General features: G+C 45.0%; 43 protein-coding genes and 1 pseudogene (1 of these 44 running past the window's edge). 17 read left to right on the top strand and 27 right to left on the bottom strand.

What is annotated here, in order from left to right:
* Both QTA56_RS14805 and QTA56_RS14800 read left to right on the top strand, forming a co-directional pair.
* Positions 1 to 112, top strand: a pseudogene (locus QTA56_RS14805) (IS982 family transposase); the annotation flags it as partial.
* Between the two features lie 191 nt (positions 113 to 303).
* Positions 304 to 663 (top strand): DUF4951 domain-containing protein, encoded by a 360-nt coding sequence (locus QTA56_RS14800; protein WP_267981763.1) that lies wholly within the window; start codon positions 304 to 306, stop codon positions 661 to 663.
* A gap of 14 nt (positions 664 to 677) precedes the next feature.
* On the opposite strand, the gene gspE is transcribed toward QTA56_RS14800, so the two are convergent.
* Entirely contained in the window at positions 678 to 2,165 is a 1,488-nt protein-coding gene (gene gspE / locus QTA56_RS14795) for a type II secretion system ATPase GspE (protein WP_267981762.1), read from the bottom strand.
* 93 nt (positions 2,166 to 2,258) lie between these two features.
* Here gspE and QTA56_RS14790 point away from each other — a divergent pair, with 93 nt between their 5' ends.
* Together QTA56_RS14790 and QTA56_RS14785 are read left to right on the top strand one after the other, a co-directional pair.
* Positions 2,259 to 3,095 (top strand): DUF432 domain-containing protein, encoded by an 837-nt coding sequence (locus tag QTA56_RS14790; protein WP_267981761.1) that lies wholly within the window; start codon positions 2,259 to 2,261, stop codon positions 3,093 to 3,095.
* A gap of 9 nt (positions 3,096 to 3,104) precedes the next feature.
* On the top strand, positions 3,105 to 4,034 hold the full coding sequence (locus tag QTA56_RS14785; RefSeq protein ID WP_267981760.1) for a mechanosensitive ion channel family protein: 930 nt from the start codon (positions 3,105 to 3,107) through the stop codon (positions 4,032 to 4,034).
* Here the strand turns inward: QTA56_RS14785 and QTA56_RS14780 are convergent, their stop codons facing one another.
* A complete protein-coding gene (locus QTA56_RS14780) occupies positions 4,035 to 6,881 on the bottom strand; it encodes a DUF2339 domain-containing protein (RefSeq protein WP_267981759.1) in 2,847 nt (948 codons plus the stop codon).
* Positions 6,882 to 7,069: 188 nt separating this feature from the next.
* Between QTA56_RS14780 and polA the strand changes: the two genes are divergently transcribed.
* Positions 7,070 to 9,850, top strand: coding sequence for a DNA polymerase I (polA, locus tag QTA56_RS14775; protein ID WP_267981758.1), 2,781 nt, complete (start codon positions 7,070 to 7,072; stop codon positions 9,848 to 9,850).
* A gap of 121 nt (positions 9,851 to 9,971) precedes the next feature.
* Positions 9,972 to 11,102, top strand: coding sequence for an acyltransferase family protein (locus QTA56_RS14770; protein WP_267981757.1), 1,131 nt, complete (start codon positions 9,972 to 9,974; stop codon positions 11,100 to 11,102).
* A gap of 41 nt (positions 11,103 to 11,143) precedes the next feature.
* Here QTA56_RS14770 and QTA56_RS14765 read toward each other — a convergent pair whose 3' ends face one another.
* From QTA56_RS14765 to ppx, 5 genes are read right to left on the bottom strand one after another with little or no spacing between them, the layout of a single operon-like run.
* The gene (locus tag QTA56_RS14765; RefSeq protein ID WP_267981756.1) at positions 11,144 to 11,713 is read right to left on the bottom strand and encodes a YggT family protein; all 570 of its coding nucleotides are present in this window, start codon (positions 11,711 to 11,713) and stop codon (positions 11,144 to 11,146) included.
* A gap of 16 nt (positions 11,714 to 11,729) precedes the next feature.
* Positions 11,730 to 12,572 carry a pyrroline-5-carboxylate reductase gene (proC, locus tag QTA56_RS14760; protein ID WP_267981755.1) on the bottom strand — a complete coding sequence of 281 codons (843 nt, stop codon included), beginning with the start codon at positions 12,570 to 12,572 and terminating at the stop codon, positions 11,730 to 11,732.
* A gap of 3 nt (positions 12,573 to 12,575) precedes the next feature.
* Positions 12,576 to 13,967, bottom strand: a complete 1,392-nt coding sequence (gene tilS, locus QTA56_RS14755) for a tRNA lysidine(34) synthetase TilS (protein ID WP_267981754.1) — start codon at positions 13,965 to 13,967, stop codon at positions 12,576 to 12,578.
* The gene (locus tag QTA56_RS14750) at positions 13,904 to 14,728 is read right to left on the bottom strand and encodes an acetyl-CoA carboxylase carboxyltransferase subunit alpha (RefSeq protein ID WP_267981753.1); all 825 of its coding nucleotides are present in this window, start codon (positions 14,726 to 14,728) and stop codon (positions 13,904 to 13,906) included. Before QTA56_RS14750 ends, tilS begins: the two co-directional genes overlap by 64 nt.
* Before the next feature lie 28 nt (positions 14,729 to 14,756).
* Positions 14,757 to 16,277, bottom strand: a complete 1,521-nt coding sequence (ppx, locus tag QTA56_RS14745; protein ID WP_267981752.1) for an exopolyphosphatase — start codon at positions 16,275 to 16,277, stop codon at positions 14,757 to 14,759.
* A 273-nt stretch (positions 16,278 to 16,550) separates the two neighbouring features.
* On the opposite strand from ppx, the gene trxA reads away from it, so the two are divergent.
* The 3 genes from trxA (at position 16,551) to QTA56_RS14730 (ending at position 19,144) form a co-directional block, all read left to right on the top strand.
* Entirely contained in the window at positions 16,551 to 16,877 is a 327-nt protein-coding gene (gene trxA / locus QTA56_RS14740; protein WP_004675702.1) for a thioredoxin, read from the top strand.
* Positions 16,878 to 17,207: 330 nt separating this feature from the next.
* Complete coding sequence (gene rho / locus QTA56_RS14735) at positions 17,208 to 18,476, top strand: transcription termination factor Rho (RefSeq protein ID WP_005085280.1); 1,269 nt, start codon at positions 17,208 to 17,210, stop codon at positions 18,474 to 18,476.
* Between the two features lie 395 nt (positions 18,477 to 18,871).
* Positions 18,872 to 19,144 carry a hypothetical protein gene (locus QTA56_RS14730; protein WP_267981751.1) on the top strand — a complete coding sequence of 91 codons (273 nt, stop codon included), beginning with the start codon at positions 18,872 to 18,874 and terminating at the stop codon, positions 19,142 to 19,144.
* Positions 19,145 to 19,249: 105 nt separating this feature from the next.
* Here the strand turns inward: QTA56_RS14730 and QTA56_RS14725 are convergent, their stop codons facing one another.
* From QTA56_RS14725 to pheS, 3 genes are all read right to left on the bottom strand, one after another.
* Positions 19,250 to 19,546 (bottom strand): integration host factor subunit alpha, encoded by a 297-nt coding sequence (locus QTA56_RS14725; protein WP_004664224.1) that lies wholly within the window; start codon positions 19,544 to 19,546, stop codon positions 19,250 to 19,252.
* Entirely contained in the window at positions 19,543 to 21,924 is a 2,382-nt protein-coding gene (pheT, locus tag QTA56_RS14720) for a phenylalanine--tRNA ligase subunit beta (RefSeq protein ID WP_267981750.1), read from the bottom strand. The genes QTA56_RS14725 and pheT overlap by 4 nt, the downstream gene beginning before the upstream one ends.
* Before the next feature lie 69 nt (positions 21,925 to 21,993).
* The gene (gene pheS, locus QTA56_RS14715) at positions 21,994 to 22,974 is read right to left on the bottom strand and encodes a phenylalanine--tRNA ligase subunit alpha (protein ID WP_267981749.1); all 981 of its coding nucleotides are present in this window, start codon (positions 22,972 to 22,974) and stop codon (positions 21,994 to 21,996) included.
* Between the two features lie 498 nt (positions 22,975 to 23,472).
* On the opposite strand from pheS, the gene QTA56_RS14710 reads away from it, so the two are divergent.
* Positions 23,473 to 24,471 carry a hypothetical protein gene (locus QTA56_RS14710; protein ID WP_267981748.1) on the top strand — a complete coding sequence of 333 codons (999 nt, stop codon included), beginning with the start codon at positions 23,473 to 23,475 and terminating at the stop codon, positions 24,469 to 24,471.
* 53 nt (positions 24,472 to 24,524) lie between these two features.
* Here QTA56_RS14710 and QTA56_RS14705 read toward each other — a convergent pair whose 3' ends face one another.
* The 3 genes from QTA56_RS14705 to rpmI all read right to left on the bottom strand — a co-directional run bounded on the left by QTA56_RS14705 (position 24,525) and on the right by rpmI (position 25,464).
* Positions 24,525 to 24,722, bottom strand: coding sequence for a hypothetical protein (locus tag QTA56_RS14705; protein WP_004761977.1), 198 nt, complete (start codon positions 24,720 to 24,722; stop codon positions 24,525 to 24,527).
* Positions 24,723 to 24,898: 176 nt separating this feature from the next.
* Entirely contained in the window at positions 24,899 to 25,258 is a 360-nt protein-coding gene (gene rplT / locus QTA56_RS14700; RefSeq protein WP_004664213.1) for a 50S ribosomal protein L20, read from the bottom strand.
* Positions 25,259 to 25,269: 11 nt separating this feature from the next.
* Positions 25,270 to 25,464, bottom strand: coding sequence for a 50S ribosomal protein L35 (gene rpmI / locus QTA56_RS14695; RefSeq protein WP_004637967.1), 195 nt, complete (start codon positions 25,462 to 25,464; stop codon positions 25,270 to 25,272).
* A gap of 236 nt (positions 25,465 to 25,700) precedes the next feature.
* Between rpmI and QTA56_RS14690 the strand changes: the two genes are divergently transcribed.
* Positions 25,701 to 26,954, top strand: coding sequence for an MFS transporter (locus tag QTA56_RS14690; protein WP_267981747.1), 1,254 nt, complete (start codon positions 25,701 to 25,703; stop codon positions 26,952 to 26,954).
* 53 nt (positions 26,955 to 27,007) lie between these two features.
* On the opposite strand, the gene QTA56_RS14685 is transcribed toward QTA56_RS14690, so the two are convergent.
* The 4 genes from QTA56_RS14685 to thrS form a co-directional block, all read right to left on the bottom strand.
* Positions 27,008 to 27,433 carry a YqaA family protein gene (locus QTA56_RS14685; RefSeq protein ID WP_267981746.1) on the bottom strand — a complete coding sequence of 142 codons (426 nt, stop codon included), beginning with the start codon at positions 27,431 to 27,433 and terminating at the stop codon, positions 27,008 to 27,010.
* A 31-nt stretch (positions 27,434 to 27,464) separates the two neighbouring features.
* Complete coding sequence (locus QTA56_RS14680) at positions 27,465 to 28,082, bottom strand: glutathione S-transferase N-terminal domain-containing protein (RefSeq protein ID WP_267981745.1); 618 nt, start codon at positions 28,080 to 28,082, stop codon at positions 27,465 to 27,467.
* A 133-nt stretch (positions 28,083 to 28,215) separates the two neighbouring features.
* Positions 28,216 to 28,767 (bottom strand): translation initiation factor IF-3, encoded by a 552-nt coding sequence (infC, locus tag QTA56_RS14675; protein WP_267981768.1) that lies wholly within the window; start codon positions 28,765 to 28,767, stop codon positions 28,216 to 28,218.
* 5 nt (positions 28,768 to 28,772) lie between these two features.
* The gene (gene thrS / locus QTA56_RS14670) at positions 28,773 to 30,695 is read right to left on the bottom strand and encodes a threonine--tRNA ligase (protein WP_267981744.1); all 1,923 of its coding nucleotides are present in this window, start codon (positions 30,693 to 30,695) and stop codon (positions 28,773 to 28,775) included.
* A gap of 272 nt (positions 30,696 to 30,967) precedes the next feature.
* Between thrS and QTA56_RS14665 the strand changes: the two genes are divergently transcribed.
* Positions 30,968 to 32,611 (top strand): acyl-CoA synthetase, encoded by a 1,644-nt coding sequence (locus QTA56_RS14665; RefSeq protein WP_267981743.1) that lies wholly within the window; start codon positions 30,968 to 30,970, stop codon positions 32,609 to 32,611.
* A 46-nt stretch (positions 32,612 to 32,657) separates the two neighbouring features.
* On the opposite strand, the gene yjgA is transcribed toward QTA56_RS14665, so the two are convergent.
* The 9 genes from yjgA to mazG form a co-directional block, all read right to left on the bottom strand.
* Positions 32,658 to 33,194 (bottom strand): ribosome biogenesis factor YjgA, encoded by a 537-nt coding sequence (gene yjgA, locus QTA56_RS14660; protein WP_267981742.1) that lies wholly within the window; start codon positions 33,192 to 33,194, stop codon positions 32,658 to 32,660.
* 2 nt (positions 33,195 to 33,196) lie between these two features.
* A complete protein-coding gene (locus QTA56_RS14655) occupies positions 33,197 to 33,466 on the bottom strand; it encodes an HPr family phosphocarrier protein (protein ID WP_004678316.1) in 270 nt (89 codons plus the stop codon).
* On the bottom strand, positions 33,463 to 34,314 hold the full coding sequence (gene rapZ / locus QTA56_RS14650; RefSeq protein ID WP_267981741.1) for an RNase adapter RapZ: 852 nt from the start codon (positions 34,312 to 34,314) through the stop codon (positions 33,463 to 33,465). Before rapZ ends, QTA56_RS14655 begins: the two co-directional genes overlap by 4 nt.
* 27 nt (positions 34,315 to 34,341) lie before the next feature.
* Entirely contained in the window at positions 34,342 to 35,187 is an 846-nt protein-coding gene (gene panC / locus QTA56_RS14645; RefSeq protein ID WP_267981740.1) for a pantoate--beta-alanine ligase, read from the bottom strand.
* 3 nt (positions 35,188 to 35,190) lie between these two features.
* A complete protein-coding gene (panB, locus tag QTA56_RS14640) occupies positions 35,191 to 36,000 on the bottom strand; it encodes a 3-methyl-2-oxobutanoate hydroxymethyltransferase (RefSeq protein ID WP_267981739.1) in 810 nt (269 codons plus the stop codon).
* A 39-nt stretch (positions 36,001 to 36,039) separates the two neighbouring features.
* Positions 36,040 to 36,528, bottom strand: coding sequence for a 2-amino-4-hydroxy-6-hydroxymethyldihydropteridine diphosphokinase (folK, locus tag QTA56_RS14635; RefSeq protein ID WP_267981738.1), 489 nt, complete (start codon positions 36,526 to 36,528; stop codon positions 36,040 to 36,042).
* Positions 36,525 to 37,982 carry a polynucleotide adenylyltransferase PcnB gene (gene pcnB / locus QTA56_RS14630; RefSeq protein ID WP_267981737.1) on the bottom strand — a complete coding sequence of 486 codons (1,458 nt, stop codon included), beginning with the start codon at positions 37,980 to 37,982 and terminating at the stop codon, positions 36,525 to 36,527. The genes folK and pcnB overlap by 4 nt, the downstream gene beginning before the upstream one ends.
* A gap of 139 nt (positions 37,983 to 38,121) precedes the next feature.
* Positions 38,122 to 38,550, bottom strand: coding sequence for a ComEA family DNA-binding protein (locus QTA56_RS14625; RefSeq protein ID WP_267981736.1), 429 nt, complete (start codon positions 38,548 to 38,550; stop codon positions 38,122 to 38,124).
* Positions 38,519 to 39,325: a nucleoside triphosphate pyrophosphohydrolase gene (mazG, locus tag QTA56_RS14620; protein ID WP_267981735.1), complete on the bottom strand. Its 807-nt coding sequence runs from the start codon at positions 39,323 to 39,325 to the stop codon at positions 38,519 to 38,521. The genes QTA56_RS14625 and mazG overlap by 32 nt, the downstream gene beginning before the upstream one ends.
* Before the next feature lie 102 nt (positions 39,326 to 39,427).
* On the opposite strand from mazG, the gene QTA56_RS14615 reads away from it, so the two are divergent.
* From QTA56_RS14615 to QTA56_RS14595, 5 genes are all read left to right on the top strand, one after another.
* Complete coding sequence (locus tag QTA56_RS14615) at positions 39,428 to 40,201, top strand: SDR family oxidoreductase (RefSeq protein ID WP_267981734.1); 774 nt, start codon at positions 39,428 to 39,430, stop codon at positions 40,199 to 40,201.
* 204 nt (positions 40,202 to 40,405) lie between these two features.
* Positions 40,406 to 41,776, top strand: coding sequence for a COG3014 family protein (locus QTA56_RS14610; protein WP_267981733.1), 1,371 nt, complete (start codon positions 40,406 to 40,408; stop codon positions 41,774 to 41,776).
* Between the two features lie 18 nt (positions 41,777 to 41,794).
* Positions 41,795 to 42,202: a YcfL family putative periplasmic lipoprotein gene (locus QTA56_RS14605; protein WP_267981732.1), complete on the top strand. Its 408-nt coding sequence runs from the start codon at positions 41,795 to 41,797 to the stop codon at positions 42,200 to 42,202.
* Between the two features lie 28 nt (positions 42,203 to 42,230).
* Positions 42,231 to 42,833 (top strand): penicillin-binding protein activator LpoB, encoded by a 603-nt coding sequence (gene lpoB / locus QTA56_RS14600; RefSeq protein ID WP_267981731.1) that lies wholly within the window; start codon positions 42,231 to 42,233, stop codon positions 42,831 to 42,833.
* 74 nt (positions 42,834 to 42,907) lie between these two features.
* Positions 42,908 to 43,909 carry a CsgG/HfaB family protein gene (locus QTA56_RS14595; RefSeq protein WP_267981767.1) on the top strand — a complete coding sequence of 334 codons (1,002 nt, stop codon included), beginning with the start codon at positions 42,908 to 42,910 and terminating at the stop codon, positions 43,907 to 43,909.
* A gap of 34 nt (positions 43,910 to 43,943) precedes the next feature.
* Here QTA56_RS14595 and QTA56_RS14590 read toward each other — a convergent pair whose 3' ends face one another.
* Positions 43,944 to 44,544 carry the final stretch of a RelA/SpoT family protein gene (locus QTA56_RS14590; protein WP_267981730.1) on the bottom strand. Its footprint extends 1,706 nt past the window's final position, so only the last 601 of its 2,307 coding nucleotides appear in the window; its start codon lies beyond the right edge, outside the window; the stop codon is at positions 43,944 to 43,946.

Below are 44,544 nucleotides of genomic sequence, written 5' to 3'. Positions count from 1 at the left end.
TAGAGCGAGAAGTGTTGCAGGCTATTTAGCTGGTATTTATGCATCTTTATGTGCTTATCAAATATGTCATCAAAACAAGCCGATGATTCGTATTATGGAAATATCGGCTTAAACAAGATTCGGGTTAGCTAAGACAAAATATGTGCATACGGTAAATATCTGACCATAATGATCAACTTTTTCAATGAAAACTGATTAGAAGCATGATTTAATAAAGATTATTCATCCTGGTAGAACAAGCTCTTCTCATTTTGTTCTATTCATACTGTAACATCGTTGATTAATTCTTATTAAGCTTTATCCATGTTTAGATTATTTATTGTTGTGTTTTTAATTGGGGCAACAATTCAACTTTATGCTGCTGAAATAGAAACACCTGAAGTTTCTCAACATCAAGTCACCTCTCTTCCAACACCACAAAACCTGTCCCTAAATGCATTTGGTCAATGGATTATTGGCTGGGGAACAGGTGCTGAAGGTGCCAGACAACGCCTTGATAATATCCGCCGTGAAGATGTCGCTGTCATCAAGCAAAAAGGCACAACGCTAGACATGATCAAAGTCTGGCAACAGTATTATGAACAAGAGCTGGAAAATAATTTGGAAAATCCAACCGCGCGTTACCGTGCCAGATTAATGAAAAGAATTGCTGATCTTTGGTAAGCTGAAGTGGCAGATTATTCTGCCGCTTCAGTGGTTACCCGCAACACTTCTTCCAGAGTGGTTTTACCAGCCAAGACTTTTCTTAAGCCATCATCACGAATTGAACCTGCATAACGACGGGCATGGTTTTCCAGTTCATATTCAGCCGCATTGCCATGAACCAAACGACGCAAAGATTCATCCACAGGGACAATTTCATAGATTGCAGTTCGGCCACTAAAGCCGACATGAGAGCATTGTTCACAACCATGAGGTTCTGGCAATTCCATGTGTTGATCCACATTTAAATGCTGGAAAACCTGTCGTTCAAAATCATCGGCCTTACGCCATGTCACACAATGTGGACACAGGGTACGCACTAAACGCTGTGCAATCACACCAATCAGGGAGCTCGCCAGCAAGAACGGTTCAATGCCCATATCTTTTAAGCGGGTCACTGCACCAATGGCGGTATTGGTATGCAGTGTGGAGAGTACCAAGTGACCTGTCAGTGATGCCTGTACCGCAATCTCAGCCGTCTCAAGGTCGCGGATCTCCCCCACCATTACCACATCAGGGTCCTGACGCAGCATGGCTTTCAAGGCACGGGCAAAGGTCATATCCACCTTGGTATTGACCTGTGTCTGTCCAATCCCTTCAAGTTGGTATTCAATTGGGTCTTCGGCCGTCAGGATATTACGGGTATTGTCATTCAGGTCAGACAATGCCGCATAAAGTGTGGTGGTTTTCCCAGAACCCGTCGGGCCTGTCACCAAAATAATCCCATGTGGACGATGTACTAGTTGGGTCAGACGCTCGTAGTCATTTTGCATTAGGCCAAGATGGGTCATATTCAAACGCCCAGCCTGCTTATCCAGCAAACGCATCACCACACGTTCACCGTGAGAGGATGGCAAGGTGGATACACGCACATCAACCTCACGACCCGCCAAACGCAGTGAGATACGGCCATCCTGAGGAACACGTTTTTCTGCAATATCCAGTTTTGCCATGACTTTAATACGTGACACCAACAACGGCGCAAGTTCACGGCGTGGCTGTACGATTTCACGTAGTTGACCATCAACACGTAAACGTACCGAAAGTTTCTTCTCAAAGGCCTCGATATGAATATCAGATGCACTGACACGAATCGCTTCTGACAATAAAGCGTTAATCAGGCGAACAATCGGCGCATCATCTTCCTGATCCATCAGGTCTTCAGCTTCAGGCACCTGATCAGCCAGGCTGAGCAAATCTGGATGGTCTTCCAGACCCGCCGCAACCTGTTGCGACTCACCCGTGTCACCCGCATAGCTGGAACTGAGCAAGGCGTGAAATTCCTGATCGCTACACAATTGATCATGAGCGGATTTCCCCAAAATTCGGCGTGCTTCCTGCAAGGCAATACGTGCGGTGTCTTTGCGACGCACAATAAATGCCTGATCGCCCTCATAGCGCAACAAAACGCCATGCCTTTTCGCAAAACTATAAGGAATTTGTATTTGTTTAAGTATTTGCATCACACAAATAATGATAAAAAAGATGCTTGAGTGTACTCTAAGCGAGTTACAGCGTGAAGTCTGTTTAGCATACTCACACAGGAATTTTGCATCTTGTCTCAAAATAATCCATACCAGAAGCAGCAATATCAGCCGCCCCATGCCAATACCCTGAAGTGGTGGGGAGAACAACAATTTGAAATTCAGCAGGCCAAGGCCTGGCAATTCGGTTCACTGTTATTTCGCCTGACCCGTGGCATTAAGGAATGGCGGCTGGAATATCATCGTCCACAATGTCAGCACGATTATGAACAACAATGGAAAATGCTGAGCGATACTGAGTTTGCAATGCCCCACCCCGCAAAGATTGAACGCTATATGTTTCATAAGACCAATAGCACCTTTCACTTGATGCCACGTTTGGCAGATCGCTCGGTGGTGATCAAGCCTGTAGACCCAATTTATATCCCAGCAGGTCAACGCGGAACACTTTATATCAGTACGCCCTTATGGATTGCAGGCTTGGTTGAGGGATTGACTGAACCTTTATTTGATATTCCGATCATCCAGCCGAAAGACACCTGGTTTGGGAAAGACCCCCAGCATGGTGAGATTTGTTATGCCACCTCGGTGGATGGACGCACCGACTTAAATCTGCTTAAACCGCGTGCATTCCGTGCCGTCACCCCGATTGAGTTTCATAATACCAGCCAGCATCAGCTTCGTTTTGACCGCATGAATGTACCCGTCCCCGCGCTTCCCCTGTTTTATAGCGAAAGTACAGGACGTTTATGGACCTCACAAATCAAGGTCTATTATGAGGGTGCGGAACATCCAGCGCGTATCCGCATTGAAAACAAAACGCCGACTCAGGCAGGCGAGGTCATTTACGTCCACCCACCACGGGCACCTGGCAGCACATTGTTCAATATGTTCGATTCATTCTTTTAAGAGGTTTTTATGGCAGAGACCAGCATTCCCAAAGATGTGGCCAATAACCTGACCGACACCCTGAAAAGTATATTCACAGGTATTAATCTTGATCGGCTGAGTGAAATTCTGGTTGCCATTATCTTGTGCTTTATTGGTTTCCTGATCGCACGTCTTGTTTCAAACACCTTTATCCGCACCATCGGCAGTCGTTTAAACGCCCATCAGCGTTTATTGTGGCGCAGAGGGATTTTCTATTTTATTTTCCTGCTGTTTATTATGACCAGCTTAAGGGAAGCAGGTTTTAAGCTCAGCGTTTTCCTCGGTGCAGCGGGGATTTTAACGGTGGCTCTGGGCTTTGCCTCACAAACCTCAGCAACTAACCTGATTAGTGGTTTGTTCCTGATTGGTGAGGGTTCCTTTGAGGTGGGTGATACCATCCAGATTACCCTGATTCGGGGACAGACCATTGAGGGACAGGTGATTTCGATTGACCTGCTGTCCGTGAAACTTCTCACACTGGATAATGTCTATATCCGTCTACCCAATGAGCAACTGATTCGAACACCTGTGATGAACCTGTCCAAATATCCAATACGGCGGATTCCCATCACGCTGGCGATTAATTTCCATGAGGACATCATTAAGGTAAGACAGGTTCTGCTGGAAGTTGCAGCCAAATATCCACTGGTGATGGATGATCCAAAGGCGACTGTGACCGTGACTGCATTTCGGGAATCCTCAATTGAATTACTGTTTTCTGTCTGGTGCCGTAAGGAAAATGCCCTAAAGGTCCGCGATGAGATGCAGGAACGGGTCCGTAATGGCTTTCTGGAAAATCAGATTGAAATCCCTGTACCGAAAATGGGCCTGATTGACCGACCTATCCCACTTGAGGATGATGAGCTTGATCAATATGCCCATCAGAAAGAACTTAAAAAAGAGCAGAAAGAGAGTTGATTAGCCCTCTTTCTGACTTTCCTCAAACGTAGGCGGCAAAGGTGCAAGATATGCAATCACCAGCATGACCGCACCCGAACCGATAAATGAAATCACGCGTGTCAATGTGCCACTTTGCGATAAGTCCAGCAGTAATAATTTAGCCACCACAATACCCAACAACGCAGCACCCACAAACCAGATTTGGCGAATATGACGGCGACTGGAAAAAGTCATCAGGATAAATGCCAAAATTACCCATAATAAGGTCAGGCTAAGTTGCACATCACCATTTGACCAAATGTCCAGCCCCCACAACGGCGTACCCAGATAATGATGCATGGCACGCACCACCACGCTGCTCAACACCAGTAAACCAATTAAAATGGTGGTGATCTTTATGCCTGCTCTAAGTTCTGGTGGAATCATCATATGCCGTTGATAAATCGTCCATAACACGGCTGCTAACATTAATAAAGAAGTTGCATCTGTATAATTTAAAATTGGCAAGAGATAATAATGCTCAGCAGAATAGTGATCTAAGCTAATCAACATTAACCAAATAAGATTTAAACTGATCACAGGTATTTGTACCAAGATTTCAGAATCTTTTCGCATAAAGGCAATATGATAACCAATCGGTAATATTGCCAAACCAACCAATGGTAAGATTGGAAAAATTGCCAAGCCCATACTGGCTGAGCCTAACCACAATAAGGTTGACCATAGACTTAGATGTTTTTTGTAATCCGCAATCGTTGTTAAAATAAATACCAACCCGAATGCAGCAACCATAAAACAACTTTGTTGTAAGATACTCTGCCACTGGTGTTGAGTATAAATTTCAATCGCAAAACTTTCGCCATAGATCAAACATAGTAATCCTCCGATTAAAACCAGTTTGACATTATCCCACTCTAATTTTGATTTAAACTGTATAAACACATTAAATAAAGTGAATAAACTCACTGCAATCGCTAAATAAGAACTCAGTCCATATTGCTGCCACTGCATCAACTCAACGCCCGCGACTGCACCTGCATACAGGCCCAGCGCAAGGAAAATTCCACTGAGCATACGTGCGCTGAAATACTTTTCAACTTCCTGGTAATGCAATAAATAAAATGCTGAAATGAATTGCGCCAGCGCATAAATGACCGTACTGAGTATTGGGAAATGATCATTTGACCAAACCTGAAAAATCAGTGCCACTGAACTCAGCAGCACCAAGGCCACACCAATATAACGGCTTAAACGATAACGCTCGGTTACACCCCAGACAATCAATGCCGTTCCCTGTATTACCCAGCCTGTGGAAGTCCAGTGCGCGCCTTTTGCCAACGGAAAAATCAGGGCAACAAAAACTACGGCAAGAATAAAGAAACTTTTTGCCAAGATGGAAAGTTGTGGATGCTGCCGTTTAATCCAGAGATTTAATGCAATATAGACCATTGCCAGAGCAACCGCGCCCCAGGTCAGGGCTTGGGTGGAGTTATGCATCAGGTAGGCATGTAGTGAAAAGCCCAGTACAGGCACGCTAAAAATCAGCCCTACATCCAGAATAGGTTGCAAACGTTGAGTTTTCTGTCCTGTGTTCTGATTTAAATTCAAGTCCTGATTTTGAGCCCGCAACATCAACTGGCTATAACGGACACTAAGCCAGATAAACAGCGCGATATGCAACCATAAAATCCAGTCCAGTATAGTAAATTGCTGGGTCTTGGCATAAATGCCAATTACTGACCCACCAATAAACATGGTGGCAAAAAAAGCGATTTGATGCAGGATTTTCCAGGGTTGAATAAAATTAACTGCTGCAACGGCTAAATTAATTAACAGGTAATAAGCAAACAGGAAAATCACGTCAGGATGATTCTGCGGAATCAGCAATGGCGCAAGATAAGCCATACTCAAAGCCAGCATTGCCAAGTACAGGGCTTGTTGTTTTAAACTGAGATAAACCGTCACCAACAGTAAAATGACAAACAGGATACTGGCTGTGATGAGGCTGGCAATCACAGCGAAATGATGCGAGAAGATGAGGGTTAAAAACACAACGGCCAATCCCACACCCTGCAAGGCCACGGCAAACAACTGGTTTTTCTTTTGCAGCAAATAGCCAACAATGGTGGTGGTGATACCCGCGCTGGCAATAAACCCCAGTTTGACACCCAGACTCAACTGCCAATGTTCACTGGCAAAGCGTAGCAACAACACCACACCAACCATCAACACTGCCACGGCAACACGCAGGATTGGATTACCATGGATCATCCAGTCGAATGCAGGTTGCCACCAAGCCTGCTCTTTTACTGCTGGTTGATTGTTGTTGGCTATGGAACCTTGAATATCTATATTTGGAGTTGCTACGACATTGGCCTGCATCCAGGCTGGATACTGTGCTTCAAAACTTGGTGTAGTTGTCGGTGTAGCCTGGTCGATCTCAATGTTTTGAATATTGCTTAAGGCTTCTGCTTTTGACTCGGCATTTGTATATTGTTCCAGATGAAGCAATCGTGTTTGAAAGGCACTGATGGTTTGAATCAGGCACAGCATAAGCACCAGCAACGCACCACCTGCCAGCCACATCCATGTATTTGCATAGGCAAAAAGCGCAACCAGTGCCGCGCCATAAATCACGATCCGTTGCATTCCAATACCAGCAGACTGGGCAAAATAGCTGGGTGCCGCCTGCTCAAGTTGAAGCAAACGCTGATGAATCTCGGAAAGGATGTGTACAATAACAACGGTCAGTCCAATCGCAGCGGCAATAATCGTCCCCTGCCATTGAAATGCGATTGCACTGGCGAGCAACACAGTCAAGGCAGCCAGAACCATGACGATTCCCTGTTTGTCTTTTTTATACATGGGCTTATATCAATTATCACAGCTTCATTGAGGCTATCTTACTTGATCACTGGATAGGCAGCCATTTTTACATACAAAATACTGCAATTTTTAAAGCGACATAGATCGTCCCTGCTCAACACGACAACAGGGACAGCCACCACTTTTTCACGTAAAATAGCCGCTAGTTCATAATAAGGATTTGTGCAATGCCACCTTTTGTCCTAGTTGACGGGTCTTATTTTTTATTTCGTGCTTTTCACGCCTTACCCCCACTCACAACATCGACTGGCCTGCATACCAATGCAATCCGTGGTGCCATTTCGGCGATCCAGAAGTTGATGCGCCGTACCCAGCCAACCCATATGGCGGTGATCTTTGACACGCCAGAGCCGACATTCCGTCATAAATTATCACCGATTTACAAGGGTGACCGTCCAAGCATGCCAGAGGAACTGTCACAACAGATTCCGTATTTGCATGCCTTGATCAAGGCACAGGGTATTCCACTGTACAGCCTGCCAGGTGCAGAAGCGGATGACATTATTGGAACGCTGGCAAAACGTGCGGTGCTTGAGGGTCATCATGTGCTGATCTCAACGGGCGACAAGGACATGGCGCAACTGGTCAATGAGCATGTCAAACTGGAAGACAGCTTCAAGGACCGCGTGCTGGATGAGGCTGGCGTATATGAGAAGTTTGGGGTGCACCCGCACCAGATTATTGACTATCTCACCCTTATGGGCGATGCTTCTGACGGTATCATGGGCGTCCCAGGCGTGGGGGCGAAAACGGCTGCCAAACTGCTGAATGAATACGGTTCACTGAACAATATCATTGCCAATGCAGACCAGCTCAAGGGCAAAATCAGTCAAAACATTAAGGACAATCTGGACAACATCAAGATTGATCATCAGCTTGCCAGCATTGTCTGTGACCTTGAGCTTAATCTGGACTGGCATGAACTCAAGCTCTGCAATCCAAATGTGGACCATCTGCGCAACCTCTACACTGAACTGGAATTTCGTAACCAGTTACAGTCACTGGATCACCCGAACAATCCAAATAGCTCTGCCTATCAACAAACTTCACAGAATATCGTGAAAGCTGCGCAAAACACTGAAGCCACGGCGGCACAGGACAGCATTCCAGAAGACCATGCCAACCTTTCCAGTCAGGATGACCAACTTGGCACGGCCAACTATCATACGGTACTGAAACAGGAAGATTGGGACAACTTATTACAACGGATGCAGCAGGCCGATCACTTTGCCATTGATACAGAAACCACCAGTCTGGACTATCGTATTGCAGAGTTGGTTGGATTTTCTGTCGCCTTTGATGCAAATGATGCCTATTACATTCCATTGGCACATGACTATGAAAATGCACCTGAACAACTCAATCGTGAAGCTGTTTTGGCACAGATCAAACCGATTCTTGAAAATGAAAACATCAGGAAAATCGGTCATCATTTAAAATATGATGCACACATCTTTGCCAATCACGGCATCATCATTCAGGGCTGGTATTTCGACACCATGCTGGCGTCTTATGTCCTGAATGCAGCGGCGACACGTCATGGTATGGATGATGTGGCACGGGTGTATCTTAGCCATCTCACCACCACTTTCGAGCAAATCGCAGGTAAGGGTGCCAAACAGAAAACCTTTAACCAGATTGAGCTTGAGGTTGCGGCACATTATGCCGCTGAAGATGCCCATGTCACCTATCGGCTGTATGAGGTGCTGTCAGCAAAGCTCCAGCCTTTCCCTGAACTGGTCAATATCCTGCATAAGATTGAGATGCCTGTTGCTCGGGTATTGACGGGCATGGAAGAAGATGGGATCAAGCTGGATCATGCTTTCCTTGACCAGCTCAGTGTTGAGTTTTCTGAAACCATGCAGACACTGGAAAATCAGGCCACTGAACTGGCAGGTGAGGCATTTAATATCGCCTCGCCAAAACAGGTCGGCGAAGTGTTATTTGACAAACTGGGCATCAAGGGCGGCAAGAAAACTGCAACGGGACAATACAGCACCAGTGAAAGTGTGCTGGAAAAGATTGAGCATCCGCTGGCCGAAGTGATTCTGGAACACCGTGGGCTGGCAAAGCTTAAAAACACCTATACTGACCGTCTGGTTGAACAGTCACATGATACGACACATCGTGTGCATACCAGCTATCATCAGGCCTTGACCGCGACGGGTCGCCTGTCATCTACTGATCCAAACCTGCAAAACATTCCAATTCGTACTCAAATTGGACGTCAGATTCGCAAGGCCTTTATTGCGCCCGAGGGACGTGTGCTGCTGGCAGCCGACTATTCACAAATTGAACTGCGCCTGATGGCCCACTTTTCCCAGGATGATGCCTTGGTTCATGCGTTCCAGCATGGACAAGATGTACACCGCCGTACCGCGGCTGAGGTACTGGGCATTGCTATCGAAGATGTGACCAATGACCAGCGCCGTCAAGCCAAGGCTGTCAATTTCGGCCTACTTTATGGCATGTCGGAATTTGGCTTGATTCGTCAGTTGGGCTTTACCCGTGAAGAATCGCAGAACTATATCAAGCAATACTTCCGTCGCTACCCTGGCATTTATGAATATATGCAGCGTACACGTCAGGTTGCACTGGAACAGGGTTTTGTTGAAACGATATTGGGGCGCCGTTTATATACGCCAGATATTGATGCACGAAACATGATGGTGCGTAAGGCGGCTGAACGCGCCGCAATTAACGCGCCATTACAGGGAAGCGCGGCAGATATCATCAAGATTGCCATGATTGAGGTTGATAAAATCCTGCCAAAAGATCAGGCCAAGCTTTTATTGCAGGTACACGATGAACTAGTGTTTGAAGTGGATGAAGCGATTGCTGCGGAATTATCCAAGCAAATCGCGGATGTCATGCAGTCTGTCGTTCAGATTTCAGTTCCATTGGTGGTTGAGGTCGGACAGGGACTGAACTGGGATGCTGCCCATTAATATATGATCATTCTTCAATAAATTTTCCCTTGCAGATAAACATACTTTTCAACGCTGCAAGGGAAATTACAATAAACCATCCCTTATAAAAACTAACCATAACAGGAGAAAGGAATGCAATATGTCGTTTAATCAGGTTCAATTTAACCGTTATCATTCCATTGATTCTTTACGCTTTATTTCAATTTTTCTGGTCTTGCTGCATCACTTTAACATCCCTTACAAACTGTTTGACACCTCAATCAATTTCCAGATTTTTGGTGAAGACATCACCACCCTGTTCGCCAGAAATGGTAACTATGGGGTAACGATGTTTTTTGTCATCTCAGGCTATCTGATTACTTCACATACCATCAAACGCTGGGGCACCCTAAGCCAGATCAATATGCGGGATTTCTACATCTCACGATTTGCCCGAATCATGCCCACCATGATTTTACTGGTCTGTCTGATTAATCTTTTAGGCGCATTTGAACTCAAACCCTTTATGACCCAGGCACCCAATGGCATTGTGGTGGCACAGTCAACAGTGAATTTGGCGGCTCTCACCTTTTGGATGAATATCCTGATTATCGAAAATGGCTGGGTCAACTATGTGCTGGGCGTGTTGTGGTCGTTATCCGTTGAAGAAGTGTTTTACCTACTTTTTCCACTAACTGTCCTCTTCCTCAAAAGACAATCTCTTTTTTTGATTGCCTGTATCGCCCTGATTCTGTTTTGTCCTTATTTCAGGTATTTACATTATGGTGAGGAAAGTGGTGCCTATCTGTATCACTATTTTTCCAGTTTTGACGGAATTGCCTTTGGCTGCCTTGCGGCATTGATTGCACCACAGCTTAAACTCAATCAAAACACATGGTCATTGCTTAAATTTGCTGCGATCGGTACGATGCTGCTGATCTATTTTTCTGCGCCGATTAAGGAAAGCTGTGTTTGGGGAATTAGCCTATTTGCCTTGGGAACTGCAATTGTGATTCTGGCTAATGTTGCAAACGAACAAGTCAATGTTCAGGTTAATCGCTTTAAATTTCTACAAAATATCGGTAAAAATAGCTATGAAATTTACCTATTCCACTTGATCATCCTAGGCTTTTTTAAGCTGTTTTATACGCCCGCATTAACTCAGGGCGATATTAAACTTGCACTTTTATTGATTTATCTTGTACTTGCGATTGGACTAGGTTCCATCATTGCCCATTACTTTTCCAATCCACTGAATCAAAAAATACGACAATGTTTCATCAGAAAATAAAAAATGGGCATCTCGCCCATTTTTTATTGAATCCAGTTTGCTTAAAGACCTGTTAATAACACTTTAGCCGCTTCATTCATCAGGATTTCAGCAATATAAAGTGCCAGAAAAGCCAGAATTGGCGACAGATCAATCATCCCCATATTTGGCAACAAACGGCGGAAAGGTGCAAGCAATGGCTCAGCAAGCTCCTGAATCACTTCAATATAAGGTGAACGTGTCTGCGTAAACATCACCACCCAGCTTAAAATGATGGTTGCAAAAATCAGGTAGCGGCAGAAACGGATCAGGTCCTGAATCATAGTCACAAAAGTCGTGATCACCAGATACACGGCACTATGCGGCATCTGCCCAGACAAATACATCAGGCCAAAGATCTTCAGTAAATACAGCACCACCAGCAAGGCAACCGCAGCCAAATTGACACGCCCCTTGCCCACCGTTGGAAAAATACGGCTAAAAATATCCACAATCTTGGTGGCTTTCACAGTTGAAAGCACCACAGGATTGTATGGACTGACTGCCGCCAATTGCATTAAAAAACGGAAAAAGACCAATAAAATTGCAACATTGATCAAAACACCAAAAATTAGCGCAGAACTTGCACCCATAATTGTCTTATCCTACTTAAACCGATTTAGTCTTGTCACTCAGCTCTTGTGCGAGCTCTTGGCTACGCTTCTGAGCTGCTGCAAGCGCTGCCTGAATATTTTGTGAAATCTGCGCACGGTCAAACACTTCCAAAGCCGCCTGGGTTGTGCCATTTGGAGAGGTCACGTTTTTGCGTAATTCTGCTGGAGAGTTTGAGCTGGTGATCGCCATTTGTGCGGCACCCAGTGCCGTTTGTAACGTCAATGCTGTCGCCACTTTCTCATCCAGACCGAGATTCTTGCCTGCACGGATCATGCTTTCCATCAAATAGAAAAAGTACGCAGGACCAGAACCAGATACCGCGGTTACCGCATCAATTTGCGCTTCATTATCCACCCAAATGGTGAGACCTGTCGCTGCAAGAATTTGGCTGCTCAGTTCACGATCCTGCACACCCACTGCTTCAGGTGCATAAATGCCATGCGCCCCTGTCTGCACCAATGCAGGTGTATTTGGCATCACACGCACAATACGCTGGCTGCCGCCCCCAATGAGGTCTGAAATGGTTTGAATCTCAGCACCCGCAATAATTGAGATCACCAGTTTATCCGACAGCAATCCCTTTAATGGCTGTAATACCGTTGCCAATACCTGTGGCTTCACCGCCAATACAACGACATCCGCATTTTTAATGGCTTCAGCATTGTCGGTGGTGGTCTGAATGCCTTTTTCTTCCAATACATGACGAATCTGTTCTATGGGGTCGGAAACGGTAATGCGTGTTGTTGGTAAACCGCGGGAAAGCAGCCCACCAATCAAGGCTTGCGCCATGTTGCCACCACCAATAAAACAAATATTTTGATTCAATGCTGTCGCCATATCCTACTCGTCATGTAAAAAAGACTGCTGAGAAAAATCATCACAGTCAGAAATTAAACCTGGTTGCCAACCGCCATGCTCTACATAGTCAGATTGCGCCAACCAAAAACCTTTTGGGCTAAAAACCCCAAGCATAACATTATCCACGACTAATATTTGAATTGTATGACGTAACCAAGGCAAAATCTGTGCTTCCTGAATGGCTTTTTTCAGTGGCCAATGTCCAACCCGCCCATAAAGATGGATTTTCTCGCCCCCCTGCCGCTTGATTAAGTGCAACTCTCGACCCAGCAGTTTTGGAGCAAGCCCAATCGTCTGCGATTCAATCCTGAATTTTCCCGCTGCAACCTGTACAAATTGACCTATTTCATAATGCTGTGACGACACATTTGCAATGGGTGATTGCTTTTCCGCATATAATGCATCATATGTTAAACGATACAATTTTTTCTGATAGCGAACATAATAATGCTGGTTGATATGTAAAGTCGCCTGTGCATCAGGTTTCGCCAGAATCACCTCTTGCTGTAGACGCTGTACCATATCGTAACTTGGACGATACGGGTCTTTACCTTTTATCCATGCAGAAAGCAATTGGCGTTGCCGAGCTGCTGAAAGTTGAGAAAGCGCAAGTAAGTCGATTTCATTATCCGTGGCGCAGTGTTGCCAATCTTCCTGCAACACATCATTCAGTATTTCGGCTGCATCCTGCATCAGATAACTGGTGCGTGCCACAGCAGCCTGCATTTTAGGGAAACGCTTTTGCAAGACAGGCCATAGTTCCCCACGACACCATGCCCGATCATAATGCGTGTCATGATTGGTTGGATCAGTCACATAGTCAAAACCAAGTTGCTGTGACCATTGCTCAATCTGTTCTCGACTCAGAGCCAGAAATGGCCGCCAAATCGTGAGGTCTTGACGCACATCAATTTGCTGCATGGCAGCCAGTCCATTGACTCCCGTGCCTGAGAATAAGCGCAATAATAACGTTTCAGCCTGATCTTGCTGATGATGTGCTAAAACAAGAATTTCGTTGGCTTGTAAATGCTGTTGATAGGCCTGATAACGCGCCTGACGCGCTTGCTGTTCCAGATTGCCTGTTGCAACCTGCACCTTTTGAATGACACACGGAATATTCAGCGCTTCAGCTTGTTTTTGTACCAGTGCTCCCCATTCCGCACTCACCTGCTGTAATTGATGATCAATGTAAATTGCACGGATCTGGGCAGGAAAAATTTCAGACATCAGATGCAACAACAGCATGGAATCCATGCCGCCGCTACACCCAATCAGGAACTGGGTTTGTTCAGGAAAATGCTGTGTTTGTGCTAAGACGCGATGCCTAAATTGCTGCTGCCAAACTTCATTAAACGTTGATAACGTGCGTCGCATCTTGCTTGAGCATCCATCGGTTGCAGTTCATCCAGGGCTTGTTTTAACACATCTTTTAAGTCATGCATGACTTTTTCAGGCTGCAAATGCGCCCCTTCGCCCTCATCCACAACATACTCAACAATGCCCAAAGCCTTGAGCTTGTCTGCCGTCAAGGCCAGTGCCTCACTCGCTTGAGCGGCCTTGTCTGCTGTTTTCCATAGAATGGAGGCACAGCCTTCAGGTGAGATCACCGAGTAAATACTGTGTGACAGCATAATCACGCGATCCGCCACACCAATACCCAGCGCACCACCAGAACCGCCTTCACCAAGCACAGTGGCAATCACAGGCACTTTCAAGCTGGAAAGTTGTGCCAAACTGGTGGCGATTGCCTCCGCCTGACCGCGTTCTTCCGCACCCACCCCTGGATAGGCACCCATGGTATCGACAAAGGTAAACACAGGTAAGTTAAAACGCTCAGCCATGTCCAGTAAACGCTGTGATTTACGATAGCCTTCAGGGTTACACATCCCAAAGTTGTGCTGTAGCTTTTCACGGGTGCCGCGACCACGATGCTGTCCAACCACCATGACAGGTTGTCCCTCAAAACGTGCCAAGCCACCAATCATGGCACCATCATCACCAAATAAACGGTCACCATGCAGTGCATCAAACTCAGTAAAGATTTCACTGACATAATCAAGAAATTGCGGACGCTCAGGATGTCGTGCAATTTGAACCGTAGCCCACGCCTTGGACTGAGTCGCTTTATTTTTCATAAGTCAAAAATGATCCATAACAATATGGTTAATCAATAAATTTGTCTGACTGAATATTTAACTCAATGTCCCAATGCTTGAATTGCACCTGCTCATCATGCAGGTCTGCAACCAGTAAAGGCCATTGTTTAGCATCGCCAGAAACGCTGAGTTGCCATTGTTGATCATTTACCACACTCAGTTCAATGGCAGGAAGCATCTGATCACTGCGACTATGGTTCAGCAAAACTGCGAGGCGAAGCAACAGGCAAAGATAGAGTAAATGACTGCCGCCCACCTTTAAAACATCATTCCTGACATCGGCACGCAACTTACGCCGATGATGGGAAACCAGATGTGAAAGATGGTTTTGATCAATCTGTGAGAAGCCTGGAATATCTGAATGCTGCAACAAATAGGCACCATGACGATGATAGCCACCGTGGCTAATCGCCAAACCAATTTCATGCAAATAGGCGGCACGACGCAGTAAGTCACTGTCTTCTGTGGTTAAATGCAATGCCCCAGCTACACCATCAAACAATTGCTGGGCAGTATTCACCACACGTTCAGCCTGCTTTGGATCGGCGTTATAACGGCCCATCAACGCCTGTACACTGCGGTCACGAATATCTTCATGCTTGAAACGGCCTAACAGGTCATACATCACGCCCTCACGCAATGCACCATCGGAATATGCCAACTTATCAATATTCAAAACGTCAAAAATCGCATACAGAATTGCCATACCGGCTGGCAAAACTGCTCGGCGGTCTTCACGCAGTCCTTCAAAATCAATTTCTGAAACATGCTTAAATTTAAGCAGACGATCCTTTAACTTAGACAACCCTTCATGCGTCAGGTTTTCCTGTTCATCACTCAACTCCAAATTGACTGCAATCTGACGGCATGCCTTGATGGTTCCACTCGAACCAACAACCGTGTCCCAGCCTTCAGTCTTATAGGTGTTGGCTATCGCAGACATTTCCTTACGTGCCGCAACCACCGCCTTGTCAAAGGCCTTGGTGGAAATCTCACCATCAGGGAAATATGCCTTACTGTAAGCCACACAGCCCATTTGCAGGGATTCGGTATAAAGTGGCTCGAACTCTTCACCAATAATAAATTCGGTTGAACCACCACCAATATCGACCACCAAACGTCGTCCACCATTGGCCATGGTGTGTGAAACACCAAGATAAATCAGGCGGGCCTCTTCACGGCCTGCAATGATTTCAATTGGTTTTGGCAGGATTTCAGCAGCTTTCTGGATAAACTCATGGCCATTTTTTGCCTGTCTCAGTGCATTGGTCGCCACAATTCTTAAACGGTTGGGTGGCACAGAACTTAAACGACCCACAAAACGTGCCAAACAGGCCAATCCCCGCTGTTGTGCAGCCTCGGTTAAATTCTTGTTTTCGTCCAGTCCCGCTGCCAACTGTACTTTTTCTGACATTGAAGCAACTTTCTTAACTTCACCGTGATCAACACGAGCGATTGCCAAATGGAAACTATTTGAACCCATGTCAATCGCGGCAAGTAATTCTTCATCAATCAGAAAATCAGACATTATTTATATAAACCCATACACCATTCAGGCATTAGAGTAATTCACACGCCAATAATTTTAAAGTCATTTTCAGCAATAAAACTCGCGTATTTTCGCTTTTATCAAGTAAATGATTGTATAAGTCGATGGTCAACATCGTGAGCATCCATTAGACTTTTTATTTTCAAACTTGAATAATCAGAACAAACCCTTACATTGAGTAAAGTAGCAATGTAATATTCATCGTGATGATGATCAAATTCGCACTTTATTCCTTAAATTTGGAGCAACCTTATGTCTGCGACTATTGTTAATACAACTGATGAAAACTTCCAAGCAGATGTTTTAGATGCTGAAACTCCTGTACTTGTTGACTTCTGGGCTGGCTGGTGTGCGCCTTGTAAAGCCATTGCACCTGTACTTGAAGACTTGTCAAATGAATATGCAGGCAAGGTGAAAATCGTTAAGGTTGACGTGACTGCATGTGAAGACACTGCCGTGAAATACAACATCCGTAACATTCCAGCATTATTGATGTTTAAAAATGGTGAAGTTGTGGCACAACAGGTTGGCGCAGCGCCGCGTTCAAAACTTGCGGCATTTATTGACCAGAACATCTAATTGCTGGATGTAGTTGTCAATCGGAAGAAATATACTATTAACAAATAGTGTATTTCTTCGTAAAAATTGACAAATTCCCTGATTTCCCCTATATTACTGGATCAAGAAGCCCTGAATGGAATCTACTTCATTACGCTTCTTACAAAACACAAAACATAAGATCGCCGCTCGGCAATAAACAATTGTTTTCACATTTCTCTCTGAAACAATGAACCAAGCTACTGAATTGTGGTTGTGTATCTACAATTACATCAGCATCTATGTATGCGGTCGATTTTTTATTCTTTTCCCAACATTATCCTCCACTTATTCCATTCTGTCTGACCACTTATGAACTTAACTGAACTCAAGAAAAAACCCATTGGCGAACTCATTAAGATTGCGGAGTTTATGGGCCTTGAAGGTATGGCACGTAACCGTAAACAAGATATTATTTTTGCCATTTTAAAGCGCCATGCCATGAATGGCGAAGAAATCTTTGGTGATGGTGTTCTCGAAATTCTCTCTGATGGTTTTGGTTTCCTACGATCGGCTGCTGGTTCATATTTGGCAGGACCAGATGACATTTATGTCAGCCCATCCCAGATTCGCCGTTTCAACCTGCGCACAGGTGACACCATTACAGGTACAATTCGTCCACCAAAAGAAGGCGAGCGTTATTTTGCCCTGTTAAAGGTGAATCAAATTAACTATGACACGCCTGAAAACTCACGTAATAAAATTTTATTTGAAAACCTGACGCCATTGTTCCCAACTGAACAGCTGGTGATGGAGCTTGGGAATGGTACAACTGAAGATCTAACCGCACGTGTGGTTGATCTGGTTGCACCGATTGGTAAAGGTCAGCGTTCAATTATTGTTGCACCACCGAAAGCGGGTAAAACCATGTTGTTGCAAAATATCGCCCAGTCGATTGTACGCAATAACCCTGAAGTATTCTTGATTGTACTTTTAATTGACGAACGTCCTGAAGAAGTTACGGAGATGGAACGTACTGTTCGTGGTGAGGTGGTGGCATCAACCTTTGATGAAGCACCTGCCCGTCACGTTCAGGTTGCTGAAATGGTGATTGAGAAAGCCAAACGCCTTGTTGAGCACAAGAAAGATGTTGTGATCCTGCTTGACTCCATTACCCGTCTTGCACGCGCCTACAACACCGTGATTCCATCATCAGGCAAGGTACTTACAGGGGGTGTGGATGCCCATGCCCTTGAACGTCCGAAACGTTTCTTTGGTGCCGCACGTAATATTGAAGAAGGTGGCTCATTGACCATCATCTCAACTGCCCTGATTGAAACAGGCAGTAAGATGGATGATGTCATCTATGAAGAGTTTAAGGGTACAGGCAACCAGGAAATTACACTGGATCGCCGTATTGCCGAGAAACGCGTGTTCCCTGCCATGAACATCAAGAAATCAGGCACCCGCCGTGAAGAACGCCTCATGGATGAAGACAATCTACGCAAGGTCTGGATTCTGCGCAAACTACTCCATCCTATGGATGAGCTTGCGGCGATGGAATTCTTATTGGATCGCATGAAAGAGACCAAGACTAATGATGATTTCTTCGACCAGATGAAGCGTAAAGCGGCAAACTAATCGCGGCACTTCATTAAAAAAGCCACCTTTTATGGTGGCTTTTTTAATTCGGTTGACACCGTTACATATTATTTACACATTATTTAAAAATCCCACATAAAAATTAAGTTATTGTTTTTTAAAACAATGAGTAAAATTTAAAGACCTAAAACAACAAATATCCGATTTAAACTTACTTTTCCATAGTTATTTTCTATCAAAAATTAGCCAATTTTTGTCATTTTTTGTCGTTTTGTTGGACAGGGCTGTAGTAATTCATGATTTGCTTTGATAGGATAGCAGCAGACCAGTTAGACTGCTCCCTGCGTTGTTACCTAAAGCGTTTAGGAATAATAAAAGCACATACAGACTAACCCAGGTTTTTTTTAATCTCACAATTTTATGAGAGTGATGCCATGTTATTCAAGAAATTTGCTGTTGCTGCTGCTATTGCCACTACTTTAGCTTTCGTTGGTTGCTCTAAGAAAGAAGAAGCTCCAGCTACTGCTGCTGCTTCTGAAGCTGTAGAAGCTGCTACTGAAGCAACTGAAGCTGCTTCTGAAGCGACTGACGCTGCTGCTGATGCAACTGTTGCTGCTGATGCTGCTGCTTCTGAAGCGACTGAAGCTGCTGCTTCTGACGTTGCTGCTACTGAAGCTGCTCCAGTTGAAGCTTCTGCTGCACAATAATCTAGTTTTAGATTATTCAAAAAAGAGAACCCTTTGGTTCTCTTTTTTTATGCCTGATTTTCGATCAAGTTCAAAAAATTAAAAATAAGAACATAAAAAAGCAGATCAATCGATCTGCTCATTTCCAACACGTTGTCTAAATTTCTGGCCCGCCCTAAACGTGACCACTCGACGGGCAGAAATCGGAATTTCCTCACCCGTTTTTGGATTACGTCCAGGACGTTCGCGCTTGTCACGCAACTCAAAATTACCGAACCCTGAAAGTTTGACTTGCTCACCCGCAATCAATGCCTGGCTGATTTCGTCAAAAAATAACTCGACCATCTGTTTTGCTTCACGGCGATTTAAACTCGTAAGCTCACTTAAATGGTCCGCCATCTCTGCTTTTGTTAATGCTGTCATGAGGCCCTCAATGTCGCTTGGTAAGTGTCTTCCAACACTTGAATAATGTTATCCATACCAGATTTGATTTCAGCATCTTCAAGCGTACGTGCTGGATGTTGCCATAGCAATGCAAATGCCAAAGAACGTTTGCCTTGCTCAACCCCTTGTCCCGTATACACATCGAACAACCATGTTGAGTCGAGTAACTCCCCACCTGTTTGCTCAATTAACCGCTGAATATCTCTTACCTCAATCTTATCAGAGATTAAAAGCGCAATATCACGTCTAACCGATGGAAAACGTGATAATTCTGTAAAATTAGATACATAAGATTGCAAAACAGCCTGTTGATCCAGTTCTGCCACCCATGTTGTGCTCAAATCCAGCTCATTTTCCAGTGATGGGTGCAAACGACCTAAATAACCAATCGACTGTCCATCCACCACAATTTCAGCAGACTGCCCAGGATGCAGCCATGCACGCTCGGTACGGACAAATTCAGCCTGTACACGTCCCGCAGCCAGAATTTCTTCCACCTCACCCTTGAAATCAAAGAAATCCATTGCCTGTGGTTTTGCGTGCCAGGATTCTGGCGCACGTGAACCTACAGCAATCAATGCCAGAGTCGGAATCTGTTTCAGGTCATGAATACTTTGTGCATTCTGATAATCAAAACGTAAACCCAACTCAAAGAAACGGACGCGCTGCTGTTGACGGTTCAGATTGTACTGAACACAAGGAATCAAGCTGGATAATAAGGTACTACGCATTGCAGCCAAATCACTGGAAATCGGATTGGCAAGCATCAATGGCTGTACATTTGGGTTGAGTTGCTTTTCAAGCTTCGCATCGGCAAAGCTAAAGCTAATCGCCTCCTGATAGCCCAAAGTTGCAATGGTCTGGCGCAGTTGAGCAATTTCAAAACGGTCTTGATATTTCTCTAGTTTCACATCAATTTTTGGCAAGCTGATCTGAATGTTGTCATAGCCGTGGATACGTGCAACTTCTTCAATCAGGTCCTGATAGATTGCCATATCATAACGGTGTGAAGGTGGAATAACACTCCACTCGCTTTCATCGATTGCTGTAACAACACAACCAAGGCGTGTTAATGCATCGGCAATAAAATCACCCGCCACTTGATATCCAAGCAACTGATCAACCTGTGCCTGTTTCAATACAATCGCTTCACGTTTTGGCAATAAGCTCGTTTGTTCAGCCACCGTAATTGGGCCAAACTCACCACCAGCAAAGGCTCGAATCAATTCAGAAGCACGGTGCATGGCAATCATTGGCAGTTCAAAATCGACACCACGCTCATAACGCTGTGATGAATCGGTATGTAAACCAAAGCGACGCGCGCGACCTGCAATGGCTAAAGGCGCAAAGAATGCACTTTCAAGGAAAATATCCTGAGTATCATCGGTCACTGATGAATCCAGGCCACCCATGATGCCTGCAATTGCCAATGCTTTTTGCTCATCTGCAATCACGATGATGTCTTCTTGCAGTTCAACCTCCTGATCATTCAGCAACCTCAATTTTTCTTGAGGCTGTGCCTGTCGAACCTGAATCGAACCTGCAATTTTAGCCAAGTCAAAGGCATGCATTGGCTGGCCTAACTCAAGTAATACGTAGTTGGTAATATCTACCAAAATACTATGGGTACGGATGCCTGAACGTGCTAGCGCCTGTTCCATCCATTCAGGAGTTGCCGCTTTGACATTGACGTTTTTAATGATACGTCCTAAATAGCGAGGTGCCCCCTCAGTGGTGATGGAGACAGCTTTTTCATCGGTGATGGTAGCAGTAATCGCCTGAATATGAGGTTCATTGACATTCAACTGATTGATCACTGCGATTTCACGTGCAATGCCTCGGATACTGAAACAGTCACCACGGTTTGGCGTGATGCTAATATCTATCACATTGTCATCAAGCTTTAAATATTCACGGATATTGATTCCCACTGGCGCATCAGCAGGCAGTTCCAACAAACCATCAATCTTATCTTCCAGATCAATCTCGGAAGCACCACACAGCATGCCCTGTGATTCCACACCACGAAGCTTGCCTTTCTTGATTTTAAAATCGCCTGGCAATACCGCACCAATGGTTGCCACAGGAGCTTTCATACCTGCGCGGACATTTGGCGCACCACAAACAATCTGCAATGGTTCACCTGAACCAATGTTAACTGTTGTCACACGTAAACGGTCTGCATCTGGATGCTGTTCTACCGTGAGAACTTCACCAACAACCACACCTGTAAATGGTTTTGCCACGGGCGCAAGCTCATCAACTTCCAGACCTAACATGGTCAATTGATCAGAAAGTGTTTCACTATCAATAGCTGGATTGACCCAGGTGCGTAACCAATTTTCACTAATTTTCATCTATATTTATCCTTTGCGGGATTTTTTAGGGCGAACACAGTTCGCCCCTACAATATTAATCTTTGGATTTCAGGCAAACTGGCGTAGGAAACGCACATCATTCTGGTAGAACATACGCAAGTCATTGATGCCATAACGTAACATCGCAAAACGTTCCACCCCTAAACCAAAAGCAAAGCCCTTGTATTGATCAGGATCAATCCCTGCGGCACGTAGTACATTTGGATGCACCATGCCACAGCCCAAAACTTCCAACCAGCGACCACGTTCATCCATGATATCCACTTCTGCACTTGGTTCAGTGAATGGGAAGTAAGATGGACGGAAACGAACTTTCAGGTCTTTTTCAAAGAATTCATTGAGTAAGTTAATCAGCAAACCTTTTAACTCAGCAAAACTGGTATTTTCAGCAACGTATAACCCCTCAACCTGATGGAACATCGGTGAGTGGGTTTGATCTGAGTCACAACGGTAAACACGGCCTGGACACACGATACGAATCGGTGGCTGACTGGTTTCCATGGTACGAATCTGCACACCAGAAGTATGGGTACGCAGTAAATGTGTTGCGTCAAAATAGAACGTGTCATGCATGGCACGTGCTGGGTGATGGCCTGGAATATTCAAGGCTTCAAAGTTGTGATAGTCATCTTCAACTTCAGGACCATAAGCGATCTGGAAACCCGCCTTGGTAAAGAACTGGCAAATACGCTCCTGCACCTGGGTGACTGGATGGATACTTCCCATGCGTTGACCGCGACCAGGCAAGGTGATATCAATCGTTTCACTGGCAAGCTTTTGTGCAAGCTCAGCCTGCTGTAAGGTTGTTTGGCGCTCAGTCAAAGCGGCATTGATTGCTTCACGAACCGCATGAATCGCGGCACCTTGTACTTTGCGCTCTTCAGGATCCATTTTTCCAAGCGCTTTCGATTGCTCTGCAAGCTGGCTTTTCTTCCCTGTAAATTGCACACGGGCCTGGTCGAGTGCAGCAAGGTCTTGAGCCGCTGCAATGGCAGCAAGCGCTTCAGTGGTCAGGGCTTCCAGTGACATAGTAACTCTCAAAGCAACAAATTATAGAAATATAATAAAACGCTATAGTTTATCAGCTTTTTACCTGTTTTTTGAAGTTAAACGGCTGTTTAAATAGGGTGCTTTTTTGGTGGTCCTATCACTACCGAATATCAAGATGAGATAATCAAGTCAGCAAATTTTCGTAAAAAAACGATCAATATTTTAATAAAATGTATAAGATACTAGGGTCTGTTGACATTTCAGCCATGCTTGCGTTATAGGCTAAAACGACATAAACAAGGCATGAAACGCAGGCAATGGCGACTCCCTTGTCAAGTTTCATAACGAAGTTTAGGGAGGTTTTAGCCATAACCCTGCGGGACAGGGACATTTTTTGCCGCTACTGCGTTATGCCTTACTTATTTAGAATCACTAAATTTCGTAAGTCATGCCTTGTACCATCTAAAAAATGTCCTCTGTCGCAAGCATCTGTGAAATCTCAACAGCCCCTAATATCGTCAATGAGAAAGAATAACGATGGCGCTTGATCAAATCTGGAAACAACAGCTTACCTTAGTGAGTTATGGCAATGAATTTCTTGCAGGAAATCTCAATTTTAGCCGTTGGGTTGAACATCCTATTTTTGATCACCAATGTTTGACTTTCCGCGACCTGTTATCACAACATTTACTGGCACAACACTTCCAGATTTGGCTGGAAGGGCTGAAAAAACAGGGCGTTACCAAACTCAGTCTACACTTATCCACTTTATTAAATGAAGAGCAAAACCCAAACCCCAATATTGAGCTACTTCCCTTTGCACACTTTATGGTCAGCCATCAGGCCAATAAAAAAACTGCATGGATTTGCGGGCAGGAACTGGCTGAATGGTATAACAGTGACAATGAGTTTGAAGTGCCTGTTTCACAGAAAATCACACTGGGACAGGAAACTTTTTGGGGGTATGAACTGAATGACAAACTTGTCAAAAAAATAAATGCTGATTTACAAAATGTGAATTGGAACGATGTAGTGGTTTTTCTGGAACGTGAGCTTTTTGACAGCAAATATGCCCAGCATTTTCCTGAACCAGCACAACAAGACTTTCCATTTTATGGCTATGAAGTTGATCCCACCCATCTTTCAAGCCAGCAGCTTGCATTGATTCCAACGGATTATCCAGCAGATTGCGCCCACCGTTTATTACATCGCACCCAAGCCCTAGCCAACTACCTGGAAGAAAAAAGACGCCATCCCTATCATGATTCAGGTGAGCTGATTGACCCTGAGGAACAGATCAATTTACGCAACTTTGCCCAGAAAACCGATGACCTGTTTGCCAAGCTGATTGTTAAAACAGCCAACCACTATCAAACTGCACAGCTCACTGCTGAACCTGAAATCATCGACAGAACCATGGAAACATCACAGCATTTTAATCAGGCTCACCAGCATAAGGTTGGAACGTCTGGTGTGATTAAATTGATTATTCTCACGGTGATTATCTGTATCTGTGCTTACTATTTTGGGCTGTAACTATAAGCAATAACACAACCTGCCTACACGCAATCTGGTTTTTCTTTTATTGATCAGAAAGTTGGTTTAATTTTTATAATCACCTTATGCCCGCCATCATGCTGATTGACAATGTGATGTACATTTTCAATTTCACCCTCAACTTCAGCATCTGGCCCATAAAAAATTCGGATGGTTTCACCCTTTCTCGGCAAAATAGTCAGTTCTGTTTCAAATGCACCTTGCTGCAATCCCTCTACACTCACTAGCATATCTTTACCCCTATCCTATTTTCTTTTACTGTAAAAAGATTCAAGGGTAAATGTCCAATCAAACGTGTTAGGGTTGTGTAAGCTCTATTTATATTTAATCTCTGTTTATTCTTTAAATTTAATCATCTAAAAATAAAAAAGACCGCTAAAAAGCGGTCTTCCTTGAATCTCTAAGCTTATGCAGCTAATGCGCCTTTAGCTTTTTCAGCCAAAGCAGCAAATGCAACCGCATCATGCATAGCGATATCAGCTAATACGCGACGGTCAATGATCACTTGAGCTTTTTTCAAGCCATCGATCATACGGCTGTAAGACAAACCGTTAAGACGAGCACCAGCATTGATACGCGCAATCCATAAAGCACGGAATTGACGTTTCTTCTGACGGCGGTCACGGTAAGCGTATTGACCAGCTTTGATTACCGCCTGGAACGCTACGCGATAAACACGTGAACGAGCACCATAGTAACCTTTAGCGCGAGCAAGAATTTTTTTGTGACGACGATGAGCCACTACACCACGTTTTACACGAGCCATTTATAATCTCCTTAGATGTATGGGCACATAGCACGAACTGATGCAACGTCACTTACGTGAACCATTACACAACCGCGCAATTGACGGATACGCTTAGCAGATTTTTTGGTCAAAATGTGGCGCTTGAATGCTTGTTTGCGCTTGAAACCGTTTGCAGTCGCTTTAAAGCGTTTAGCTGCACCACGGCGAGTTTTTAACTTAGCCATAGTAACCTCTTTTGGGCACCTGTTCGGCACGTTTGCATTATTACAAATCGACCTGCAGGTAAGGAGTGCAGTATCATATAGCATCTGCGCATAAAACAAAAGCAAAATGCTCATTTTTTGATAATACCTTATCCTTTTTCTCCAAACGTTATTTCCCATAATTAATTCTCAAATTATGAGAAACATCCACAAAACCAGCGCTTATAATATATGCAAATTCTCACCCTCCAATTAATATGAATATACAGAATGATGCATTTGCGGCATTAAGGTATCGGGATTTCTCCATTGTCACCATTAACCAGTTTTGCCTGACGCTGGCAATCCTGATACAGGAAATCATTGTTGCCTATTCGCTTTACCAGATTACCCGTGACCCACTGACACTTGGTTTTATTGGACTTGCAGAAGCAATTCCATTTATTACCCTGTCTTTATGGGGCGGTTATTTTGCAGATAAGCTGAATAAACAGACCATCATGAAAGTATGTTTATTCTTTGCGATTCCTCTCCCTTTGGTTCTTTGGGGACTTTTCCATTTACATGGTTTAGAGAAAATTGGCATTACAACATTGTCTTGGGGAATTTATGCAGTCATTTTTGCCCTAGGAACCATTCGTGGTTTCTATAATCCCTCCGCCACGTCATTAAAGCCATTCCTGATTCCACGCGAACTGTATGCCAATGGTGCGACATGGACCACGATTGGCTGGCAAAGTGGTGTCATTATTGGCCCAATGCTGGGTGGCTTTATGCTGGCCTTTCTTGGGCGTGAAACCAGCTTCTTTGCAGTCACAGCATTATTAGCCACCTGCTTTATACTTATTACGTTGTTGCAAAAACGTAGTTTCCCCAAAATGGAAACTGAGAATGTGCTGCAAAGCCTGACGGATGGTTTCCGTTTTATCTGGAAAACCAAGATTGTGTTGTGGGCAATTTCACTTGATCTGGTTTCGGTATTATTTGGTGGTGTGATTGCCCTACTGCCGATCTTTGCCGAAGAAATCCTGAAAGTGGGTCCAGAGGGCTTGGGCTATTTAAGGGCAGCACCCTCAATTGGTGCACTCGTCACCATGATTGTACTCACCAAATTCCCACCCATGCATCATGCTTGGCGTAACATGCTACTAGCTGTTGCTGGCTTTGGCGTGTTTACGATTCTATTCGCATTCTCAAACAATATGTGGCTATCCCTGTTTGCTCTCGCGATGACAGGTGCCTGTGATAGTATTTCGGTTGTTGTTCGTCAAACTGTATTGCAAATTTTCCCACCAGAAAACATGCGTGGTCGTGTCGCTGCGGTAAATGGCATGTTTGTTTCTTCAAGCAATGAACTCGGTGCTTTTGAATCTGGTTTAGCAGCAAAATATTTAGGAACCATCACCGCAACAATCTTGGGTGGATGTATGACACTTGCTGTAGTCACTTATTGCTGGTTTAAAACCAATGATCTGTTCAAAGTCGATATTACTAAAGGTTCTGACCACTGAACCCAAGCTATAGGCTCTAGAGGGAAAGGGATAAATATCTTTCCCTTTAAGGCTTAAAAAACACCCAGATATAAAATATATAAAGTGAGATAACGTCCACCTTTTGCAATAGTCACAATCAATAAAAATCGCCAAAAGCTTTCTTTCATTAAACCCGCAATCAGGGTAATGGGGTCACCAATGATTGGAGTCCAGCTCAATAATAAAGAATAGAAACCATATTGATGATAAATTTGTTGTGCCTGCTCTAAACGTTTTTCTGAAACAGGAAACCATTTTTTATTCTTGAAATGCTCAATTTTCAGTCCCATCCACCAGTTCACACATGAACCCAGTACATTGCCAAGTGTTGCCACAAGTAAAAGATAGAAAGGGTTGGACAGTCCCTGTACAAGCAGTGTCATAAGCACCGCTTCGGACTGTAAGGGTAGTAAAGTGGCAGCCCCAAAAGCAGAGATAAATAACAACCAATAACTCATAAGGCCTAAACTATATTGATATTCGAGGAAATTACACTTTGATCGACAATGCTTTCTGTATTGCAGGTCGAGCAACTAAGCGCTCGATATAGTCCTGAACATAAGGATAATCTTCCAGTTGAATCCCTTGCCATTCATGGCGCAATGCCCAAGGCAAAATTGCCATATCTGCAATTGAATATTCACCTGCAACAAATTTCTGGCCAATCAACTGCTTGTTTAACACGCCATACAAACGCTTGGTTTCATTGACATAGCGATCAATTGCATAAGGGATACGTTCTGGCGCAAATTTGTTAAAATGGTGATTTTGCCCAAGCATCGGACCAAAGCCTCCCATTTGCCACATCAGCCATTGTTCAACCTCAACCCTTTCCTGCTCATCTGTTGGGTAGAACAAACCTGTCTTTCGGCCCAGATACTGTAGGATTGCGCCAGACTCAAATACCGAGATTGGCGCATTTCGCGGGCCATTCTGGTCAACAATTGCTGGAATTTTATTATTAGGGGAAATCTTTAGGAAGTCTGGCTGAAACTGATCACTTTCCATAATATTGATCGAATAGATTGTATATTCAAGTCCCATTTCTTCCAGGGCAATTGTGATTTTATGCCCATTTGGAGTACCCCAATAATACAAGTCAATCATTTATATTACCTATTCATCGTTATCTTGATTGTTGTTGCGTTATAGCATGTTTCCTGGTTATTGATCAGCAGTCAGGCACGAAAAGAAACAATAAAAAAGCACCGCATATTGCGGTGCTTTTTCTCAAGAAAAATTACTTTTTCTTTTTCGGACCAAGTAACATGCCCATTTGACGACCTTCCATTTTTGGAGGTTGTTCAACCACACCGAACTCAGCAACATCAGCCTCAATTTTCTGTAACTGGGCCAAACCAAGCTGTTGGTGTGCCATTTCACGACCACGGAAACGCAAGGTAATTTTCACCTTATTTCCTTCTTCAAGGAAACGTAAAATTGCACGCAATTTTACCTGATAATCACCGACATCCGTTGCAGGACGTAACTTGATTTCTTTCACTTGCACTTGATGCTGTTTTTTCTTCGCATCTTTTTGCTTTTGCTTCAAGTCAAATAAGTGCTTGTTGTAATCCATGATTTTACAAACAGGTGGTTCTGCGTTCGCAACAATCTCAACCAGGTCAAGATCGGCTTCCTCAGCAGCACGCAACGCTTCACTTAATGAAACGACTCCCTTTTGTTCTCCATCTGCGGCAACGAGACGTACTTCTTTTGCACGAATCTCGTCATTAATCGCAGGACGGTTACTTTTAGCACCTTGTTGTTGGTTACGGTCAGGCTGTTTAATCTTTATTACTCCACAATGTACCGGCCGCGTTCGGCGACGGCAGATTTCACCAAGTCAATAAATGCATCTACTGACATAGTACCTAAATTTTTTCCTGAGCGGGTACGCACATTCACCGTTCCCTCTTCCACTTCCCGATCACCGAGAACCAAGAGGTAAGGAATACGCTCCAGGGTACGCTCACGAATCTTAAATCCGATTTTTTCATTTCTCAAGTCGGAAATGGCACGAAGCCCATTTTGCTTGAGTTTTGCGACCACCTGCTCACATGCCTCAGCCTGTGAATCGGTAATGTTCATCACACAGGCCTGAACAGGTGCAAGCCAAGGTGGCATGAAACCCGCATAGTGTTCAATTAGTATACCAATAAAACGCTCAAAACTGCCAAGAATTGCGCGATGGAGCATGACTGGATGATCACGGTCATTGTCCTCAGTCACGAAAGTCGCCTCAAGGCGTTCTGGCATATTCGGGTCACATTGAATTGTACCGCATTGCCATACACGACCTAAACAGTCTTTCAGTGAAAATTCAATTTTCGGACCATAGAATGCACCCTCACCAGGTTGCAACTCCCACGGTAGACCTGCGGCATCCAGGGCATCTGCCAAGGCCTTTTCCGCAGTATCCCACATTTCCTCACTGCCCACGCGCTTTTCTGGACGTGTAGACAACTTCATTTGAATGTCTTCAAAACCAAAGTCTTTATATACTGCCAAAGTCAGTTGAATAAAGTCTGAAACTTCCTGCGCAATCTGGTCCTTGGTACAGAAAATATGTGCATCATCCTGGGTAAAGCCACGTACACGCATAATGCCATGTAATGAACCCGATGGCTCATTGCGGTGACAAGAACCAAACTCAGCTAAACGTAATGGCAACTCACGGTATGATTTTAAGCCCTGATTAAAGACCTGTACATGGCAAGGGCAGTTCATTGGCTTCACCGCATAATGGCGGTTTTCCGAATGGGTGGTAAACATGTTTTCTGCATAATTTGCAGCATGTCCCGATTTTTCCCATAGAATCAGGTCGACAATTTGTGGTGTCTTGATTTCCTGATAGCCATTATCCTGCTGAACTTTACGCATGTACTGTTCAAGTACCTGATAAATGGTCCAGCCATTTGGGTGCCAGAACACCATACCTGGCGCTTCTTCCTGCATGTGGAACAGGTCTAAAGCCTTGCCAATTTTACGGTGGTCACGCTTTTCAGCTTCTTCAATACGTTTGATATAGGCAGCTAGCTGCTTTTTGTCCGCCCAAGCTGTTCCATAAATACGTTGTAGCTGTTCATTCTTCGCATCACCACGCCAGTAAGCACCAGAGATTTTAGTGAGTTTGAATGATTTTAAGAATTTGGTGTTGGGTACGTGCGGACCACGGCACATATCCAGATAATCCTGATGGTAGTACAGGCCCATTTGTGTTTCATTCGGCATGTCTGCAATCAGGCGTAACTTGTATTCTTCACCACGTTCAGTAAATTCAGCAATGACCTCATCACGTGGCGTCATCTTTTTAATGACATCATAATCCTGATCAATGAGCTGTTTCATACGCTCTTCGATCGCCGCCATATCATCCAGTGTGAATGGACGTGGCATCCAGATGTCGTAGTAGAACCCTTCCTCGATCACAGGACCGATCACCATTTTCGCCTCTGGAAACAATTGCTTGACCGCATGTCCTACAAGGTGCGCACATGAGTGACGAATGATATCTAGACCATCTTCATCTTTCGGGGTAATAATTTGAACTGTTGCATCTTCTGTGATTAAGTCACAGGCATCCACCAAACGATCATTGATACGTCCCGCAACGGTATTTTTTGCAAGGCCTGGACCAATGCTTTGAGCAAGTTCCATCACGGAAATCGGATGATCAAACTGTTTCTGATCACCATTTGGTAAAGTAATGATTGGCATAATAAAATCCTTAAGGAGTGATGCCCCGCACAATGGAGCATATCACCGCGAGATTATGTATTGAGGCGGACCTCAAAAGATAAAAAACGGCGGATAAAAAAGTATCCAAGATTTTACACAGGTTTAGATGCGGATGAAACCTTTGAATCAGAAAAATACAGGAACAATCAAGGAATCGTCTCATACTAAAGCCTAAATGAATTAGACTGGGCGAAACACTATGTTGGTGTGGATATAAAAAACATGACAAGAACAGCAATGGAGCAGTACACATGGTCAGTGCATATGATGAGTTACCACGAACACCAGCAAATTTTGTTGCCTTATCACCGTTGCGCTACCTGGAGCGTGCCGCCTACATTTACCCAAATCAGGCAGCCATTATTCATGGTGAACGTCAAATTACATGGCAACAGACCTATCAGCGTTGCCGCCAGTTTGCGCATCAGTTAACCCTGTTGGGAATTCAAAAGAACGATACCGTTTCGGTGTTGTTGCCAAATGTCCCTGCCATGATTGAGGCACATTTTGCTGTGCCAATGGCAGGCGCGGTACTGAACACACTGAATACCCGCCTTGATGCCAAAACCATTGCCTTTATGCTGGAACATGCCGAGGCAAAGGTGCTTTTGGTTGATCCAGAGTTCCGACAGGTTGCCGAGGAAGCACTTGCCCTTGTGCCACAAAATATTATTGTGATTGATGTTTTTGACCATGAGTTTGAGGGTGAACAGGTTGCAATCGGCCAATATGAATATGAGTCGTGGCTGGCACAGGGCAACCCCGATTTTGAATGGTTACTCCCACAGGATGAATGGGATGCGATTAGCCTCAACTATACCTCTGGTACAACAGGTAATCCGAAAGGCGTGGTCTACCATCATCGTGGGGCCTACCTGAATGCAGCCAGCAATATTCTGGCCTGTGGGATGAAGCCCCGCGCGGTGTATCTGTGGACATTGCCATTGTTCCACTGTAATGGCTGGTGTTTTGCCTGGTCAATTGCCGCAAGTGGTGGCACCAACATTTGTTTACGCAGGGTTGATCCTGCATTGATCTTTAAATATATCGCTGAGTATAAGGTTGATTATTTCTGTGGTGCGCCGATTGTGTTATCCATGCTGATCAATGCCCCTCAACAGCAAAAAGTCGCTTTTGAGCATCATGTCGAAGTGATGGTGGCTGGTGCGGCTCCGCCTGTTGCGATTATTGAGGGCATGCGTCATATCGGCATCAACGTCAACCATGTTTATGGCTTGACCGAAACCTACGGCCCATCAGCACTATGTGCATCACAGGCTGGCTGGAGTGATTTATCTATTCAGGAGCAAGCGCAGCTTCATTCTCGCCAAGGCGTACCATACCCATTGCAAGACAGTATGCGTGTACTCGACCCTGATACTATGCAGCCTGTACCGAATGATGGACAGACCATGGGCGAAATCATGTTCCGTGGCAACATCGTCATGAAAGGCTACTTAAAGAATCCAAAGGCAACCGAGGAGGCATTTAAGGGTGGGTGGTTCCATACAGGAGATTTGGCGGTTTGCCATCCTGACGGCTATGCCAAGATTACTGACCGCTCCAAGGATATTATTATCTCAGGTGGCGAGAACATTTCCTCCCTAGAGGTGGAAGATGTGCTCTATCGCCATCCTGCCGTACTCACCGCAGCGGTTGTGGCAAAACCAGATCAACGCTGGCAGGAGGTGCCGTGTGCCTTTATTGAATTAAAACAGGGTGCATCCGCATCGACTGATGAAATCATTGCCCATTGCCAGAAAGAACTGGCCCGCTTTAAAGTACCCAAGGATGTGGTGATTACCGACATTCCCAAAACATCGACGGGGAAACTACAGAAATTTATTTTAAGGGAATGGGCGAAACAACGTGCAACGGGAGATTTTGGAAATTAACGCCCTAAAAGCAAAAGAAGTTTCTTTCGAAACTTCTTTTGGAGCTTTAACCCTGATCTGATAACAAGGCCACTTGCTGTACATAGTTGACAAATTTGCGTTTAGAGGCTTCACGCTCCTCCTCACTGACCTGCTGCTTGATATCCCGATGGATACGCAGTACATGCTGGCGCAAGGTATGACGTTCAGAGGCATTAAACACCTTGCTGAACTCGTTAATAATTGGATCACCCTGGTCAATCATTCGGTCTACCCAACGCATCAGCTGCATTTGTTTCTTCGCGCCCTGCTGCGGCGTTAAATAGGATAAAATGGTGCTTTCATCCTCATTGCGAAGTAACTTGCCCACACGCTGGAACTGGCGACGACGTGCCTCGAATGAGCTGATCTTCTGCACTTCAAGCAAGGCATCTATTAAGCGCTCATCGACAGGAAGCTTTTGAATCTGCTTTGGATTGAGTTGAGCCAGTTGCTCACCTAAGGCTGCCATACGCTGAACCGCCTTTTTTTGCTCGGTTCGACTCGCACGCCCTTCTAATGACTCAAAATCTTCATCGGTATAACGCTGGGGTCCACGTGCCACTATTACTCTGCCTCGTAAAATTTTGCTGCGAACAGCGTTTGAATTTCTTCCAGTGCCTTGTCTTCATCGGCACCGTCAATCACCAGTCTCAGTGTGGTGCCCTTACCCGCACCCAACATCAACAATGACATAATATTCTTTGCATCAACCAGCTTGTCGCCCTTGCCAATTTGAATGGAGGAACGAAACCTGGTGGTCACCTCAATCAGTTTACCAGATGCACGCGCGTGTAAGCCGAGTTTATTAATTACATCAATTGTTGTGTCTATCATGACCAGTGCTTCATTTCTCTATGTAAGATTTGGACAGTCCATTTTGCCTCAAGGGCCTGCTTGAGTCTATCCACAATATAAACCGAACGGTGCTGCCCACCCGTACATCCCACTGAAATGGTCATGTAATGGCGATGCCCCTCTGCGAAAGCGGGCAACCACTTTTCCAGAAAGCAATAGATATCCTCAAACATCTCGTTGGTTTGCTGACTACCCTCTAAAAAGCGACGCACAGGTTCATCCAAACCTGAAAAACGGCGCAGTTCCAAATCCCAGTGTGGATTAGGTAGATGACGTACATCAAACACATAATCCGCATCCAGCGGAATGCCATGCTTATAGCCAAATGATTGCAGTATCACGATCAACTTGTCCGACTGACCCAGTTTGGACAGCAGGATATGCTTTAAATCATGGACACTTTTATCTGTGGTATCAATATGGACGGTGGAACGGAACTGGATCGGAATCAGAAGCTGTTTTTCTTCCTGTATGCACTGCAACAGGCTGTTAAAACGGTTTGCCAACGGATGCGGCCTACGTGAGGCGCTAAAGCGGGAAACCAGATCCTGATCCTGGGTGGTCAGGTAAATGATATCGACCGTACCATGTTTTTGCAATTGTTCAAAAACATGGTCAAACTCCTGCATATCGGCACGGGTGCTACGGATATCAACGCCCAGAGCCAACTGCTCAAGATTATTCTCATGATCCAGTTTTGACACAATTTCAGGCAACAACGCCAAAGGCAGGTTATCTATACAGTAATAGCCCAAGTCTTCAAGCACCTGTAATGCAGAGGATTTTCCTGAGCCTGATTGTCCTGTCACGATAAGAATACGCTTCATGGCGTTTACCCTTTTTATTTTCTAGTTTTAAGTCTTAAAGTCGACCTGTAGGTTATCAATCAAACGTGTTGTACCCAGTTTTGCCGCAACAAATAAAACCACGTTTCGATCAAATTGCTCAATTGGCTGTAAATTTGTTTGACGGGCCTCCACATAATCGACAACAAAGCCTGCCTGTGTCAATTGGTTGGAGATACTTTCCAATACCTGCGCAAGTACCTGCCCCTCATGCAGTTGCTGTTCGGCTTGCTTGAGCAGTTGGTAAATCGTGGGTGCAATGGCGCGTTGCTGTTCAGACAAATAACCGTTGCGGGAACTTAAGGCCAAGCCATCTTCAGCACGGACAATTGGCACACCAATCACTTCCAGTGGCATGTTCAGGTCCTGCACCAACTGGCGAATAACCGCCAGCTGCTGGTAGTCCTTTTGCCCAAAGAACGCGAAATCAGGCTGTACGATGTTGAACAGCTTGGTCACCACAACCGCCACACCGTCAAAATGGCCAGGACGTGACTTGCCACACAGGTCATCGGTAATCTGACCGACACTGATATTGGTCAAGCGTGGCTGCGTGCCATACATCTGCTCTACAGAGGGTGCGAAAATGATGTCGCAACCCACATCCGCCAGTAAACGGCTATCCTGCTCCAGGGTACGTGGATAGCTGTCAAAGTCTTCACCTGCGCCAAACTGGATCGGATTGACAAAGATGCTGACCACCACCACATCACAGATTTTCTTTGCGGCGCGCACCAAGGTCAGGTGACCTTCATGCAGGTTGCCCATGGTCGGTACAAAACCAATCAGTTTTTTTGTGCTGCGCGCAGGAGCAAGTGATGCGGTCAAGCCTTGTATGGTTGTTTCTGTTTTCATGGATTACAGCTCAACTTGAAAAGTATGTTCTTTTGCAGGGAAAGACTGGTCCTGAACAGCGGCATGATAGGCCTTAAAGGCATCCAGAATTGCGGTTTCACCAGACTGTTCTTTCATAAAGTTACGCACAAATCGTGCAACACGTCCAAAGGTTAAACCAAGCATGTCCTGTACCACCAATACCTGACCATCGGTTTCATTGCCCGCGCCAATCCCAATCACAGGAGTATTTGGAAATAACTCAGCAATTTCCTTGCCGAGTTGTGCGGGAACACATTCAAGTAATAAAACAGCAGCACCAGCATCCACCACTGCCTGACAGTCTGCAATCAGTTGATCCGCAGCTTCACGTGTTCTGGCTTGCAGTTTATAGCCACCAAACACATGCACTGATTGAGGTGTTAGACCCAAATGCACACAGACAGGGATTCCATTACGGGTCAACACCTGCACCAGCTCACCTAACCATGCGCCACCCTCGATCTTGACCATTTGTGCGCCAACCTGCATCACCGCCTTGGCACTTTTCAGGCCATCTTCCAGCGTTGCATAGCTCATAAACGGCAGGTCTGTCATGATCAATGCATGTGAATTACCACGACGCACAGCCGCTGTATGGTAGGCCATGTCTTCAACCGTCACGGGAAGTGTGGAGTCTCGGCCCTGAATCGCCATTCCCAGAGAATCACCGATTAAAATCGTATCAATTTCAGCCAATTCCATCGCTTTCGCCATACTTGCATCGTAGCAGGTGAGGCATGAGAACTTGCGTCCCTCGGCTTTAAACTTTCTTAAGTCACTTAGACTAATCATGATGATGTCCTCTACAGGCGTTTCCAGAACGAAACAGTCTTAAGCGTTTGCCCAAGACTGGTCTGCGATTACAGTCAAGCTTGCTTGCTGCACCAGTTCTAAATCTTTTAATGGATGGCCATTTAACTGTAAATGGGCATCGAGGTCCAACAAGGGAATAACCACAAAATCACGATCTAAAATACCGATATGCGGTACGGTTAAACGCTCATCTTGAATCTGCTGCTGACCATAGATCAGCAAATCCAGGTCAAGAGTGCGTTCCCCCCAGCGTCGCAAACGGACTCGCCCCGCCTCTTGCTCAAACTGTTGTAGTTGATCCAGTAAGGCTAAAGGCTCAAGTGCTGTATCCAGTTGCACAACCGCATTTAAATAATTGGGCTGATCCTGTGGACCCATCGGTGGGCTTTGATAAAGTCGGGAAACCTGAACTGGCCCCAAACCTGTCAACCTGGCAACCGCTTCACGCAAAATCTGCTGCGAGTCGCCTAGGTTACTTCCTAACCCAATATAGGTACGAATGGTCATTGCGTTGGCCCAAAAACCACTTGGCTTAAATCACGTTTTACCCGTTTGCGCTTGAGAATTGGATGATCAGCGCCAACCTGGCTGGAATCACCTGAAGCCTTTTCCATAAAACGAGGAGTGGACTCATCCGACCTGACACGTTCTTTTCTGCCACGACGACTTCTTGGCTCAGACACATTGACCAAAGGCTCAATTTCTGTCACTTTGGGCTCATCAACAACCTCAGTGGCCTTGCGACGGCTTTTACTGCGTTGGCGGTTATACTGGCGAATCGCGATTTCTTTTTGGTCAGTGGTCATTTCCTGATAGGATTCCCACCACATGCCCATGCCCTCGGTACTGCTATCACCCGATTTTTCACGCAGCAGCAGGAAGTCAAAGCCTGCACGGAAACGCGCATGTCCAGCCAAGGCTTCGATCTGCTGTGGTTTTGGATTAAGCAAACGGGTTTGCATTTCCCATACTTCACGAATAAAGGTTTCAGCAAAACGCGGAATGATGGTACGGGTTGCCTGACGTTTCAGCACATCAAGCCCAGCCTGTGCGCGGGCCTCTGCTGGCACCACGCCTTTATTTAGATAAAAATCACAGCGCTCTAAAAATGGTTTCCATAACAACACCGCATAGAAAAAAGCGGGATTGATGGTCTTGCCAATTTGAATCCGTTGGTCAGTATTTTTGGCCGCACGCTCAATAAAGGCAGTAAGGTTTGGTGGAATTTCAGCAAACAACTGTTTCCAGACACCAAACTCAATCAGCATTGGTAAAACCTGGGTCAGGTGCCCCATGGTAAACAGTTTTTGTGACTCGTCATATAAACGGTGCGGAGAGACATCCCGCAGCAACTGCGTCATCTCAACACTGAAAACATCAAGAATGGATTGGTCAATCTGGAAATTCAGTTTTGCGGCAAAACGTAGGGCCCGCAGCATGCGTACAGGATCTTCCTCAAAGCGCTGGGCAGGCTCCCCCAGAAAACGTAGGGTACGGGTTTTAATATCATCAACCGCATGGCAAAAATCAAGTACGATGCCTTTACGGGGCTGGTAATACAGGGTATTGATCGAAAAATCTCGACGAGCAAAATCCTGCTCAATCGTTCCCCAGTTATTGTCACGAAGAATCATTCCAGATGCACTGGTGACTGCCTTTTTCGGAGGTGCACGGAAAGTCGCCACCTCAATCAGCTCACGGCCTGAGTAGACATGCGCCAACTCAAAACGCCGTCCAATAATTCGGCAACGTCGCCCAAAAACTTCTTTCACCTGAGCTGGGGTGGCATTGGTGACTGCGTCAAAATCCTTTGGATTAAGACCTAACATCATATCGCGAACACCGCCACCCACAATATATGCCTCATAGCCAGCTTTGTTCAGGCTATCAATCACATCGAGAATTGAGGAAGGAAGTTGAGCTGTGGACAGACCACATTTTGACGCGCGCAAGGTTTGCAAAAGACAGTGTCTCCTACGTCAGGACGTAAATAACAATTTGTCGCTAATCATAGCTCCAACCCACACAAAGGGCAATTTATTCTGTTGAAGTTTCAACAGATCATGCCTCTTTATTAGCGACACCATTTCAGAATTTCCCTTAAAGCATCAGCCGTGCCTTGTTTTTTTCCAGCAACTTTGGCCCAATCCCTTTCACATTCACCAATTCATCTACGGTTTTAAATCCGCCATTCTTTTTGCGATATTCCACAATGGCCTGAGCCTTTTTCTCGCCTACGCCATTTAGGGTCTGTAACTGCTGTACATTCGCCTGATTTAAGCTAATTTTATCGCCCTGATGATTTACAGAAGATGAAACTGGCTTTGAACTGGGCTGCTGTGTTGGACGTGATAAATAATAATTGTTGTTGGACTGCTTCGCCAATTGCTGATCACGTACCTGCTGCTGGGCTTTCCATTGGTCATAAGACTGGTCAAACTGCTGCGCATGCAGATGAGAAATGCACCCCAGACATAAAAGAATCAATAAAACAGCGTTATATTTGCTGCACGGATGTGGCAAGGTCATTGGTTTTCCCCTCAAGTTTTAATTGTCGTTTTGCTTGCTCCCAAAGTTCATCCATTTCTGCCAAACTCATTTCCTGCAAGTCTTTGTGTTGTCGTTGTGCCTGTTGTTCAATAAAAGCAAAGCGGCTTCTAAATTTGTGAATCGTCGCCAACAAGGCGGTCTCACTCGACAGCCCAAGTTTACGTCCTACATTGATTAAAGAAAATAGACAGTCGCCAAATTCTTCTTGTATTTTATCAACTTCCTGCGTTGCAATCGCCTCCTGTAATTCTTCCAGTTCTTCATCCAGCTTTGCATAGGCATCTTTTACCGTTTCAAAATCGAATCCAAGCTGGGCCGCTTTGTTCTGAATCTCATGTGCCTGTACCAAGGCAGGTGCATGCTTGACCTCATCCAGACGTGACTGTGGTTTGCCCTGCTTTTCCTGCTGCTTGATCTGTTTCCATAATTCGCTGACCTGCTCAGGGTTTAGGTTTTGATAGTGTTCCGACTGAAACACGTGCGGATGACGGCGGATCAGTTTTTCACCAATCGTATCGACCACATCATGAAAATTAAATGCACCCTGCTCACTGTACATTTGCGACTGGAACACCACCTGTAGCAATAGGTCACCCAACTCATTGCGGATTTCATCTACATCACCCTCCCGAATGGCCGCCTCCACTTCATAGGCTTCCTCAATTGCATAACGGGTCAGGCTTTCAGGTGTTTGTTGCTGATCCCATGGACATTTTTGTCTTAATTCCTGCATGATTGCCAATAACTTTTCCATGATGATCTCCAAACTAGGTACAGCGAAATTGTTGCAGCAGCAAACTGCTTATGCGTAATATACACGGATTCAAAAAATATCAAGATAAAGCAAGGGAAAGCAATGCAACAGAGTGTTTTTATCAGTGGGGCTGCACAGGGAATTGGTGCTGAAATTGCGCGTTTATTTCACAACAATGGCTATAAAGTTGGCATATACGATATTAATGAGGAACAGGCAAATGCTCTGGCAAAAGAACTGGGCGACAATGCCAAAGCGGGCTATCTGGATGTCAGCAATTATCGCCAGTGGCAAATGGCACTACAGGAGTTTAAAAACTGGGCAGGTGAGCTGAATATTTTAGTGAATAATGCGGGAATTCTATATTCTGGCGCTTTTGAAAATACCCCGATTCAATCCCATCACCGTACGATGGATATTAATGTCAAAGGGGTTTTAAATGGCTGTCATGCCGCATTGGCGCATCTACAAAAATCCAGTTTTGCTCGAGTGATTAATCTCTCCTCAGCCTCAGCGATTTATGGTCAGGCTGATTTAGCCTCCTACTCCGCCAGCAAGTTTGCTGTACGTGGTTTAACCGAAGCACTGGATGTGGAATGGCAGAAATATAATATCCGTGTACTTGATGTCATGCCGTTATTTGTACAGACCAATATGGTCAAGAATATGGATGCGGGCAGTATTCAAAATATTGGGGTGGACTTAACCCCTGCCGATGTGGCAAAACAGGTGCTGCATTTGGCTCAGCAAAAGGATCACGCCCTGATTCCAACCCATACGCCAGTAGGGATAAAAACCAAACTGATGTACCAGCTTTCCAGTATCAGTCCCCAGTTTTTAAATCGACTTACCAATATCTTTTTATCAAAAAGGTAAATTCAAATGAAGTCATTCATCCAAATATTCAATTTGGATGAATCCAATTAAATAATATCTTTCAAAAACTTATATAGATTAAAATTATTTTTAAATTGAATGCCAATTAAATAACCATGTTAACATCTGTTAAAAAATTAAAACATTTTGTATATTTGCGAAAAATTTTATATAGATTGTGTTTTTTTGTAAAAGGGGTTTTACATGTCATCTTCATTGGCGAAATCAAGAGTTTCGTTATTCATCATGGGTTGTTTAAGTTTCTCCAGCCTTACATTAACCACTCAAACGCAGGCTGGTTTATTTGATAGTTATACCGATACAGCGCAAAGTTTTCGCTCATCGCTGACCCAACCCCTTGATACCTCAACACAGGAATTATTTCAGAAAAAAGCCAAAAGTAATGACGCTGCATTATATCTACTGGAAAAAGCCCGTTTAGAACAGGCCAACCAACAATATGAAGCCAGTAAGCAAACCTTTGAAAACGCATTTGCCTTATTGGACGAACAGAATAACAAGGCCATCATCAGCGCATCCAAACTGGGTTTCAAGGCTCTTTCCCTTGTAACCAATGATAGTGTTTCTCCTTACAAAATCCCAGAATATGAGCAGGTATTGGCGCATGTTTATCAGGCGATCAATTATCTGGCTCTAAACAATACCGAGGGTGCCAGTGTGGAAATGCGCGTGGCCCAGCGTATTCAGCGTGAAATTGAACTGGCCCATAGCAAGGAAGCAGAAAAAGCCGCTGCAAAGGCACAGGAGAATGATGCTCCTCCAGCAGAATATGACGAAGCATTGGCAGGTCTAGACACCATCGCGGGTAAAGTGAAGAATACCTACCAGAATGCCTATGCTTTCTATATGGCAGCAACCTTATGGGAAGCACTGGGTGAAAAAAATGACGCGCTGGTGGACTATAAGAAAGCCTATGAATTACAGCCAAATGATTTTATCAAGAATGACGTGAAACGTCTGGACACAACGACAGGCAAAGCCAGTGCGCAATACCCTGTGATTATTTTTCTGGAACAGGGCCTCGTTCCACAAAAGATTTCCTCTACCCTCGCGATTCCAACCACAAATGGCTTGGTCAATGTCTCATTTGCCAGCTATGACCCAACAACCTATGTTGCACCAAGCCAAATTGATGTGTCAGTGAATGGCAAGACTGTGGCAAATACCGCATTACTCACCGATATTGGTGCCTTGGCGGTAAAAACCCTTAAGGAAAATATTGCAGCCAACCTCACCACCCAGATTGCGCGTTCAACCGCCAAGTATGCAGTGCAAAAAGAACTGGGCAATCGTTTAGGAGTATTGGGCCAACTTGCGGGTAACGTGTATAACACAGCCACTGAAAAAGCGGATGTACGTGCATGGAACACCTTGCCAAGCAATGCACAGGTCACCCGCCTCTCACTTCCTGCTGGTAGCCATACCATCCAGCTTAAAAACAACTACGCAAATCAAAGCATCAATATTGAAGTAAAACCAAACCAGACCACTTTTATCCGTGGTATTGAAACCAACCAACAAATCGTTGCTGATAGTTTCAGCATTGCAAAATAATGACTTGAGTAAAACATTATGAAAAAACTGCTTTTACCTATAATCCTGTGTGGCTCTGCCCTTGGGCTCACCGCATGTACAGCACCAAATGCCATGCGTACACAAACAGACCCTACAACGGGTGCAAGCAATGTCAGAACAATGACCAGCAACCCGATACTGGCAACACGCATTGGGGTCAACCGTGTCAACATGACCACGCTTGGAGATATTAAAAAAGCGTCACTGGCCTTAAAAAATGGTTGGTTCTATGCACAGTCATTTGAATACAAGATTGTTTGGTTTGATGCCGATGGCACTGAAATCAATCCAGAGGGTGCAACCTGGAAACCGATTACATTACAGGGACGTGAGGTTAAAACCGTTCAGTCTGTCGCACCAAACCCACGTGGTGTAGACGTACTTATTTACATGAAAAAAGACTAATCAACAGCTTATTTACAAGGGGTAAGACATGAAATTCCGTACTTTGGCTTTAGCAACCACAATTGGCACCATGGCATTGTTCAGTGGCTGTGCCTCCCAGTCTGTATCTTATGGCGATGCGCAGGCAACTGAGACCTTAACCAAGGATTTTGGTTCAACCGACCTTCAACAAATCGCAGCCAAGATGGTTGATGACATGCTGGCGTTTCCACCTGTGATTGAAATGACCCAGGCCCGCCGTCCAGTACTGTTTGTTGACCGTATCAAAAACAAAACACAAGAGCATATTGATACTGAATCCATCACCGATACCATCCAGAACAAACTGATTAATTCTGGAAAATTCCGTTTCGTTGATATGACTTCTGTGGGCGCAATGGCAGACCAGTTGGCTTATCAACAGCAAAGTGGCATGGTTGACAAACGCACAGCAGTAAAAACAGGTTCTCAAATTGCCGCTGAATACATGCTGAATGGCAACTTATCTAGCATCGTAAAAAACTCAGGCGGTAAGAGTGATGTGTACTACAAGTTCACTTTCAAATTACAAAACCTGAAAACAGGTATTGTTGAATGGACAGGCGAAAAAGAAATTCGCAAGTCAGCTAAACGTGCTGCTTTTGGTTTATAAACCATTCACAACAACAATAAACTCGATGCTCAGTACCTCCTGAGGCATCGGGTCACATAGAATGATAGAAAATGATGAAATCCTTATTTTGTGCAGCCCTGTTCTGCTTAACAACAATTCATTCAGCCAATGCTGCCCTACAAGAAGTCATGAAAGAAGCCACAGGTAGCGGCCCAACCCAGCAACAGGCCATTGCGGAAGCCCTGCTGATTGCAGCACAGTCTGTAAATGGCACCAGTGTCAGTTCACGCACCGATTTAGCTGAAGAAGTGAACATGGTGGTCAGCAACAACCACTGGAGCTATCAGGGTAAAACCTCGCCTGTGTTTAGTGTTGAAACGCAGGGCACTAATGCGATTAACCGCTTTCAGGTGTTAAGTGTTTCTGGTTCTGGCAAGAACTACCGCGCCAAAGTGCGTGCCTATGTCAGCAAATTCCAGTCCAGTGTCGCTGACCAGCATTTACGCCGCATTGCGGTGATGCCATTCCAGTATAACTATGCAAAAACACAAATCACCGATGGCAGTGATGCCGATGATTTTGTCACTGAAGTTGCTGATCTGGTTGGTACACAACTGGCAAACTCACGTCAGTTGAGTTTGGTGAGTCGAGACTATATTGAGGAAATGGCAAGTGAAAATACCTTTCTTCGCTGGGATGGTGCCCCTGCTGAAATGGCACGTCTTGGACAGAAAGTGGGTGCTGACTATATTTTGGTGGGACGCATCAATGAAGCCAAAACCACACAGGGCCGTTCTTTCTACGGTGCCGTACCTGCTGGACAACAAGCCATCCGTCTGAACTGGCGAGTGATTGAGGTCAATACAGGCAAAGTTGCTGCTGCGGGAACAGTGAATCAACAGCAACGCCAATCCTTAGGCGACTTGATTCACAGCGCACAGCCTGCCACTTCATCTGACCTGCTGGCACAACAAATCACCAATGAAGTGTTGAATGGCTTATCTTTAACACCTGTCAATTATTCAAGCCAAGGTACGAATCAGATTGAGTCATCAGAACCGTTGTCTGATGCCGACCTAACACCAGGCTCAAGCGAAAAACCTATTCGCTGGTGATCAAAAGGGGCTGTAAATACAGCCCCTTTTTTTATTAATTTCCCTGCACCAAACGTCTGGCACTGATAATGCCTGGCTGCTGTTCCAAACGCGCCAATAAACGGGACAATTGCGCCAAACCTTTTACTTCAATCAATAACTTCATGTTGGCGATACCGTCTGCCTCAGAAATGGTATTGACCTGACGGATATTGATCTGGTCTGAGAAAATCACCTGGGTTAGGTCCTTGAGCAAGCCACGACGATCATAGGCCTCCACCACGATCTGCACACTCTGGCCACGGGTTGGTTGCATTTCCCAGTCCGCCTCAACCGCACGCTCAGGTTCCTGTGTGGTCATACGGATATAATCAGGGCAGGCAATCTTGTGGATACTGACCCCACGGTTCAAGGTAATATAGCCGCCAATTGACTCGCCATGCACAGGCTGGCAACACTGGGCAACATGCAGTTCCACATTGTCCAGACCATCAATCAGGATGCCATGTGCAGACAAGGTATGGCTGGCACGTGGATTCAGGGCAGGTTTCAACACCAGCTCAGGTTCATCCTGATCCAGATGCATCTGACGATTAACCTGATTAATCAGGGCATGCAGGCTAATGTCACCATTGACCAGACCGACCAGAATATCA

This window comes from Acinetobacter thutiue (genome assembly GCF_030385805.1).
GTDB lineage: Bacteria > Pseudomonadota > Gammaproteobacteria > Pseudomonadales > Moraxellaceae > Acinetobacter > Acinetobacter corruptisaponis.
The sequence above is the reverse complement of the archived record's forward strand: the minus strand, read 5'-3'. Positions and strand labels throughout refer to the sequence as shown.

Coding starts and splice junctions, on each gene's coding strand:
- lpoB (WP_267981731.1), top strand. CDS start 42,231: ATGAAATTCCGTACTTTGGCTTTAGCAACCACAATTGGCACCATGGCA.
- QTA56_RS14730 (WP_267981751.1), top strand. CDS start 18,872: ATGTTATTCAAGAAATTTGCTGTTGCTGCTGCTATTGCCACTACTTTA.
- proC (WP_267981755.1), bottom strand. CDS start 12,572: ATGGCGACAGCATTGAATCAAAATATTTGTTTTATTGGTGGTGGCAAC.
- QTA56_RS14615 (WP_267981734.1), top strand. CDS start 39,428: ATGCAACAGAGTGTTTTTATCAGTGGGGCTGCACAGGGAATTGGTGCT.
- gspE (WP_267981762.1), bottom strand. CDS start 2,165: ATGCAAATACTTAAACAAATACAAATTCCTTATAGTTTTGCGAAAAGG.
- ppx (WP_267981752.1), bottom strand. CDS start 16,277: ATGTCTGATTTTCTGATTGATGAAGAATTACTTGCCGCGATTGACATG.
- rplT (WP_004664213.1), bottom strand. CDS start 25,258: ATGGCTCGTGTAAAACGTGGTGTAGTGGCTCATCGTCGTCACAAAAAA.
- panB (WP_267981739.1), bottom strand. CDS start 36,000: ATGATTAGTCTAAGTGACTTAAGAAAGTTTAAAGCCGAGGGACGCAAG.
- QTA56_RS14765 (WP_267981756.1), bottom strand. CDS start 11,713: ATGGGTGCAAGTTCTGCGCTAATTTTTGGTGTTTTGATCAATGTTGCA.
- QTA56_RS14725 (WP_004664224.1), bottom strand. CDS start 19,546: ATGACAGCATTAACAAAAGCAGAGATGGCGGACCATTTAAGTGAGCTT.
- QTA56_RS14780 (WP_267981759.1), bottom strand. CDS start 6,881: ATGTATAAAAAAGACAAACAGGGAATCGTCATGGTTCTGGCTGCCTTG.
- QTA56_RS14800 (WP_267981763.1), top strand. CDS start 304: ATGTTTAGATTATTTATTGTTGTGTTTTTAATTGGGGCAACAATTCAA.
- rapZ (WP_267981741.1), bottom strand. CDS start 34,314: ATGAAGCGTATTCTTATCGTGACAGGACAATCAGGCTCAGGAAAATCC.
- QTA56_RS14625 (WP_267981736.1), bottom strand. CDS start 38,550: ATGACCTTGCCACATCCGTGCAGCAAATATAACGCTGTTTTATTGATT.
- pheT (WP_267981750.1), bottom strand. CDS start 21,924: ATGAAAATTAGTGAAAATTGGTTACGCACCTGGGTCAATCCAGCTATT.
- QTA56_RS14705 (WP_004761977.1), bottom strand. CDS start 24,722: ATGCTAGTGAGTGTAGAGGGATTGCAGCAAGGTGCATTTGAAACAGAA.
- thrS (WP_267981744.1), bottom strand. CDS start 30,695: ATGCCAATCATTACTTTACCAAATGGTGATCAGAAACAGTTTGATCAT.
- QTA56_RS14595 (WP_267981767.1), top strand. CDS start 42,908: ATGAAATCCTTATTTTGTGCAGCCCTGTTCTGCTTAACAACAATTCAT.
- mazG (WP_267981735.1), bottom strand. CDS start 39,325: ATGGAAAAGTTATTGGCAATCATGCAGGAATTAAGACAAAAATGTCCA.
- QTA56_RS14680 (WP_267981745.1), bottom strand. CDS start 28,082: ATGATTGACTTGTATTATTGGGGTACTCCAAATGGGCATAAAATCACA.
- trxA (WP_004675702.1), top strand. CDS start 16,551: ATGTCTGCGACTATTGTTAATACAACTGATGAAAACTTCCAAGCAGAT.
- panC (WP_267981740.1), bottom strand. CDS start 35,187: ATGAAAACAGAAACAACCATACAAGGCTTGACCGCATCACTTGCTCCT.
- QTA56_RS14770 (WP_267981757.1), top strand. CDS start 9,972: ATGTCGTTTAATCAGGTTCAATTTAACCGTTATCATTCCATTGATTCT.
- polA (WP_267981758.1), top strand. CDS start 7,070: ATGCCACCTTTTGTCCTAGTTGACGGGTCTTATTTTTTATTTCGTGCT.
- pheS (WP_267981749.1), bottom strand. CDS start 22,974: ATGTCACTGGAAGCCCTGACCACTGAAGCGCTTGCTGCCATTGCAGCG.
- QTA56_RS14610 (WP_267981733.1), top strand. CDS start 40,406: ATGTCATCTTCATTGGCGAAATCAAGAGTTTCGTTATTCATCATGGGT.
- QTA56_RS14685 (WP_267981746.1), bottom strand. CDS start 27,433: ATGAGTTATTGGTTGTTATTTATCTCTGCTTTTGGGGCTGCCACTTTA.
- QTA56_RS14750 (WP_267981753.1), bottom strand. CDS start 14,728: ATGAAAAATAAAGCGACTCAGTCCAAGGCGTGGGCTACGGTTCAAATT.
- QTA56_RS14665 (WP_267981743.1), top strand. CDS start 30,968: ATGGTCAGTGCATATGATGAGTTACCACGAACACCAGCAAATTTTGTT.
- folK (WP_267981738.1), bottom strand. CDS start 36,528: ATGACCATTCGTACCTATATTGGGTTAGGAAGTAACCTAGGCGACTCG.
- rpmI (WP_004637967.1), bottom strand. CDS start 25,464: ATGGCTAAGTTAAAAACTCGCCGTGGTGCAGCTAAACGCTTTAAAGCG.
- rho (WP_005085280.1), top strand. CDS start 17,208: ATGAACTTAACTGAACTCAAGAAAAAACCCATTGGCGAACTCATTAAG.
- QTA56_RS14655 (WP_004678316.1), bottom strand. CDS start 33,466: ATGATAGACACAACAATTGATGTAATTAATAAACTCGGCTTACACGCG.
- QTA56_RS14690 (WP_267981747.1), top strand. CDS start 25,701: ATGAATATACAGAATGATGCATTTGCGGCATTAAGGTATCGGGATTTC.
- QTA56_RS14785 (WP_267981760.1), top strand. CDS start 3,105: ATGGCAGAGACCAGCATTCCCAAAGATGTGGCCAATAACCTGACCGAC.
- QTA56_RS14710 (WP_267981748.1), top strand. CDS start 23,473: ATGGCGCTTGATCAAATCTGGAAACAACAGCTTACCTTAGTGAGTTAT.
- tilS (WP_267981754.1), bottom strand. CDS start 13,967: ATGCGACGCACGTTATCAACGTTTAATGAAGTTTGGCAGCAGCAATTT.
- QTA56_RS14605 (WP_267981732.1), top strand. CDS start 41,795: ATGAAAAAACTGCTTTTACCTATAATCCTGTGTGGCTCTGCCCTTGGG.